Below are 54982 nucleotides of genomic sequence, written 5' to 3'. Positions count from 1 at the left end.
TCGATGACGTCCGCACCCACTACGCCAGGCACATGGCGGTGATGAGCGGGTGGCACGATCCGCGCATCGAGCGCGCTTTCGATCTGGTCCCGCGCGAGGCGTTCCTGCCGCCAGGCCCCTGGCAGGTGGTGGTGAACAACCAGCCCATCCCGACGCCGACAGCCGACCCGGCCTTCCTCTATCAGAACGTGCTGGTCGCCATCGATCGGGACAAGGGCATCAACAACGGCGAGCCATTCCTGCACGCGGCCTGGATCGGCGCTGTCGCGCCGCAGCCCGGTGAGACGGTCACCCAGATCGGCACGGGCGGCGGCTATTACACGGCCGTCCTCGCCGTGCTGGTCTTGCCGGATGGATCCGTGACCGGTTTCGAGATCGATGCCGGCCTGGCGGCGGATGCGACGAGGAACCTGAAACCGTTCCACAATGCGACGGTCATTGCCGCCGATGCAGTGACGTCGGCGCTTGCACCCTCGGATATCATCTACGTGAATGCCGGCGTGGTTGCGCCGCCACTGCACTGGCTAAGGGCGTTGAAGCCAGGCGGGCGTATCATCTTCCCATGGCGCCCGGCCCAAAATGTCGGACTGGCAGTGCTCGCCAGGCGGACGGACCGGGGTTTTGCGACCCGAGTTCTCAGCTCGGCATGGTTTATCGCCTGCGCGGGGGCATCGGACCATAACATCAGCCGCAGGCAGCCGACACCTGTCGAGGCGAGGCTGATCAAGTCGATCGTGCCGGCCGAAGAGCGCGCGCCGGACGAGACAGCGGTGGCGATCTACCCCGACCTCTGGTTTTCCAGCGCGGGGCCGGCGTGAATTCGCCGGGCGAGATTCGGGCATTGGACTGGATTCAGGCCAGTTTGCGGCCAACCAAGTCTGGTGCTGCAGCATCCATGATCGGCCGTTCGGCGGTTTTTCCCCGGCAAGAGGATATGTAGCCGAGACGGCGGCGCTGGATGCCCCTGCCGTATTCGGCTAGGAGGGGGGATGCAGAACGTCCTCCTCGTCGCCATCGGTGGCGGCATCGGCGCAGCCCTTCGCCATCTCGTCAACATGGCGGCCATGCGGCTCGTGGGTATGTCGTTCCCCTGGGGCACGCTGGCGATCAACATAGCGGGTTGCTTCGTGATGGGCGTGTTCATCGAAGTGCTGGCGCGCCGCTTCCACGCTTCCAACGAGCTGCGCCTGTTCGTCGCCACCGGCATCCTCGGCGGCTTCACCACTTTTTCCGCCTTCTCGCTGGATTTCGCCGTTCTGTGGGAGCGGGGGGCCGAGCTTCCCGCGGTCGCCTACGCCGCAGCCAGCCTGCTGGGCACCCTGTTGGCCGTGTTTCTGGGTCTGTGGCTCGCAAGAAGCTTCGCATGATGCTATTGCGCCGTTCTTGAAGGAACGGACGACATGGCAGGCGTAGAACAGATCACGGTCGAGACCGGCGAGGCGGGCATGCGGCTCGACCGCTGGTTCAAGTCGCATTATCCGGGCCTCGGCTTCGGCCACCTGCAGAAACTGCTCCGCTCGGGGCAGGTGCGCGTCGACGGCGGGCGCGCCAAATCCGATACGCGCATCGAGCCCGGCCAGGTCGTGCGTGTCCCGCCGCTCGATGTCGACCAGAAGGGCGGTGCGCCGCTGACGCACAAGACGTTGCGCGGCGTCGACGACGGCGAGGCGCTGTCCAAGATGATCCTTTACGAGGATGCCAAGGTGTTCGTGTTCGACAAGCCGTCGGGCCTGGCTGTCCAGGGCGGCTCGGGCGTGACGCGCAGCGTCGATTCCATGCTCGAAGCCTTCCGCAGCAAGAAGGGCGAAAAGCCGCGCCTCGTCCATCGCCTCGACCGCGACACATCCGGTGCGCTGGTCGTCGCCCGCACCCGCCTGGCGGCGATGAAGCTCGCGGAATCCTTTCGCGGACGTGATGCGAAAAAGACCTATTGGGCGCTGGTGAAGGGTGTTCCCCCCAAGCGCGAGGACAAGATCTCCACGTGGCTGGTCAAGGAGACGACACTCGACGGCGACCGCATGCGGGTCGCGGCGCATGGCGAAAAGGGGGCCGATCATGCGGTCTCCTACTACCGCATCGTCGAGCAGGCCGCGCAGACCCTCTCCTGGCTTGAGATGGAGCCGCATACGGGCCGCACCCATCAATTGCGCGTGCACGCCGCCCATATCGGCTGCCCCATCATCGGCGATCCGAAATATTTCGAGGCTGACACTAACTGGGACTTTCCGGGCGGCATGCAGAACCGCCTCCATCTGCATGCCCGCCGCATCGTGATCCCGCATCCCGACGGCGGCAAGATCGATGTCACCGCACCGCTGCCGCCGCATATGCGTCAGAGTTGGAACCTGCTCGGCTTCGACGAGGCGAGCGCGGAGTAGAGGGAGCAGGACGATAACATGAAGTGGATGTCGCTGCTGATAACGTGGTTACCTTTTCTGACCGTCATGACGCTCTTTGTGTGGTGGGCTCAGCATAGGCAACGAAAGTTGCTCGACGCCAACCGCGAAAGCATTGACGCGATGAAGGCCAACACGGAGGCTCTGAACGCATTGCGCCGCCAACTCGAACTGCACCCGAAACCATGACTGCGGCAGCTCTCGACCGCCGCGACGCCATCGACACGATGGCAGTGGCCGTCATGCTGGGCTTGACGTTTTGCTGGGGTCTGAACGGCGTTGCAGCGAAGCTGTCGAATGGCGGCTACAATCCGGTGCTGTTGACCGTTCTGCGCTCGGCAATCGCCGCGGCACTTGTGTTTGGCTGGTGCTGGTGGCGCCGTATCCCGCTGTTCGAGCGCGACGGCACGCTATGGCCCGGCATCGCCGCCGGCATGCTGTTCGGTGCTGAATTCCTGCTGATCTTCGTCGGCCTCGATTACACGACGCTGGCGCGCAACACGCTGATGGTCAACACGATGCCGTTCTGGGTGTTGCTCGGGGCGCATTTCCTCCTGGGCGAGCGCATGTCGATGCGCAAGCTCGCAGGCCTCCTGCTGGCTTTCGGCGGGGTGGCCCTGGTGTTTTCCGACAAGCTGAGCCTGCCCGGCCCGGACGCCATCTGGGGGGATCTGATAAGCCTCGCCGCGGGCGTATGCTGGGCGGCCACGACGCTGGTGATCAAGGCGACGCGGCTGGTGCGCGCCAGCGCCGAAAAGCTGCTGATGTACCAGCTTGCCGTCTCCGCGATCGTCATCCTGCCGCTTCTGCCCTTTGCCGGACCGATGCTGCGCGACGTGAGTGCCTTGCCGACCGCCGCCCTGCTGTTCCAGGCCATTTTTGTGGTCGCCTTCACCTACGTCGTCTGGTTCTGGCTGATGCGGCGCTATCCGGCTTCCGGCCTGACCAGCTTCACATTCCTGACGCCGGCCTTCGCGGTGCTGATGGGCGGCATCCTGCTCGACGAACCGCTGTCGATCCGCATTTTCCTGGCGCTCGGCCTGATCGGAGTGGGTCTGGTGATCGTCAACCGGCCCGCGAGGAGCCGCGCGTGACCCGTCTGGTCCTGTTCGATTGCGACGGCACGCTGGTCGACAGCGCGGCTGTCATCCATGCGTGCATGGAGCGCGCCTTCGCGGAAGCCGGCCTTGCCCGGCCCGATCTTGCGGCGACCAAGAGCGTCATCGGCCTGACGCTGAATCTGGCCATCGCGCGCATGCTGGGCCGCGACGTCGACCCGGCCGTCGATGCGCTGGCCGAACGCTACAAGCATCATTTTCACGCCATGCGCGGCGAGGCCGGCTTTTCCGAACCGCTCTATCCGGGCATAGCCGGACTTGTCGCCGGCCTCGCGAAACGCGACGACGTCCTGGTCGGCATGGTGACCGGGAAATCGCGGCGCGGTGTGCAGGCCGTGTTTTCCACGCACGGCTTCGGCGAAACGTTTCTGGTTGTGCGCACCGCCGAGGATTGCCCGTCGAAACCGCATCCGGCTATGGTGATGGAATGCTGCGCCGTCGCAGGCGTCGATCCGGGCTCGACGTTTGTGGTCGGCGACTCCATCTATGACATGCAGATGGCGAAATCGGCCGGAGCCCGCGCCATCGGCGTCGGCTGGGGCTATCACGACGCGGAGGCGTTGATGGGGGCAGGGGCGGAATGCATTCTTCGAAGGCCCGTAGACCTGATGCCGTTGCTGGCCTGAAGGAATTTTTCCGATGCGCGATATTCTGAACGACCTCGATGCCGGCAAGTACCTGTCCGATCCGGACCCGGTGCGCCGGGCGCAGATCCAGATGCGGACGCCGCTGCCGAAGCGCTTCTACGAGAAGGTCTCCGTCGACCGTGCTGAGACCGGCCATGTCGTCAAGCTTGACGGCAAGCCAGCCCGCACGCCGGCGCGTGCGCTGATCGAACTGCCGACCGAGAAGGCCGCGCTGCTCGTCGCCGGGGAATTTTCAGCGCAGGAAGAGATGATCAACCCGGTGACGATGCCGGTGATGCGGCTGGCGAATACCGCGATCGACGGTGTGGCGCGCGAGGCCGATGCGGTCCTGGAGGACATATTGCGCTTCGCCTCGTCCGACCTGCTCTGCTACCGCGCCGACGCGCCGGAAGGGCTGGTGCAGCGGCAGAACGAAGCGTGGGACGGCGTGCTCGACTGGGCGCGCTCGGCGCTGGGCGCGCGGCTCAACCTGGCGGAAGGCGTCATCCACGTCGACCAGCCGCGCGAGGCGATCGCGGCGATCGGGCTGCACCTGCGCCCCCGCTCCGACCCGTTCCGGCTGGCGGCGCTGCATCTGATGACGTCGCTGACGGGGTCGGCATTGCTGGCGCTGGCGGTAGAGGCTGGCGAACGCGATGCCGAGACGGCCTGGAAGGCTGCGCATGTCGACGAGGACTGGCAGATCGAGCATTGGGGCCAGGATTCGGAAGCGATGGCGAGGCGGTCTGCAAGGCGACGCGACATGCTTGCAGCTGCGCGGCTGATCGAGGCGCTTAATCAGGACTGAACGACAATCTTCCGAACCGACAGGCCGTCTGCCGACGCCCCGCTTGTCGGATTTCAGGGATCCGGAGCGGTCCGGGCCATCACCATGCCACCTCTTGGCGGAAAGTCACCGTTTCGCGACGGTCTCTTCCTGAATGGCCGCCTGGTGGTACCAGGCATCGAAAGCAAGGCTCGCCACGCGAGGCATCATGACAACCCTGCCGGGCTTGGCCGCTGACGCCTTCTGGCTGGTTACCGCGCGGCCCTTAGGCTGGAATGTATAGAGCTTGGCCGATTCGCGCTGCGTGGTCGTCGTCATGGGCGTATTCCTGCTTGCTTCCTCGTCTAGACAGGCTGCGTGTCCATCTATATAGGGTCTGCAACCGATTTAGGCAACCTGCATTTATAAACTTCATAAGTTGCATAAATTTTAGTCAGCCTATACTTTTGCTCGACATTGCGCCAGAAGCCCGCCGGAAGGTCGCGTGCCGCCGTCTATGGCAACGCTCCTGAGTCGGCGAAGTTCCTGCGACCGCGCGGCGCCGCAACGCCGGTAACGCCGGGTTCGCCTGCGGCGGGACGCCGCGTTTCCGGCTGTCCGTAGGTCGTCACGGCGAAGTGGCACATTAATTGCTTTTTAATTATGCGGGATCCGGTCCATGCGGACGGACGCCTTTGGCTGCGCCGCCCAGGCTGGCGCATCGGTTCAGAGAGGCCCGAATGACGAAATACAAACTCGAATATATTTGGCTCGACGGCTACGTGCCTACGCCCAGCCTTCGCGGCAAGACGCAGATCAAGGAATTCGCCGAATTCCCGACGCTCGAGCAACTTCCGCTATGGGGCTTCGATGGTTCCTCGACCATGCAGGCCGAGGGCCACAGCTCGGACTGCGTGCTGAAGCCTGTCGCCATCTATCCCGACCCGGCCCGTACGAACGGCGCGCTGGTGATGTGCGAAGTCATGATGCCGGACGGCGTCACGCCGCACGCGTCCAACACGCGCGCCACCATCCTCGACGACGACGGCGCCTGGTTCGGCTTCGAGCAAGAGTATTTCTTCTACAAGGATGGCCGCCCGCTCGGCTTCCCGACCACCGGCTATCCTGCCCCGCAGGGCCCCTACTATACGGGCGTCGGCTACAAGAATGTCGGCGACATCGCCCGCCAGCTCGTCGAGGAGCATCTCGACCTCTGTCTCTCCGCCGGCATCAACCACGAAGGCATCAATGCCGAGGTGGCGAAGGGCCAGTGGGAATTCCAGATCTTCGGAAAGGGCTCGAAAAAGGCCGCCGACCAGATCTGGATGGCGCGCTACCTGCTGCTGCGTCTCTGTGAAAAATATGGCATCGACATCGAGTTCCACTGCAAGCCGCTCGGCGACACCGACTGGAATGGCTCGGGCATGCATTGCAACTTCTCGACGGCCTATATGCGCGAGGTTGGCGGCAAGGCGTATTTCGAGGCGCTGATGGCGGCGTTCGACAAGAACATCATGGACCACATCGCGGTCTACGGCCCGGACAACGACAAGCGCCTGACCGGCAAGCATGAGACCGCGCCGTGGAACAAGTTCTCCTACGGCGTCGCCGACCGCGGCGCTTCGATCCGCGTGCCGCATAGTTTCGTCAACAACGGCTACAAGGGCTATCTGGAAGACCGTCGCCCGAACAGCCAGGGCGACCCCTACCAGATCGCCAGCCAGGTGCTGAAGACGATCTCGGAAGTGCCGCTCGACGCGGCGAAGAAGGCGGCGGCGTAAGCAACACCTGCTGCTCGTTCAAAAGCCCGGCGGAGCGATCCGCCGGGCTTTCTTATTTGATCTTTGGTGGCTGCAGCGTGGCTCATGAGTCGGCCCGGGATTCGATAGGCCTGAGGCGCCGACAAAGCGGGTCAACGAAGCAACATTCCATCATCCAGGCACGACCGCGCCTCCGGCCCGGCGCCTGTATCCCCGGCAGTGATCGCGATACTATTGCATGCTGGCAGGTGCGGGCCGGCTGGTCGCGCCGGCCGCCGATTCGCAGACCTCTACATGCCTGGCCAGCGCATCCTTGGACAGCATCGCGCTGACCGTGCAGATGTCGCGATTCTGGAATTTCGGGGTCTGCTGGAGTTCCTGAAGCCGCTGCAGAAGCGCCAGTCGGGTCATGCTCGTCTCCTTTCGTCGTATGGGCAGGCCCTCGGCCCGCCACCGGAACAAGGGCGTTATGCCGCCCGCGCACCCGCGTTCAGCGGGATCTCGATGTCGACTTCCAGCGTCGAGACCTTTTCGCCGCGGTCCATCTTCACGCTGACCTTGTCGCGGTCGATCTGCACATGCTTGGCGATGACCGCGAGGATTTCCTCCCTGAGCTGCGCCACGAGGTCCGAATGTCCCACCGTCGCCCGCTCATGCGCCAGCAGCACCTGCAGGCGCTCGCGCGCCATCGGCGCCGAGCTCTTTTTGTTGAAGAAGTTGAAAAGGCTCATGCCGCCCTCCTTCCGAATATCTTGCTGAACAGGCCCCGCCTTTCGCCCGGAATGGTCATCGGCAGCACTTCGCCCGCCAGCCGGCGGGCGGCGTCGTGATAGGCGAGGGCCGGCGCGCTGCGGTTGTCGGCGAGCGTCACCGGCGTGCCGACATTGGAGGCACGCAAAACGTCCATGCTCTCCGGGATGATGCCGAGCAGCGGGATCGACAGGATCTCCAGCACGTCCTCGACCTTCAGCATGTCGCCGCGCTCGGCGCGGGCGGGATCGTAGCGGGTGAGCAGCAGGTGTTTCTCGACCCGGTCGCCGCGCTCGGCCCTGACCGTCTTGGCGTCGAGAAGGCCGATGATGCGGTCGGAATCGCGAACCGAGGAGACTTCCGGATTGGTGACGACCACCGCTATGTCGGCATGGCGCATCGCCAGCGTGGCGCCCCGCTCGATGCCGGCCGGGCTGTCGCAGATGATCCAGTCGAAAGACTGCTTCAGTTCGCCGATTACCCGCTCGACGCCCTCGGCCGTCAGATTGTCCTTGTCGCGGGTCTGGGAGGCCGGCAGCAGGTGCAGCGTCTCCAGCCGCTTGTCGCGGATCAGCGCTTGCGGCAGCTTGGCGTCGCCCTGGATGACATTGACGAGGTCGTAGACGACCCGGCGCTCGGCACCCATGACGAGGTCGAGATTGCGCAGGCCGACGTCGAAATCGACGACAACCGTCTTTTCGTTGCGCTGCGCCAGCGCAGCTCCGAGGGCGGCGGTGGACGTCGTCTTGCCGACACCTCCCTTGCCAGATGTAACCACGATTACTTTTGCCATGTCGCTCTCCTGTCGCCCGGTCTGTCGCCGGCTCAATTCAGTGCTTCGGCCACGATCGCGTCGCCTTCGAGCCAGAACTGCACGGCCTGTCCGCGCAGCCGGCTGTCCATGTCCTCCGCCGTCTTGTAGAGGCCGTCGATGGCCAGCAGCTCGGCCTCCAGCTTCCGGCAGAAGATCCGCGCGGCGGCGTTGCCGACCGAGCCCGCCAGCGCCCGTCCTCTCAGCGTGCCGTAGATGTGGATAGAACCGCCGGCGACGATTTCCGCGCCCGACGCGACCGAGCCAACGATGGTGACGTCGCCTTCGGGGAAAATGACCGACTGGCCGGAGCGCACCGGCTCGCGGATGATGATGGATTGCACCGGCCGGACCGCCTGCATCTCGGTCAGTTGCGGCTCGGCGGGCGCCGTCGGGGCGGTCTCGGCCGTGCCGGCAGTCGCTTCAGCCGCGGGCGCCTCGAAGTCGGGAGCCGCGCGGCCGCCGCGCAGGGCCGGCGGCATGCCTGGGCCGAGCAGCGACGGACGCGCACCTTCTACGCCCATCAGCCACACATTGCGCTGCGCCAGCGCTTTGATCAGATCGGTCAGTTGCGACCGGTTGATGTCGAGGTTGTCGACGTCGAGCACCACAGGCCGCCCGAGAAAAAACCCGGTGGAGCGCGCGGCCAGGTCGTCGAGCCGGGCGAGCCACCCGTCGATGGGCAACTCCGGCGCAAGCGTCAGCGCCAGGAAGGAGCGGCCCTTGAGGCGGATCGGACGCGTATCGGTCAGCGGCTGATTCATCATGGTTAATTTTCCGTTGTTACGATCCGTAGGGGACTGATGGTTAACCAATGGTTAACGCGCGTGCCGATCGCTGAATCCCGGACAGGGTTTGAAGGGAGAAAGACTTATTCGTCGAGGTTTGCGTCGCGCTTTTGTCAGGTCGCGGGTTCAGGTTTCCTGCCGGCTGGGTTGCGGGCAGGATAGCTGAGTCGTGGCGATTGGCGTGTGGCGTGAAGGGAACAGATGGAACTTCCCGATAGCTGCCGTCGCGGCTGTTGTAGGGCAAGGAAGAACACGAAGCGCCGGGTCTGTAACCGCACCGTTTCCAAGCAGAACACCGTTGCGGCGTCGTCTTGCAACAGCCGCCTCCCATAAAATGTGTTCGTGCGGGCAAAATTGTCTTGTGGAGCACGATATGATCGAGGAAGCGCTGGGACGTATCGAATATGAAGAGCGTGGGTCAGGTCCGACGCTCGTTCTGGTGCCGGGATCATGCAGCACCGGCGCTGCCTGGCGCCCGGTGATGAAGGTGCTTGGCGGCAACTTCCGCTTCGTGACGACAAGCCTGCTGGGCTATGGCGCGACCGAGGAGCGGCGCTCCGAGAGCGATCCTTCCGTTCTGTACGAGGCGGAGATGCTCGAGGCTGTCGTAGGCAGGGCAGGCGGCAATGTGCATCTCGTCGGCCACTCCTTCGGTGGCGCGGTGGCGCTGATTGTGGCCATGCGCAAGCGCGTGAAGATCGCCAGCCTGACGGTGCTGGAGGCGCCGCTGCCGTCTCTGCTGCGCCATTGTCATGAGCACGCGCATTATCGCGCGTTCCGCGAGATGACCGACGCCTATTTCGCGGCCTATCGCGGCGGCGACGGGGACGCGATCCGGACGATGATCGATTTCTATGGCGGCGAGGGGACCTTTGCGTCGTGGCCGGAGAAAGTCCGTGCCTATGCCGTCGAGACGACGCCGGTCAACATGCTTGACTGGGTGTGTGCGTACGACCACCCGCTGGCGCCGGAAATGCTTGCGGCGATCGACATCCCCGTCTCCGTGGTTGTCGGTGGCAGCAGCCACCCCGCGATTTGCCGGGCCAACGGTTTTGCGAGCGCCTCGATAGGGGGCGCGACGTTTAAGACGATCGGCGGCGCGGCGCATTTCATGATCTCGACCCATCCCGCCCAGGTCGCTGACCTGATTGCCGCCAATGTCACCCGTGGACAAAGGCGGTTGCCAAGCCCGGACGCTTCAGGGACAAGTCGGTCACTGAGCGAGCATGCGGTGGGCGCGGGCCGGTGCTGATCGGACGCCAACCGCAACAAAAAACCCCCGGAGTTTGCACCGGGGGTTTTTTGTCCGCCTGAGCGGCAGGCAATAAAGCGTCGCCTCACACCGAATAATACATATCATACTCGACCGGGTGCGGGGTCATCTCGAAGCGCATGACCTCAGCCATCTTCAATTCGATATAGGCGTCGATCTGGTCGTCGTCGAAGACGCCGCCGGCTTTCAGGAAGCCGCGGTCCTTGTCGAGGCTCTGCAGGGCTTCGCGCAGCGAACCGCAGACGGTCGGGATCTTCTTCAGTTCCTTCGGCGGCAGGTCGTAGAGATCCTTGTCCATCGGCTGGCCAGGGTGGATCTTGTTCTTGATGCCGTCGAGGCCGGCCATCAGCAGTGCTGCGAAAGCCAGATACGGGTTCGCGCCCGGATCGGGGAAGCGGATCTCGACGCGCTTCGACTTCGGCGATGAGCCGAACGGGATGCGGCAGGAGGCCGAGCGGTTGCGCGCCGAATAGGCGAGCAGCACCGGCGCTTCATAACCCGGCACCAGGCGCTTGTAGGAGTTGGTCAACGGATTGGTGAAGGCGTTGATCGCCTTGGCGTGCTTGATGATGCCGCCGATGTAGAACAGGCAGTTCTCGGAAAGACCCGCATATTCGTTGCCGGCGAAGGTCGGCTTGCCGTCCTTCCAGATCGACATGTGCACATGCATGCCCGAACCGTTGTCGCCGAAGATCGGCTTCGGCATGAAGGTGGCCGTCTTGCCATAGGCGTTGGCGACCTGGTGCACGACGTATTTGTAGATCAGCATCTTGTCGGCGTTGCGCACCAGCGCGTCGAATTTTACGCCCAACTCATGCTGCGCGGCCGCCACTTCGTGGTGATGCTTCTCGACGCGCACGCCCATCTGGCCGAGCACGGTCAGCATCTCGGAGCGCATGTCCTGCGCCGAATCGATCGGCGGAACCGGGAAATAACCGCCCTTGACGCGCGGCCGGTGGCCGAGGTTGCCGGTCTCGTAGTCGGTGTCGTCGTTGGACGGCAGTTCCGTCGAGTCGAGCTTGAAGCCGGTGTTATACGGATCGGCCTTGTACTTGACGTCGTCGAACACGAAGAACTCGGCTTCCGGCCCCACGAAGATGGTGTCGCCGACGCCTTCCGCCTTCATGTAGGCCTCGGCCTTCTTGGCGGTGCCGCGCGGGTCGCGGTTGTAAGACTCGCCGGAGACCGGATCGAGGATGTCGCAGAGCACGACCATGGTCGACTGCGCGAAGAACGGGTCCATGTGGACCGTGTCGGTGTCGGGCATCAGCACCATGTCGGATTCGTTGATGGCCTTCCAGCCGGCGATCGAGGAGCCGTCGAACATGACGCCGTCGGCGAACATGTCCTCGTCAACCTCGGCGACATCCATGGTGACGTGCTGAAGCTTGCCCTTCGGATCGGTGAAGCGCAGGTCGACGAATTTCACGTCGTTGTCCTTGATCTGCTTCATGATGTCTTTGGCTGTCGTCATTTCCTGTATCCCTTTGATGACATTCTTGAATTGGTTGTTGAAAGGCGCCTGCTCAGATGGCGTCCAGGCCGGTCTCGCCGGTGCGGATGCGCACGACTTCCTCGATGTTGGAGACGAAGATCTTGCCGTCGCCGATGCGGCCGGTCTGCGCCGCCTTGCGGATCGCCTCTATGGCGCCTTCCACCGCGTCGTCGCCCAGCACCACCTCGATCTTCACCTTGGGCAGGAAGTCGACGACATACTCGGCGCCCCGATAGAGCTCGGTGTGGCCCTTCTGGCGCCCGAAACCCTTGGCTTCGGTCACAGTGATGCCTTGCAGCCCGGCTTCCTGAAGCGCCTCTTTAACTTCGTCGAGCTTGAACGGTTTGATGATCGCTTCGATCTTCTTCATGCTGATTTTGGCCTCCAGTCAAAGGATAACGGGCTCTTCGGCCCGCTTACCCGACACCTCAAAGCACGTTCCGTGCCAGTTCCCGGCAGAATCGCTTAAACGTCTCGCTTGGCGCCTAGTCGCACAAACCGCTCGAACTTGCCACAAGCGGTCGGCGACTTGCCTTCTTTGAAGACAGCCTTGATGGCTGATCATCTTTTGGGCAGCCTAAATTCTGGATTTTCCGCCTATAAAATAGGCAGATGGCGCGGCGTTTCGTTCGGTCCTCCTCCTGTGCTATCGGACACCGAACCGGCAGGAGCCGTCAATGCCGTTTGAAGTCCTTACGCCTGACGAAATGGCTGAAAGCGACCGCCGCGCTATCGCGGCCGGCCCTTTCGATGGTTTTGGCCTGATGAAGCGGGCAGGGGCGGCGGTCGCCGCCCTTATCCTCGAACGTTTTCCGGCTGCGGCTCATGTCGACGTGCTGTGCGGCCCGGGCAACAATGGCGGAGACGGATACGTCGTGGCCGAACTGCTGCGCCTTTCCGGCGTCAGCGTCGCCGTCTACGGCGACGGCCCGCCGCGCGACGGCAGCGACGCGGCGCTCGCGGCAGCGAAGTGTTCATTATGGCCGGAGCCACTGGCGGCCTTCGTGCCGAGGCCGGACAGCATCGTCGTCGATGCGCTGTTCGGCGCCGGCCTGTCCCGCGATGTCGGTGACAACATCCGCAGTATCGTCGAGCTTGTGGGGGCGGCAGGCGTGCCGGTCGTTGCCGTCGATCTGCCCAGCGGCGTTTCCGGCGAGACCGGGCAGGTTTGCGGCGCTGCCTTCCGCGCCGCGCTGACAGTCACCTTCGTGCGGAGCAAACCCGGGCATCTGCTGCTGCCCGGCAGGCGGTTGTGCGGCGAGCTTGTCGTTGCCGACATAGGCGTACCCGATGCGATCGTCGCGTCGCTTGCCGCGACGTGTTTCGAGAATCGGCGCGAGCTCTGGAGAAACCACCTTCCTAGTCCAAGCATCGATGCCCACAAATATTCGCGGGGCCATGTGGCGGTGTTTTCCGGCGGCGCCTCGGCGACGGGCGCGGCGCGTCTTTCCGCCATGGCGGCGGCACGCATCGGGGCAGGGGCGGTGACGCTGCTGTCGCCGTCCGAGGCGCTGGCCGCCAACGCCGCGCACCTCACCTCGATCATGCTGCGCAGGGCCGACACGATCGAGGCGGCGCTGGCATTCCTGGAGGAGAGGCGTCCGGCGGCGATTGTCTATGGACCCGGCCTGTCGCCGGATGCCGAGACCGGGCGGTTCCTGTTCCGGCTGCTCGACCGCTGGAAAAACCCCGCGCCGGCGGTTGTCGACGCCAGCGCGCTGACGTCGCTCGCCGGCGGGCCGGACCTGCTGACCGCGCCCTTCGGCGGGCGCGCCGGCGGACTGGTGATCACGCCGCATGAGGGCGAGTTCGCGCGCCTGTTCCCCGACCTGTCGAAGGAGAAAATTCCGTCGAAGCTGGAGCGCGCGCGGCTTGCCGCCCGCAGGATCGACGGCGTCGTCGTCTACAAGGGACCCGACACGGTGATCGCCGCGCCGGACGGCCGCGCCGCGATCAACACCAACGGCACGCCGCTGCTGGCGACCGCGGGGTCCGGCGACGTCCTGTCCGGCATCCTCGCCGGCTTGCTGGCGCAAGGTATGCCTTGCTTCGAAGCCGCCTGCGCCGGTGTCTGGATCCATGCGGAAGCGGCCAGCCGCTTCGGTCCCGGACTGATCGCCGAGGATCTGCCGCTGGCCTTGCTGCCGGTGCTGCGGGATCTGTTTGCAGCCTCGGCGCCGGGGCATGTTGTGGCGAACAAATAGCCCGCACGGGATAGCGACGCAGCACAAATCTCGCCGCTTGCATTGCGGTTCGCGCCGCGCGAATTCTGTGCATGCTGGAACCAAGGACTTTTCATGGCCTACCGTCTGCTCGCAGGCCTTTTCCTCTTCATGATGACAAGCTTTTCGGCCTTCGCCGCCGGACCGGTGTTGTTCGTCGACGACCGCGCGCTGCTGACCCGTCTCGAGGATGGGGGCTACGGCTTCGGCGACCTGTTCGGTAAGCAGGGAGCGACCGACCTCGATACGCTTTACCGGAGTGCGCCGGCCTATCGCTCGATCGTCGACATGATCGGCACGGATGTCGCCGCGCTGCGCGCCGAGATGAGGGCCGGCGGACGAACTCTCTACGAGGAGACCAACGGCAATGTCGGACGGCTCATCGACATGCGCTGGCTGAAGACCAATGCCGCGGCGTTCCGGCTGGTCGGCGTCGTCAATCGGCTCGACCGCCGCGACTTCCTGGCGCTGAAGGGCGTCACCGGTTGCGGCGAGGTGCGTTTCGTCTATCGGCTCGGTTACGCCTTCCGCAAGAACGGCAAGGGCAAGGTGCTGGCCTCGCGCCTGCCGTTCAATTTCAACGCCGTCTTCGACGTCGCGCCGGATGCCGACGGATCGTGCCAGGGGGTCGCCAGGCGCTGGACGCCCGGCATCGACGAGGTCGCCGATGCCGGCTGGCTCATTGGCGGACCGCTTGACCGTTCCGCGCTGTCGTTCCGCCAGCTCGAGCTGAACGCCCAGATGGTGCGGTTTCCCTCCGGCCTGGAGACCGGGTTCGGCGGGCAGGCGGCCTACTTGATGCGCATCTTCGGCATCGCCGGGGAGACTGTCTCGGAAGTGCTGCTAGAGAACACGGTCGACGCCGCCAGGCTGGCGGCGGATGCCGGCTTGAAGGCCGAGCTCGCCAGCTACATCAGCCAGAACGTCCCGGCCATCGATGCGGGCGTCTACCAGATTCCGGAAAATTTCCTCGCCCGCAAGATCGTCTCCTATTCGACCTTCGGCAGCGCTCGTCTGGTCAATCATCCGTTTTCCGGCCTGTTCGAACCGACCGATTTCACTGGCCTCGATTTTTCGGGCGGCAGGTTGCTGCGCTCGCCCGAAGCTTTGCTCGAACGGCTCGACAACGGATCGTGCCAGGGGTGCCATCAGTCCGGCTCGACGGCCGGCTTCCACGTCATCGGCCTCGATGACGGGGCGACCTCGCCGCTGAACCGCATCAAGGTCGGCATCTCGCCGCACCTGCACGCCGAACTGCCGCGCCGTGGGGCTTACGTCGCGGCGGTCGCGGAAGGGCGGGAGCCGAACCGGTTCCGGCCGCTTTCCTCCGCGCCGCCCGCCGGCTGGCCGGCCGACGGCGATGCGGGCTATGAGGCCGCCGGCGCCACCATGCCCTGCATGATGCCGGACGAGGCTGCGCATTACGGCGCGGGCTGGAGCTGCGGCGCGGGCACAGTGTGCACGCCGGTGGCCGGCGCATCGAACGGCCGCTTCAAGCTGGCGCAATGCCTGTTGCCGCCGGAATCGGAAGACATGTTTTCCGGCCATCCCTGCATGTCTGGCGAGATCGCCGACAACAAGAGCCAGCCCTTCAACGACCGCATGACGCTGACCGGGCAGTTCGCCGCTTTCGACAAGGACATCTCGCGCACCGGCTACACCTGCCGTCCGCCCAAGATCGGCGTGCCGGGCGGCCTTGCATATCGGGCCTGCGACGACAAGGACCGCAGCTTCGCCAACTTCAAGCCGGGCAAGCCGATGCCGCGCGAGATCTGCGGGCTTGCCGGCGGCAAGAAGTTCGACCTCTGCGTCGCCACCAACAATTTCGACCAGTGTCTCGGCGGCGCGGTGGTGCGCGGCAACCGGCCGAGCTGTTCGGCCGACAGTTTCTGCCGTGAGGACTATATGTGCCAGGAGTTTCCGCCGGACACGCCGGGATTGCGGAAGGTCAAAGGCGTCGGCTTCTGCTCGCCGACCTATTTCGTCTTCCAGATGCGCATCGACAACCATACGACGCCGTGGGGCGGCCAGACACGGGCTGGCTATCGCTCCGAAGAGGGCGACGAGGACTGACCGCTTCTACTTCACCAGCCGGACATGCCGCGTCGCGACCTGGTTGCGGCCCTTGCGCTTTGCCGAATAGAGCGCCTTGTCGGCAAGCCGCAGCACGCTCTCGAAGCTGGCGCCGGCCTCGGTGCCGAAGGCGATGCCGGCGCTGACCGTGCAGGCGAAGGCGCCTTGCTCGGTGACGATCTGGCGCGCCGCGAAGCTGGCCCGGATGCGTTCGGCCAGTTGTTCGGCCCGCTCGGGCAACATCCTGTTCAACACCAGGACGAACTCTTCCCCGCCGAGCCGCGCGGCGCGATCGTTGCGGCCGGCTGCTGCCGCCAGTTCCTCCGCGAAGGCGCGGATGACCTTGTCGCCGACTGCGTGGCCATAGCTGTCGTTGACCGATTTGAAATCGTCCAGGTCGAAGGCGATCACCGCCGAGAACTGGCGCATCGGCGTCGGGCTGTACAGGTCGAAGATGGCGCGGCGGTTGAGCAGCCCGGTCAGCACATCCGAACGCGCTTCGGCGCGGTGGCGTCCGGCAGCCCGCCAGTGGTTGAGCGCCAGCGACAGCGCGCCGATGCCGGTCATGCCCGCGATGCTCAGGCCGAGCGACAGATCTTCCGCCCAGTTCTGCGGCGCCTGGCCGAGCACCAGCTTTCCGTCCCAGACGAGCACGCCGGCGCACAGCACGAAGCCGGCGGCGATGATGGCGTAGAGGGCGGACAATCCGAGGATGGGACCCGGCGCTTCGGATCGGCCCAGCCAGTATTCGCGGGCGGTTGCTGATACGAGCAGCGCGGCGGCGATGTTTTCCGCCGTGAAGCCCAGCCCGTCATAACCCATGAGGATCGGTGGCACGGCGACTGCGATCAGCAATCCGTTCGCGATGAGCGCCGGCTTCAGCGGGGAGCGGCCGGTGCGAAACTGGCGGGCGGCTCCGTAGAGCGCCGACAGTCCGGTCAGCAGCGTGACGTAGCATATTGCCCCGAGCAGGGGGCCGGGATGGTCCACGTAGTAGGCGTAGAGCACGACATAGACGACGATCAGGAAAACACCGATCGCCCAGGTGAGCAGGAACAGCTCGGTCCGGGCGACGGCCCAGCTCATCGCGAGCGTTGCCGCCAGGCATGCTCCGGAGAGGCCGAGAGCAAGCAGTAGGGAATTGTAGTCGAGCGTCATGCTCTCGCCATGCCCGGAGGCGGATTCGCTGTCCAAGAGAAGTGTCTGGTGTAGACGGGCAAAGTGTACACTTGGTTATGACGCCGGGCAAAATGCGCTTTTGCCGCAGGGCGATAGAGTGCTCGGCTCCCGCGCGCATCCGGCATGGGTTCATGCGCCGGCGCAGATGCGGCGTCGTCCGGCGGGCCGCCGTGTCATGCACATGTCAAACAAGCGCACTACGAGCGAATACGACTTCTATCGGATTGCCACGCACCGTCGGCTTCGCTCTCGCGGAGACTGCAGGCATCCGCAAAGCAGAGAGCGGACCCATGATCGAAGCGCTTGTTTCCCGAGCCGGCAAATCCCTGCGGGTGCTCGCGGCGGCCTTGCCCGCCGGCGTCGTCGCGGCTGCGTTGAGCCTTGCCGCTCCGGCCCAGGCGGAACCGATCCGCGGCGGCGGCTCGACCTTCGCGGCGCCGCTCATCGGCAAGTGGGCGAGGATCTACAAGGATGCGCGCGCCGATGGCGGCGACTATTTCACGCTTGACTGGACGGTCGACTACGAACGCGTCGGTTCGCTGGCCGGCCTGATGCGGCTGGAACAGCCGGAGATGGATTTCGCGGTCACCGACGTGCCGGTCGACGCGGCCGAGCTTGAAAAGCGTGGGCGGCAGCAGTTTCCGATCGCCATGGGCGGCATCGCGGTGGTCGTCAATCTCGACGGCGTGCAGGCCGGCGGCCTGAAACTCACCGGGCCGCTGCTGGCCGACATCTATCTCGGCAAGATCCGCAACTGGTCCGATCCGGCGATCAAGGCGGCCAATCCCGAGCTAACGCTGCCCGACCTGGCGATCGGCCTCGTCCATCGTCAGGACGGCTCGGGCTCGACCTTTGTCTTCACCAAATACCTCTCGGCGTCGAGCGCCGACTGGAAGGCCGGCCCTGGCGCCGACACGCTGGTCGCCTGGCCGCTCGGCATCGGCGCCGAAGGCACCGGCAAGCTCATCGAGGCGGTGCGGGCGACCAAGGGCGCGATCGCCTATGCCGAATACGGCCAGGTCGAACGCTCCGGCCTGCCCTTCGCGGCGATCCGGAACAAGGCCGGCAATTTCGTGAACCCCGATCCGGCCGGCGTGCAGGCAGCCGCGCATGCCGTGGCCTGGGACCAGCTTCCGCATTTCGGCGCGTCGTTGACCGACCAGCCGGGCGCGGCCGCCTATCCGATCTCCACCGCGACCTTCGCGGTCGTGCCGGTCCGCGACCGGTCGGCGGATCGCTATGGCCGGGTGCACGACTTCTTCCGGCTGGCGTTCGACCAGGGCGCCGACGATGCGGCGGCGCTCGGCTACGTGCCCCTGCCGGACGACCTGGTGAAGCTCGTCAAAAAGTACTGGGACAAGGATCTGCGCGCGGCGAACTGACGGTCGGGAAGGGGAAACCCGCCGTCAACCGCGTGCGCCGACCGGGCTTCGCCGCCCGGCATCTGAACGAACACCGCGCCCTTGAAGGGCGCCTTGCGAGGGTGGGTTAATGGATATCGATATCTTCAAGGACATTCTGGTGCCGGTGATCGGCGGGCTGGGCATCTTCATGCTCGGCCTCGAATTCATGGCCAACGGCATTCAGGCGCTGTCCGTCAACAGCATGCGCAGCTTCCTCGCCAGGGCGGCCGGAACGCCGATCAAGGGCGTGCTGGCGGGAACGCTGATCACCGGCGTCATCCAGTCGTCGACCGCCATGACCGTCATGGTCGTCGGCCTGGTCAATGCCGGCGTCGTCGGTCTGCGGCCGGCCATCAGCGTCATCATGGGCGCCAACATCGGCACGACGCTGGGCAACGGCCTGATCGCCCTGCCGCTCGGGCCGCTCGGCCTGATCTTCGCCGGCGTCTTCGCGCTGGTCTATTGCTTCGCCAAGAGCGAGAAGATCCGCAACATCGCGCTGGCCTGCATGGGTTTTGCGCTGATCTTCTACGGCCTGAACCTGATGACCGGCGGCCTGCGCCCGCTGCGCAACATGCCGGAAGTCATGGACTTGCTGCAGACGCTCAGGGCCGATTCCTTCGGCAACCTTTTGACCTGCGTGCTGATCGCCGCCGGCGTCACCGCGATGATCCACTCCTCGTCGGCGACGATCGGCATCGTCATGGGCCTCGGCTCCGCCGGCGTCATCGACTGGACGACGGCCGTCGCCTTCTCGCTCGGCGCCGATCTCGGCACGACGATCACCTCCTGGATCGCCTCGCTCAACTTGTCGAAGAACGCCAAGCGCGCGGCTTACGCCCACATGTCCTTCAACGTCATCGGCGTCGCCATTACCGTGCCGCTGTTCTTCGTGTCGATCGAGGTTTTGCGCTGGGCCATGCAGTGGTTCGGCGGCGATCCCGGCCTCCCGGTGCTGGTCGACGGCAAGGAAACCTATCCGCTGGTTCCCGTCGCGGTCGGCCTCTACTCGACCTTCTTCAACGTGTTCAACACGCTGCTGCTGTTCCCCTTCGTCGGCGTGTTCGAACGGGTGCTCTCGCGCATCGGCCACACCGAATCGGAAGACGCCGAGGACTATTCGACACCGAAATTCCTGGACCGCACGCTGGCGAGCGACTTCGCCAGGGCCGTTCCGGCCGTGCAGCAGGAGACGGTCCGCCACCTGGAGGCCGGCGCGAAATTCCTCGACATCGCCCGCGGCGCCAAGACCGCTCCGGCCGATCCCGGCGAGCACTATCTGGCGACCGACATTCTGAGCCGCGACATCCGTTCCTACACAGCCTCGCTGATGAAGGAAGACCTGCCGTACGACCAGCTCGACCTGATCGCCAGCCTGATCGAGGAAGCCGACTTTACCGCCGCGCTGACCGAGTCGCTGCACCAGGTGGCGCGCCGCGTGAAGCGCGAAAAGTTCGGCAACGAGGCGCAGGCCATCGTCGAGGTCGCGCTGAACAAGCTGGACGCCTCGCTGCGCGACATCCTGCCGACCTACGGCGTCGCCGACCCGAAGATGCCGGCCGGCCATGTCAGCTACCCGCAAGTCGAGGAACTGCGCGCCCGCACGCTGGCGCTCGGGCCGAACGCCGGCGCAGGCGAGCGCGGCACGATTCTGGCGCTGCTCGGCTCGATCGAACGTGCTGAAATCCTGATCCGCCGCATCGACGCCGAGCGCCGGTCGGTCAACCGCCAGTCAGTAGTTGCCCGGGCCGCGGCGCGCAAGGCCGGCGGCGAGAAGCCGATGGATTTCGGCGGCATGGCGCCGGTTCCGGCGGAGTAAGGAAGGTCTTCCAGAACGTCGCCGGGGCTTAGCCGTCGCGTTTCGGGATGCTGAACAAAAGCCGTCGCGGCGGGAACGCCGCGACGGCTTTTTTTACACGTCAGCTGCCGCCCGTCAGTTCTTCCGGCCCCAGGCCTGGAAAATCCGGGGCAGCGACATGGTGGTGTCCGGACGCGCGGCGAAGGTTTCGAGCTCCGCCTTCACCCTGCCGATCTCCTCGGCGGTGGCGAGGCCTGCGGCGGCGACCGCGTCGGCAATCGCGGCGAAGGTGAGCAGCGGGACCTGCTTGGCCTCGCCACTGCGCCCGAACGGCTGCGCGAGCGACAGGCCCACGCCGCAAAAGCCGGCGTCTTCAAGGAGGCGGGCGAGCTTGCGGCCGATGGTCGGATCGGCGCCGCGTCCCTCGGCGGCGGCCATGTAGAGTTCGCGGTGGCGATCGAAGGCCGGGCAGGGCGGATCGCAGAACTGGCCGCTATAGTCGATGTCCTCGACGATCAGCAGGCCGCCCGGCGCCAGCGCCTCGCGGGCGCGGGCGAGCATGTCCTGCGGCCTGACCAGATGGGTGAGCACGAAACGGACATAGACCAGCGAGGCGCCGCCCACCGGCCATGCATCGAGCACGCTGGCCTTGTGGAACTCGACGAAGCCGAGCCCGCGCCTGCCGGCCTCGGCGCGCGCCGAGGCGAGTTTGTCCTCGTCGAGGTCGAAGCCGACGACGCGGCCGCCGCTGCCGACCCGCTCCGCCAGGTCGAAGCTGACATCGCCGCCGCCGCAGCCGGCATCGATCGCCAGCAAACCCTGCAACGGCTCGAAACGGTCGAACAAGGCGTGCGTCGACGGCGCCAGCACGCGGGCGAGGACCGACAGCCGCGCCCGGCCCTGTTCCCCGCCCTTGATGATGTAGGAACGCGGTTCCTGGCCGTCGGCCATGCATCCTCCCCCGTGTCCGCGATGCGCCCCCCGGCGGCGTCGAATGCGCGGCAACGGGACAAGATGTGCCACATCGCCACGGGCCGGCAAGGCGGCGGCTGGCGCGAACCGCAATATGGTGAACGAGACCTCTACGAATTCACCCGCTGCATGAAGGCCATGGCGCCGTGCGGCGCGCGCAGCTTGCCTTCGTGGATGATGTAGACGAACACGTCGCGCGGTTTCTTCTCCGGTTTTTGGTCCGGATCGGCGTAGGGCAGGTCGTCGGGCTGGCCGCCGGCGGCCCACTGTTTTGCACGCTCGACCCAGCGGTCGAGATCTTTTGGCGTGTAGGCGGTCGGCACCGCATCCTCGCCCTTCTGCAGCCGGGCATAGACGAAATCCGCCGTCACGTCGGCGAATTCCGGATAGTCGTGGTGGTGCGCGTAGCAGATCGCCGCCTTGTACTTTCGCGCCAGCGCCACGAAGTCGGGGGCCGCGAAGGAGCCGTGGCGCACCTCCAGCACGTGCCGCAGCGGGTGGCCATGATGTTTTTCGGGCAGCAGTTTCAGAAACCCCTCGAAATCGTCCGGCTCGAATTTTTTGGTCGGCGCGAACTGCCAGACCAGCGGCCCGAGCTTTTCGCCCAATTCCTCCAGCCCCTGCGCAAAAAATTTCGCCATCGACTCGCCCGCCTCGGCCAGCACCTTGCGGTTGGTGACGAAACGGTTGCCCTTGATCGAGAACACGAAATCGTCCGGCGTCTCGGCGTTCCATTTTGCATAGGTCGCCGGCGTGAAGCCGGAATAATAGGTGCCGTTGACCTCGATGGTCGGCACCTGCCGCGAGGCGAATTCGAGCTGTTTTTTCTTCGCCAGTTTTTCCGGATAGAACGTGCCTTCCCACGGCTCGAACGTCCAGCCGCCCATGCCTGCGCGGATCGTTCCTGACTGTGTCATCGAAGGCTCTCCCGGATTGCGGGCACAGGTTTGCGCGGGCCGGAACGCTTTGTCCACCCGCAAGCAGATCGATGCTGACAATGGCATTTCGTCAGGTGCTCAGGATGTGTCGAGGCGAGGGGAGCCGGTGGTGCCCTGTGGGCGCGGCAGCGCGGCAAGCAACTGCCGTGCGAAGCGCGCGCGGAATGCAAACCGGGCAGGTCTGTCGTCGCTGGCGTTCTCGGCCCGGTCGCGCACCGAGAGATTCGAAATGATCCGCAATTCGCTTTGCAACGCGCGTGCCGCCGTCCTGAAGATCAGCGCAAAATAGTCGGCGTCGGCGCGACTGTTGCGCCGCAGGACCGGAAACAGGGGAGGCGGGTCGACACAAGCCGGCCATGCGCCGCCCGTGTTCGCGATGCAATCCCATGCAACAGGCTCGGCGCGGCGCAGGATCCACAGGACGACACGGCGAACGGGGTAGCAATGGCCCGCGGCGAGGTCTGCCAGGCGGGCGAGCGAGAAGAACAGCGCGATGACGCGCTTCAGTACCTCCCGTTCCGCCTTCAGTTCCTCGTTCCAGTTCACCTGCCTTCTCCTGTCGGCGGAGATTAGGCACGAATTTGGAACAATGTCAAGGAAAATATTCCTCTAGCGGCGTTCAGGGCTGCCGCGCGAAACGGCGCTCATCGATCCCTCGAACACGATTTTTGTCAGCGCGATCAGCGGCTTCGAGATCGCGATCAGCCTCGGCAAGCTGCCGGGCGCCGAGTGGATTTCCCGCGCCTTCGTCACGCTCTGCGCCGATTTCGACTTCATCGAACTGCCGATCAACAACGCTCATGCGGTGATGGCCGGGGGGTTGGTTCACAAGGATCCGTTCAACCGGGTGCTGGCAGCACAGGCGATTGTTGAGGGATTTGGGCTGGTGACGGATGATCGGGCGACGGAGGTGTTGGGGGCGGAGAGGGAGTGGCCGGAGTAGGGCCGCGGAACGTAGGCGAAGCACACGGTTCAATCGGTTGCCGATCGGCATGAACATACTACCGCGAACATGGCGATCCGTTCCCGATCGGATGCTTGCGGGTCACAAACCTCACGACAGCACGACGCCAACTATTCGATATACGATAGATCGGCGGACAGCTTCACTCATACTTCAACTGGCCTGTCAGAAGATTGAAGCTCAACCGGCAAAACACGCCTTCTGATCCTTACATCAAATACTCCAACCAGAAGCAGAGATGAGGTGGTATAAAGACCAAGAGTCGCCCAATACCAGTAAAGTCCGCGCCACCTATCAGTGTACCATTCGTAGCCAAAGGACTGAAACGCCGGAGCCAAGCTGCTCATAATCAGCAAGCTCACTGCGAGCCATACTCCTCGCCTATGCAGGCCATAGCGAAGGAATGTCCACCCCAGGAATACTAGTGAAGGCAAGAGCGAGAAGGTTATCACATCAAACCAGAATTGCGGCGCGAGGATTGTATATTGTACCAGGCCGACGTAACTCTGATCTCCGGATATCAAGGATATGCTGTCGGCGATCGAAAAGGTAAATGTTAGAACGAGCGCGACCACCGTCTGTTGCAGGCAGGCGGCCCTTACACAATCCCCGATCGTCTCGGGTGTCAAATCTGACCGCCTTCGCGATAGGTAAACTAGAAATCCCAGATAGAGTGGCAGAAGAAAGCAAAATACAAAACGAAGCATGGGCATTACAGCGTATCTTGGCTCATAGACCCACTCGAAAAGCGCAGGTGACCAATGATCGGAAACAACGACAGGGACGGCATCAATGCCCGCGAATAAGACGGAAAACAGCGCGCAAAATACAACGAAAGTGCCAATGGAAATTGCACGTGAAAATGGAAGTTTCCCCGCCATAAGTGTAGGTGTATTGTGCCTCAAATGATTCCTTGTCGGCAGCTCTTTCTCTGTACTACCTGTCCTATTGCCTCTAATAGTCTCCAGTTGTTCCTGAATTTTTTGAAGGCCAACACGAAGGCCTTGCTCTCGCGTGGTCTCTCTTGCCGCGAATAGAAGAAGATATGCTGCTTTCTGCTGAGGAGTTGCACTTATCAAACCTTCATGAAGAGGCATGTCTACCTGCATAACGTTCGCTAAAGCTTTTCGCAGAGAATCATAACTATTGTTAAATCTTTCTAAAGCCCGGCCAGCTTCCGCCATGGCGTGCCGATCAATGCGTCTATCCAATCCGGTCGCGCTTATAAAAATATTCTCAAAGTAGGACATGAGATTATTTACATATGGAGAAAAGAGTACAAGACATGCAATCAGTAATACAAGTGGAGATAAAAAACTGAATTCTGCAAAATGCGACCGAAACCATTCGTCAGATTTCGTATGGAGATCGGATGGCAATACCTGCTTTACTATAGCCGGTGAGAGCTCTCGCGTTGCATCAATCACCCCGCTTTTTCCTTGAAGACATATGACAAGAATCAATGCCGCTAAGGGTAATGACATAGATCTACATAGTAATGTCGAGTATCGGACGGATAGATAAGTATCAAACCTAAAATATGAAAATGGATTCGACGCATCAAAGGGCACCACCCTCTCCAAAATTCTTTTACTTTGCAAACCAAAAACAAAAGCGGCAACAAAAAATGAAACCAACCAAAACAATATATTTTCTTGCGTGAAATTATCCCATCTCATAGTCGGTGCCCATTAACTGCACACGCCATTCATGCATGACACTGCACCAGCAACCTCTGTAGCTAGAAACAAAACAATCTGGGCAAAAAGAAGCATACGTACAGGTGCGCGCATAGCAATCCTCCATTTCTTTTGAGAAAAGCATATATTAGTCAGTCGACGATGGCAAGAGAATCGTTCAAAGGTGTTCAACCGTCGCGCCGACTGTGTCAGGCTATGGAGTGCATTGGCACTATGTCGCGCAACATCCTGTGCATTAGCGATCTAGTGGATGACCTTTACTACTCCGCCGCCTCTCGCTTGCCCGCCTTCGGCCGCCGCTCCAAGAGCTCCTTCAAAAACTGCCCCGTATAACTCCGCGGCTCCTCGACCACCTCTTCCGGCGTGCCTTGCGCCACCAGTTCGCCGCCGCCGTCGCCGCCTTCGGGGCCTAGATCAAGAATCCAGTCGGCGGTCTTGATCACCTCCAGATTGTGCTCGATGACCACCACCGTGTTGCCCTGGTCGACCAGCTCGTGCAGCACTTCCAAGAGTTTGGCCACGTCGTGGAAATGCAGGCCGGTGGTCGGTTCGTCGAGGATGTAGAGCGTCTTGCCGGTCGCCTTGCGCGACAGTTCCTTGGCGAGTTTTATGCGCTGCGCCTCGCCGCCGGACAGCGTGGTGGCCTGCTGGCCGATATGGATGTAGCCGAGGCCGACCTGTTTCAGCGTTTCCAGCTTGTCGCGCACGCCGGGCACGGCGGCGAAATAGTCGACGCCTTCCTCGACGGTCATGTCGAGCACGTCGGCGATCGACTTGCCCTTGAACAGCACGTCCAGCGTCTCGCGGTTGTAGCGTTTGCCGTGGCAGACGTCGCAGGTGACGTAGACGTCGGGCAGGAAGTGCATTTCGATCTTGATGACGCCGTCGCCCTGGCAGGCCTCGCAGCGGCCGCCCTTGACGTTGAAGGAGAAGCGGCCGGGCTGGTAGCCGCGCGCCTTGGCTTCCGGCAGGCCGGCGAACCAGTCGCGGATCGGCGTGAAGGCGCCGGTGTAGGTGGCCGGATTGGAGCGCGGCGTGCGGCCGATCGGGCTCTGGTCGATGTCGATGACCTTGTCCAGGAATTCCAGGCCCTCGATGCGGTCGTGGTCGGCCGGGTGCTCGCGCGAGCCCATGATACGGCGCGAGGCGGCCTTGAACAGGGTCTCGATCAGAAAGGTCGACTTGCCGCCGCCCGACACGCCGGTGACGGCGGTAAACGTGCCGAGCGGGATTTCGGCCGTCACGTCCTTCAGATTGTTGCCGCGCGCGCCGACGACTTTTATGCGCCGGCCCTTCTTCATTTTTCGGCGCTCGTCGGGCAGGGCGATTTCCAGTTCGCCGGTCAGGTACTTTCCGGTAATCGAGTTCGGGTTGGCCATGATCTCGGCGGGCGACCCTTGCGCGATCACGCGGCCGCCATGGATGCCGGCGGCGGGGCCGATGTCGACGACGTAGTCGGCGGTCAAAATGGCGTCCTCGTCGTGCTCGACGACGATGACCGTGTTGCCGAGGTCGCGCAGATGTTTCAGCGTGTCGAGCAGGCGGGCGTTATCGCGCTGGTGCAGGCCGATGGAGGGCTCGTCGAGCACGTAGAGCACACCGGTGAGGCCGGAACCGATCTGGCTGGCCAGCCGGATGCGCTGGCTCTCGCCGCCCGACAGCGTGCCGGAATTGCGCGCCATGGTGAGGTAGTCGAGGCCGACATCGTTGAGGAAACGCAGGCGCTCGCGGATCTCCTTGAGCACGCGCACCGCGATCTCGTTCTGCTTGGCGTTGAGTTTTTGCGGCAGCTCGGTAAACCATTGATCCGCCTTGCGGATCGACATGTTGGAGACCTCGCCGATATGGCAGCCGCCGATCTTGACCGCCAGCGACTCCGGCTTGAGGCGGAACCCGTTGCAGGCCGGGCAGGGGGTGGCCGACATGAAGCGCTCGATCTCCTCGCGCATCCAGGCCGATTCCGTTTCCTTCCAGCGGCGCTCGAGATTGGGGATGACACCCTCGAACGTCTTGGTGGTCTTGTAGGAGCGCAGGCCGTCATCATAGTTGAAGGTGATCTCGCGCTCGCCGGTGCCGCGCAGCACGGCGTGTTTCGCTGCGTCCGACAGGCTGGAAAACTTGTCGCCGAGTTTGAATCCGTAGGCTTTTCCAAGCGCCTCCAGCGTCTGCGCGTAATAGGGCGAGGTGGATTTCGCCCACGGGCTGACCGCGCCGTCGCGCAGCGTGACATTGTCGTCCGGCACGATCAAATTCTCGTCGATGGCGCGCTGGCTGCCGAGACCGTCGCAGGTCGGGCAGGCGCCGAACGGGTTGTTGAAGGAGAACAGGCGCGGCTCGATCTCGGGGATGGTGAAGCCCGAGACAGGGCAGGCGAATTTCTCCGAGAACAGAATGCGTTCGTGGGTTTCGTTGGCGGATTTGTTGACCGCGTCGTCGCCGGTCTGGCTGGCGTCCAGCGGCTTGTCGGCGAACTCGGCGACGCAGAGCCCGTCGGCGAGTTTCAGCGCCGTCTCGATGGAGTCGGCCAGCCGCGCGGAAAGATCGCCGCGCACCACGATGCGATCGACGACCACGTCGATGTCGTGCTTGTATTTCTTGTCCAGCGTCGGCGCCTCGGCGATCTCGTAGAAGGCGCCGTCGACCTTGACGCGCTGAAAGCCCTTCTTCTGCAGTTCCAGCAGCTCCTTCTTGTACTCGCCCTTGCGGCCCCGGACGATCGGCGCAAGCAGGTAGAGCCGCGTGCCTTCCGGGAGCGCCAGCACGCGGTCGACCATCTGGCTGACCGTCTGGCTCTCGATCGGCAGGCCGGTCGCCGGCGAATAGGGAATGCCGACGCGCGCATAGAGCAGGCGCATATAGTCGTAGATCTCGGTGACGGTGCCGACCGTCGAGCGCGGATTGCGCGAGGTCGTCTTCTGCTCGATCGAGATGGCCGGGCTCAATCCGTCGATCTGGTCGACGTCCGGCTTCTGCATCATTTCCAGGAACTGCCGGGCATAGGCCGACAGGCTCTCGACATAACGGCGCTGGCCCTCGGCGTAGATGGTGTCAAAGGCGAGCGAGGATTTTCCGGAGCCCGACAGGCCGGTCATCACGACGAGGCTGTCGCGCGGCAGGTCGAGGTCGACATTCTTCAGATTGTGCTCGCGCGCGCCGCGAACCGAGATAAATTTGTGGTCGGCCATGCCGCTCCGCCGCCTGTCCATGATCGTGGGTCCTGGCCGGCCCAGATGGAACCGCCTTCGCCTATGTAGGTATGCCGGCCGCCGTGTCGAGGCACGGCGCCGCCAAAGGCGGATTTAGGCGTCTTTGGCGGGAGAGGGCAAGTGAAAAGAACAAAGGCCGAACAACCCTCCTGACAAAGCGGTTGGGCCAGAAAGGACGGCGCCAGTGTCGATCACATTTGCGCCGGCTCATCATCTTGGGTTGACGCGGCGGCCAGGGCTTGGCACACTCCAATCGTCCTCCGGGTGAGAGGCCAGCGCAAGCGGCCTGGAATGGCGGAAGCCGGATCTGCGAGACGCCGCAGCTCGTCCCTGGTTGGCATTGGTCGAACGGTTACAGGAGCGAGGTATGACTCCACCGGATAGTTCCAACAGGCTCCGCGCCTGAGACGGAGCCAGCGGCAGCGAGCGGCCGGGATGAAATCCGGCAGGCAAGACTGGCCGTTTCCCCCACAATCAGAGACTGCTGGTCGGGTCGTCGGCTGACGCCGCGAAGCACCCGAATTCAAAGCCGGTAAAAGATTCCCGGCAGGGGTAAAATCCCACAAACCCTGTTCGCTCGGACGAGCGGACAGGGTTTTATCGTTGTGGATGATCGCGCAGCCAGCCTGTTCCTGTCATCGCGCTTCCTTTTTCGCCGGGTTAAGCTGCGCGTCGCCCAGCGTCCCGATATTCGGCAGGAACAGATGTCCAAAAACCATGAACTCGCCGGCCTGATGAAATGGTCGAACCGGGAGGAATGGCAGGATCTGTTCGACGAGGTGTTCGACGAACATTTCGGACAGGCCCTCGACGATTACGGCATCGACCACGAAAAACTCGAGGAATTGATCGGCGAAGCCGAGATGAGCAATCTCTGGGGCTGCGCTTTCGAGGATTTCCTCACCCGGCCGGCTTCCGAGGAGGACGAGCGCACGATCGTCGACGACTATCTGAAGCGGCGCGGCTGGAAGGAGTCGCCCTCCGCCCGCCGCTACATGGAGGCGCTGCGCGACTCGCTGTTCAGCCTCTATGAGGTCAGCGAGATCGTTCCCGGCCAGTCCATGCTGCTGCGCGATCTCATTCGCGGCGGCGAACCGGTGCGTGTCACCGAGCATACGGCGACGCGCAGGTTGCAGACCCTCGATCGGCTTGGCTGCCGGGTCGTCGAGGTCGCCGGAAAGCACCGCCTGGCAGGCGGTTTGGCCACGTTCAGCGAGGCTGCCTATGCCGAGGTGATCGAGACAATTTCCGATCCGATGAAGAGGATTGGCGATGAAGCGTCGAGGCAGGAGCTTCCGGCCGGTGACGAGGCGGAAGGGGTCGACTTTTCGGAACTCGCCCGAATGATCTACCTGCACGGCTCGGCGCCGGAATTCACCGCGATCTGGCTGGAGGACAGGCTGAACGGCAAGATCGACAAGGTGCCGCCGCCGCGCTTCAACAGCGACGGCGAGGCGCTTTCATTTCATACGATCCGCTATCCGCTGACCGTCGGCGCCACGCCGGAGGCGATCGCCGGCCGGCTGGACCAGGCATCGGAACTGCTGCGGCAGGATGACGGCCTCTGGAACTGGGTGGAGGCCGCTGCCGCTTCGGCTGCGCCGTCAGGCAGAGGGTCGTATGTCGAGGACGAAAAGCTTCACATCACGCTGGACGACGGCACCGAGGTGCTGGCCTCGATTGACCTGCAAGGCCAGGCGCTGATCCTTTCCGCCAACTCGAAGCCGCGCGCCGATCGGGCGAAGGTCATGCTGAAGTCGATCCTCAAAGGCCAGATCGGCCAGCCGCAGACACAGATCCACAGCTATGAAGAACTTTCCAATCCCGACGATGGACCTTAGTCTTCGGCAGACGAGGTCCTTGCACGGCTGCTCGACCTGCCGCTGGAAGTCCTTGATGATGTGAGCCCGCGCGGGGCGGCCCGCACCGAGAATGGCCGGCCCAAGGTTGCCGAATGGCTGGAAGGCATAGAGACGTGGATGGCGGGAGAGCCGGGATACGTCGGTTATGATTTCGATCGGATATGGCAGGAACTTGGCGCCGCCGACCTCCGGAAGAAAACGAAATGAGCCTGTGCGGCTGCTGCCTAACCGCCTTGCATATTCAGGCAGCCGCGCAGGATTTTTCCGCGAGCGGCGGAATAGCAGGGCGGACTCTCGCTCTTCGGCTGTAAACGGCGAGGCTCGGCGGGCGCTGTTGGCCGGTCAGCGCGGCGTTCCCGGCAGCGTGCCAGCGCGGATGTCGACCCGCATCTGCCCGGATATCTTCACGTCCCAGTCGCCCATGCGGACGAAGCCGTCCCCGTTCTTGCCCGCCTGTTCCAGCGGCTCGGCGAGCGGTTTCACGATCGGTTCGGGCTGCTTCACGCCGGGCAGGGCGGTCTTGGCCGCCGGTTGATCGGCGAGTGCCGGCGAGGCGGCGACCGAAGCGGCCAGGACGAGAGCGGAGCAGACGGAAACGAAGGTCATGCCGTGACTATAGGAACGATGCCGGCGAAATCAAAACGCAGCATCGTGAGGTCCTGACATTTTTTGCTGGCGCTTTGTGAACAAAACAAGTACAAAACTAACTGTGGACAGGCCGTATGAATTGCGGACGATCGCCGCGCCGGCAGCGCCGATCGGATAGGATGCGGCCGAACGTATGGACAGCCAAATTTAGGACAAGCGTGGAGAAGTGCCATGGCGGGTAGCGTAAACAAGGTCATTCTGGTGGGCAATCTCGGGGCCGATCCGGAAATTCGCCGGCTGAACTCGGGCGAGCCGGTGGTTAATTTCCGCATCGCGACGTCGGAAAGCTGGCGCGACAAGAATTCCGGCGAGCGCAAGGAGAAGACCGAGTGGCATAACATCGTCGTGTTCAACGACAACCTCGCCAAGGTCGCCGAGCAATATCTGAAGAAGGGCATGAAGGTCTATGTCGAGGGTCAGTTGCAGACCCGCAAATGGCAGGACCAGAGCGGCCAGGATCGTTATACGACCGAGATCGTGCTGCAGAAATTCCGCGGCGAGCTGCAGATGCTGGATGCGCGCGGAGGGGGCGGCGACGGCGGCCAGGTCGGCTATGGCGGCGGCCAGGGTCGCGGCGGTTCCGATTTTGGCCAATCGGCGCCGGGCGACGACTATGGCGGCGGACGCGGCGGCGGAAACGCTTCGCGCGGCGGCGGTGGCGGGAGCTCGTCGCGCGACCTCGACGACGAAATTCCGTTCTGATCCAAGCGTCACGTCGAAAGCGGGGCTTCGTCGCTTTCGATCCTGGCGGGCGCCGGTCGATTGCCCGCTTGTCACGCCGCCATCAGCGCCTTGATGCCGTCGGCGACGAACTGCACCGCCAGGGCGGCGAGGATGACGCCGAGCAGACGGGTCAGGATCGAGCGGCCGGTCTGGCCGAGAATGCCGTCGACCCGTTCCGCCAGCAGGAAAACAAAATAGGTCAGGATCAGGCAGACCAGGATGATCCCGACCAGCGTGGCCTGCGCGGCGAACCCCTGGAAAGAGCCGGAAAGCAGCACCGTCGCCGAGATGGCGCCGGGGCCGGCGATCAGCGGGATCGCCAGCGGGAAGGCGGCGATGTTCTGGATAAAATCCTTGGTGACCGCGACGTCGGATATCTTCTCCTTCCGGTCCTGCCGCTTCTCGAACACCATCTCGAAGGCGATGAAGAAAAGCAGGAAACCGCCGGCGACGCGGAAGGCCGGCAGCGTGATGCCGAACACCGAGAGGATCGAGGCGCCGGCCACGGCGAACAGCGCCATGACGCCGAAACCGATGATGCTGGCGCGGATGGAGACCTGGTTGCGCTCGTCGCGGCTCATTCCGCGCGTGACGGCGAGGAACAGCGGCGCGAGGCCGGGAGGATCGATTGTCACCAGGATGGTGACAAAGGCGTTGAAGATGCTGTCGTATCCCGGCATGCGACCCCTCCTGCCATTGCAAGGTTAGCCCGGCCTCGGGCGCTCCGCCAGCGCGGCTTTCAGGGAACGGGCGATTCCGCCGCGATTTCCTCTCGGCCTTCCTCGCGTTGCGGGACCGGCAGCCGCAACGGCGACCCCTTCAGCAGAAGCAGCGCCAGGATGCCGGCCATCATCACGATTTGCAGCAGGCCGCCGATCGTTGCATCGGCGACCGTCCAGGACGGATCGTCGATGCTCGGGGTGACGAAGAAGGCGAGGCTCTGCCCCTGCCGGTCGGCGGCGACGAACAGAAAGGCCACCACATTGTTGGCGAAATGCATGCCCATGGCGGCGCCGAGATTGCCGGTGCGTTTCACCAGGAGCACGGCGCCCATGGCGAACAGGAAGATGGAGAAGATCACGGTCGCGTTCATCCACGGCCGCGCGCCCGGAAACCAGTGCGCCATGGCGAAGAGAAGGGCGGGGGTGACGGCCCAGACCCACGGCGAACGGAACCTGTGCGCCAGCGTCTGCATCAGATATCCGCGAAACAGCAGTTCCTCCGCCGATGTCTGGACCAGCAGGACGATGAGAACCGCCGGCAGGACGAGAAGCCAGGTGACCGGCGAAATGCCGGTCGCCGCCGGCCGCGGTTCGATGAAGAGCGTAGCCAGGCTGACCAGGATGGCGACGATCAGCGTCGCGAGCAGCGCGCGCCAGAAATCGCCGCCGGCGATCCGGCCCTGCCAGCCGAACAGCGTGGACAGCCGCCGCCGGTGCACGAGGCGCATGACGATCCACACGCCCGGCCAGATGCTGCCGATCGTCAGGATCGCCGTCACCAGCCCGGCGCGCGAGCCGGCGAAAACGGCGAAGGCGTTGCCGTCCGACGGCGCCACCCATCGCGCCGGCAGCCAGCCGAAGCTCAGCGCGAACGCGCCGGCGGTCATCAGCGCGAGCGTGCCGGCGAACCAGATGGCGACAATGATGGCCAGGCCGATCAGGATGCGGGGCAGCGAATTGCGGCCCGCCGAAGCCTGCTCGACGAAGGCGCGGAAATTTCTGGATGTGTATTGGCTGTTGGACTGCACGTCGTTTCCTCGCTGCCGCCGCGGCATGCATTTACCGGTGATAACCTGCCCGAAGCATTGGAGAATACGCCGGCGATCCTATATAAGCGGCTTACGAATCTCCTCATAGATTGCGATTCCATTTGACCGACCAGACCCCTCCGCGCGGACCCGACGGCCCATCCGGTATCGAACCGATCTCCATCATCGAGGAGATGCAGCGTTCCTATCTCGATTACGCCATGAGCGTGATCGTCAGCCGCGCGCTGCCCGACGTGCGCGACGGCCTGAAGCCGGTGCATCGCCGCATCCTCTTCGCCTCGCATGAGAGCGGTTATCACTGGAACCGCAAATACGTGAAGTCGGCGCGACCCGTGGCCGACGTGATGGGTAAATACCATCCGCATGGCGACGCCTCGATCTACGACGCGCTGGTGCGCATGGCGCAGGACTGGTCGCTGCGCGTGCCGCTCATCGACGGGCAGGGCAATTTCGGCTCGATCGACGGCGATCCGCCGGCGGCAATGCGGTATACGGAATCGCGCCTCACCAAGGTCGCGCACGAGCTTCTCGAGGACATCGACAAGGAGACCGTCGATTTCCAGGACACTTATGACGCCTCCGGCGAAGAGCCGAAGGTTCTGCCGGCCCGCTTCCCCAATTTGCTGGTCAACGGCTCCGGCGGCATCGCCGTCGGCATGGCGACCAACATCCCGCCGCACAATCTCGTCGAGGTCGTCAACGCCTGCATCGCGCTGATCGACAATCCGGCGATCGACCTGCCGGACCTGATGGAGATCATCCCGGGGCCGGATTTCCCCACCGGCGGCATCGTGCTTGGCCGCTCCGGCATCTACAACGCCTACGCCACCGGCCGCGGCTCGATCATCATGCGCGGCAAGGTGCATACGGAAACGATCCGTGGCGACCGCGAGGCGATCATCGTCACCGAGATCCCGTTCCAGGTGAATAAGGCGACGATGCAGGAGAAGATGGCCGAACTGGTGCGCGACAAGCGCATCGAGGGCATCTCCGACATCCGCGACGAGAGTGACCGCCAGGGTTATCGCGTCGTCATCGAGCTGAAGCGCGACGCCAACGCCGAGGTGATCCTCAACCAGCTCTACCGCTTCACGCCGCTGCAGACCTCGTTCGGCGCCAATGTGGTGGCGCTGAACGGCGGCAAGCCGGAAGTGCTGTCGCTGATCGACATGCTGAAGGCGTTCGTGTCCTTCCGCGAAGAGGTGATCAGCCGCCGCACCAAATATCTGCTGCGCAAGGCGCGCGACCGCGCCCATATCCTCGTCGGCCTGGCGATCGCCGTGGCCAACATCGACGAGGTGATCAAGCTCATCCGCAACGCGCCCGACCCGGCGACGGCGCGCGAACAATTGATGACGCGGCGCTGGCCGGCGGCTGATGTCGAGGCGCTGATCCGGCTGATCGACGATCCGCGCCACCGCCTCAACGAGGACGGCACCTACAATCTCTCCGAAGAACAGGCGCGAGCCATCCTGGCCCTGCAACTGTCGCGCCTCACCGCGCTCGGACGCGACGAGATCGCCGACGAGCTCAACGAGATCGGCGCGGAAATATCCGATTTCCTTGATATATTGTCGTCGCGCGCGCGCATCATGCAGATCGTCAAGGACGAGCTCATCGTTGTACGCGACGAGTTCGGCACGCCGCGCCGCACGGAACTGGTCGACGGCGGCGCCGACATGGACGACGAGGACCTGATCCAGCGCGAGGACATGGTCGTCACCGTCACCCATGCCGGCTACATCAAGCGCGTGCCGCTGTCGATCTACCGGGCTCAGGCGCGCGGCGGCAAGGGCCGCTCGGGCATGGCGACCAAGGAGGAGGATTTCGTTACCCGCCTGTTCGTCGCCAACACCCATACGCCGGTGCTGTTCTTCTCGTCGCGCGGCATCGTCTACAAGGAAAAGGTCTGGCGGCTGCCGATCGGCAATCCGCAGTCGCGCGGCAAGGCGCTTATCAACCTGCTGCCGATCGAGAGCGGCGACCGCATCACCGCGATCCTGCCGCTGCCGGACGAGTCGGAATGGGGCACGCTCGACGTGATGTTTGCGACCACGCGCGGTACGGTGCGGCGCAACAAGCTCAGCGACTTCGCCGACGTCAAGCGCAACGGCAAGATCGCCATGAAGTTCGACGAGGAGGGTGACGCCATCCTCGCCGTGGAGACCTGCACCGACAATGACGACGTGCTTTTGACCGCCGACAGCGGCCAGTGCATCCGCTTCAGGGTCGACGACGTCCGCGTGTTTGCTGGACGATCCTCCCAAGGCGTGCGCGGCATCGCGCTGGGCGCAGGGGATCGCGCGATCTCCATGACCATCCTGGAGCATGTGAAGGCAGAGGCCTGGGAGCGTGCGGCCTATCTGAAACGCAGCGTCGCCGAGCGGCGCGTGGCCTCCGCCGAGGGCGGCGAGGGCGAGGAGGATGTGGCGCTCACCAACGAGGATGTCGGCGAGGGCGGGGACCTTTTGGACGCACGCTACGAGGAACTCAAGGCACATGAGCAGTTCGTGCTGACCGTCACCGAATATGGCTACGGCAAGCGGTCCTCCTCCTATGATTTCCGTGTCATCGGTCGCGGCGGCAAGGGCATCCGCGCCACCGACGTGTCGAAGGTCGACGAGATCGGACGGCTGATCGCCGCCTTCCCGGTCGGCAATGACGACCAGATCATGCTGGTGTCGGACGGCGGCACGGTGATCCGCGTGCCCGTCCACAACATCCGCTTCGCCAGCCGCGCCACCAAGGGCGTCACCATCTTCAACACGGGCGAAGGCGAGAAGGTGGTGTCGGTCGAGCGCATCTCCGAGCCGCAATCCGAGGAGGAAGAGGTTGCGGAGACCGGGACCGGTCAAGCCGAAACGCCCTCCGAGCCGTCGCCGGAATAATTTCGCCTGACGGCGCGGCTGCTCGCCGCGTCGTCGTTCGCCGGCACCGCGGATGGATTCGGCGCCACGTTCTCTGCGGTCCATTGGATCGGTTGGCGGCGGCCTGTTACTTTCCCTGTCCGGCGCGCATTTTGCCAGTTACACTCGGCTTCTACGACAGGATTCAGCCGGTCTATGATGCGCATTCGCGTCAGGTCGCTGGCGGAAGGAGCGTCCATGACCGAAGCGACGGTGGTTGCCGAAACCGAGGATGGCGTGGAGCTTACCGTCGACGACGCCGTCGACATGGCGGTCGACCTGATGCGCAAGAAGCACCTCAAGGGCGCCGCCGAAATCCTTGAAAGCGTTCTGGAAATTGAACCTGCGCGGGCCGACGCGCTGAATTATCTCGGCGTCGTCCGCTTTCACCTGGACGGTCCCGCCAAGAGCATCGAGATATTGAACCGCGCCGCCGAACTGGCGCCTGCCCACGCCGGCATACGCAACAATCTCGGCAACGCCTATGTCGAACTGGGCGACACCGACGCGGCCGTCGCCGCCTATGACCGGGCGATCGAACTCGATCCCGGTCTCGCCGATCCCTACGCCAATCTCGCCGCCATCGTGAAATATGCCGGCAATGACGGGTTCGCCGAAAAGCTGCTGCGCAAGGCGATCGACATCAATCCGGAGTTCGGCGTCGCCTACCAGAATCTGGCGTCGATCCTGCTCGACACCGGCCGGGCGCGCGAGGCGATCGACTATTTCTGGAAGGCGACAGCGCATCTGCCGGACAAGGGCGTGCCGGCGCATTTTCTGGCGCTGGCCTACTGGTTTGCCGGGTTGAAGGACCTGGCCATCGAATTCGTCAAGAAATGGGCCGATGCCAACCCGGACGACCCGCAGGCCCAGCACATGCGCGCCTCGATGACCGGCGAGAACGTGCCGGACCGCGCATCCGACACCTATGTGCGCAAACTGTTCGATCAATTCGCCAGTTCGTTCGATTCCAAGCTGGAGAGCCTGGAGTATCGTGCGCCGGAACTGGTCGGGGACGCGGTCGGCGCCGCTGTCGGCAAGGATGCGACGGGCCTGGCTATATTGGATGCTGGCTGCGGCACGGGCAAATGCGCAAAATATTTCAGGTCGCACGCCGGGCGGCTGGTTGGCGTCGACCTGTCGGGCGGCATGCTCGTCAACGCCGGGAAGCTCGGGCTATACGACCATCTGGAACGCGCCGAATTGACGGAATACCTGCTGTCACAGGCCGGCGCCTATGACGTCGTCGCCTCCGCGGACACGCTTTGTTACTTTGGGAGGCTGGACGCTTTTTCTGCAGCCGCTGCGGGTTCGCTGCGGCCGGACGGCGTGCTGGTCTTCACCGTGGAGGCGCTGGGCGGCTCCGAGGAGGAGTTCCGGCTCGCCGTCAACGGCCGCTACACGCACAGCGAGGACTATGTGCGAAAATGCCTGGGGGAAGCAGGGTTTCAGGTTGAGTCGTGCGAGCGACAGAAACTCAGGACGGAAAATGCCGAGCCTGTGATCGGGCTGGTGCTTACGGCGCGGCTGGCGCGCGTACGGCCGTAGGAGACCACGGACGCAAACAACGTGGCTGAAGTCAGCGAAGGTTCCGTACGCCAAAACCCTGGTTCTGCTTGGCCTTGCTCTCGACCTTGATGCGTTCGGCTTCGTCGTGAAGTCCGAAGACTGTGGCGATCAGCATAACGAGGGTCATTGCGGCGGCGAGCATTGTGATCATCATGACGGCGTTCTCCTGACTGCGGTAACGCGGCTCTTGGTCTTTGGTTTCCTATATGGGTATCGACTTCGCCGGGCGCTGATGAAGCTTTCGTGAACATTGCCCCGGCGACCCAAGCTTCGGCTTCAGGTTGGTGAACAGTTTATTGCCGTGTCGCTGCCGGCTCTTTCTTCTCCGCCTTCCGGTTTCGAATTCGAACGGCCTCGCCTGGCAGATCTCGTCCTGGCCGAATTGCCTTTGCGCAAACGGCCCGCTAGAAGCACCGGCCATGACGGAACGCATCGCCATCTATGCCGGCTCTTTCGACCCGCTGACCAACGGCCATCTCGACGTGCTCAAGGCGTCGCTGGCGGTCGCCGACGTGATCCATGCGGCGATCGGCATTCATCCCGGTAAGAAGCCGCTGTTTACCTTCGAAGAACGTGTCGAATTGATCGAGGCGGCTGCCAAGGCGGAACTGGGCAGGAATGCCGGGCGTATAAAAGTCGTTTCCTTCGACGGCCTGGTCATCGACGCGGCGCGAAAGATAGGCGCCTCGATCATGATCCGCGGCCTGCGCGACGGCACCGATCTCGACTATGAGATGCAGATGGCCGGCATGAACGAGACCATGGCGCCCGACCTGCAGACTGTCTTCCTGCCGGCCAGCCCCTCCGTGCGCACCATTACCGCCACATTGGTGCGGCAGATCGCGTCGATGGGCGGCGACATCCGTCCTTTTGTCCCGGCCGTCGTAGCCGGCGCGCTGAACCAGAAATTCGCGACGTAACCCCAGGAATCGGGAGAGTTCCTTCCATGCAGTTCAAAGTGTCCCGGCGGCAGTTCGCCGCCTCGCTGGCCGTCATCGGCTCGCTGGTTTTCCTCGCGCCGGCGCAGGCCGCCGACCCGGAAAACACCATGATCATCACGCTGAAGGACGGCGACGTCACCATTGCGCTGCGCCCCGATCTGGCGCCGAAGCATGTCAAGCAGATCAAGGCGCTGGTGCGCGAAGGCGCCTATGACAATGTCGCCTTCCACCGCGTCATCGACGGTTTCATGGCGCAGACCGGCGACGTTGAGTTCGGCGACATGGCCGATGGCTACAATGCGGGGCGCGCCGGCACCGGCGGCTCCGACAAGCCGGACCTGCCGGCCGAGTTTTCCGCCGAGCCCTATGTACGCGGCGTCGTCGGCATGGCGCGGGCACAGGATCCCGATTCCGCCAATTCGCAGTTCTTCATCATGCTGGCGCCCAATCCCGGCCTGAACGGCCAGTACACGGTGGTCGGCGAGGTCGAGAGCGGCATGGACCTGGTCGACAAGATAAAAAAGGGCGATGCCGACCAGAACGGGGTTGTCAGCGAACCCGACCGCATGCTGAAAGTCCGCATCGCCTCGGACAAGTAATGTCCGAACCATGCCCGCGCGGGTGAAGCCGGGGCAGCATCAATCCAGGGAAAAAGATATGGCCGAGATCAAGGATCGCGAGCAGGCGCTCATCGTCGAAACCACCAAGGGAAAGGTCGTCATCGAGCTTTTCCCGGATCTGGCGCCCGGCCATGTCGCGCGCATCAAGGAACTGGCGCGCGAGGGCGCCTATGACGGCGTGGTTTTCCATCGCGTCATCGACGGCTTCATGGCCCAGACCGGCGACGTGAAGTTCGGCAAGTCGGGCGGCGCTTCCTTCAACCCGTCGCGCGCCGGCATGGGTGGCTCTGAGAAGCCGGACCTGAAGGCCGAATTCTCCAACGTCAATCACGGCCGCGGCACCTGTTCGATGGCGCGCTCGCAGAACCCGAACTCCGCCAATTCGCAGTTCTTCATCTGCTTCGGCGATGCGAGCTTCCTCAATCGCCAGTACACGGTCTGGGGCCAGGTGATCGAAGGCATGGAGAATGTCGACAAGATCAAGCGCGGCGAGCCGGTGGTCGATCCCGACAAGATCGTCTCGATGAAGGTCGCGGCCGACGTGGCCGCCTGAGCCGGAAACCACGGCGATGATGGGGCTCGTCTGGTCGGTGCTCGGCATAATGTCGGGCGCTTTCATCGCCATCCAGGCGCCGATCAACGCCCAACTGGCGCGCGGCCTCGGCCTTCCCGTGGCCGCCGCCGCCTTCTCCTTCCTGTCCGGCGCAGTTGTGCTGGGCATCGTTTCGGTCGCCGTCACCCGCTACAACGACATCTCGCTCGACTGGCGGGCTCCGGCACCCTGGCTGTTCGTGGTCGGCGGCATTCTCGGTGCGTCCTACGTCACCCTCTCGACCATCCTTATCCCGCGCATCGGCGCCGCGGCGCTGATGGCATTCCTTGTCGCCGGGCAGTTGCTCGCCGGCATGCTGCTCGACCGCATCGGCTTTCTCGGAATGGCGGTGCGCGAGATTTCGCTCGGGCGCGTGGCCGGGGCCGTGCTTTTGCTGACCGGTGCGCTGCTGGTACGGTTGTACTAGGATCGGCTGAGACTTGGGCGGGTCCGCGCGGGGTCGATGATGAAGCGTTTTCTCCCTCTTTTCGCTGGACTGATGGCATCGGCCGTTCCGGCGATGGCGACCGGCGAGATTTCCTGCGGCAACGGCAAGGGTGTCGGTGTCGACCTGCTGGTCGGCCATGTCGACGTGCTGAGCATTTCGCGCGTCGTGGTCACCGTCGGCGAAAAGGTTTGGTCGTCGACGCCGGAAAGCTGGCCGGGAACACCGATCGCGGTCGGCCAGGCTTTTGAGGACGACCACCAGCTTATGCTCGACATCACCGACGACGGCGTCAACGAAATCATCAGCCGGCTGCGGGTTTTCAAAGCGAGCGAGGGGGACACATCGGCCGCCGGCGGCGTCTTTTCGCTGAAGGGCGAGGGCGCTTTCGTCGTCGATTGTTCCGAGCCGCAATGAAAGTCGACCTCTTCGATTTCGACCTGCCCGAAGAGCGGATCGCGCTGCGCCCCGCCGAGCCGCGCGATTCCTCGCGATTGCTGGTGGTGCGGCCGGATGGCGCGCTGGCCGACAGGACCGTGCGCGACCTGCCCGGGCTGCTGCGGCCGGGCGACGCGCTGGTCTTCAACGACACCAAAGTCATCCCGGCGCAGTTGCGTGGCATCCGCCGGCGCGGCGAAGCGAGCGCGCATGTGGATGCCACCTTGCATATGCGCATCGCGCCGGACCGGTGGCTGGCCTTCTTGCGACCGGGCAAGCGCGTGGCGGAAGGCGACCGCATCAGTTTTGGCCATGACGGCAACGCCTGCTTCCTCGGCGCGCTCGACGCCACGGTGATGGAGAAGCGCGAGGCCGGAGAGGCGCTGCTTGCCTTTGACATCTCCGGCGCCTTTCTCGACGAGGCGCTGCACGCGGTCGGCCACATCCCGCTGCCGCCCTACATAGCTTCCAAGCGCGACGACGATGCACGCGACCTGACTGACTACCAGACGGTCTATGCGCGTGAAGAGGGCGCGGTCGCGGCCCCGACCGCTGGCCTGCATTTCACGCCGGAGCTTTTCGCTGCTCTCGATGGCGCTGGCATCGAGCGGCATTTCGTGACGCTGCATGTCGGGGCCGGGACGTTTTTGCCGGTCAAGGCCGACGACACCGCCGATCACAAGATGCACGCCGAGACCGGGACGGTTTCGGCAGAAACCGCGGCGGCGCTGAATGCCGTCCATGCGCGGGGAGGGCGGGTCGTGGCGGTCGGGACGACGTCTCTGCGCCTTCTCGAAAGCGCCACCGACGAGGCCGGCACGGTGAGCGCCTGGTCCGGCGCGACGTCGATCTTCATCACGCCGGGCTACCGGTTCCGGGCGGTCGACCTGCTGATGACCAACTTCCACCTGCCGCGCTCGACATTGTTCATGCTGGTCTCCGCCTTCTCCGGTCTCGAAACCATGCGCGCCGCCTATGCGCATGCGATCGAAAACGGCTATCGTTTCTACTCCTATGGCGATGCGGCGCTGCTGTTTCGCAAGGAGGCGTAGCGATGGATGAAGATCTGGAGGCGATGGACCGCGCGACGCTCGCAGCAGAGATCCGCAAGCTGCGCAACGCCATCCGGACCCACCGCGACGCGACCGTGCTGGCCCCATCCCGATATGTGGGAGCTCTTGCCGGAACGGACAAAACCGTCCATTGCGGTGCCACCCTGGCCGAAATTCATGCGCGGCTGCATCCGCTACCGCGCTTCGCTCGACCGGCAGGCGCCTGGCGCTCCCATCCACGACAAGGAATATGATGGCTGAACAATTCGGCTTCAAAGTGCTGGCGACGGACGGAAACGCCCGGCGCGGCGAAGTGTCGATGCCGCGCGGAAAAATCCGCACGCCGGCTTTCATGCCGGTCGGCACCGCGGGCACGGTCAAGGCCATGTATCTGGATCAGGTCCGGGCGCTGGGCTCCGACATCATTCTGGGCAATACCTATCATCTGATGCTCAGGCCCGGCGCGGAGCGTGTCGCGCGGCTCGGCGGCCTGCACGAATTCGCCCGCTGGCCGCATCCGATCCTGACCGATTCCGGCGGGTTCCAGGTCATGTCGCTGGCGAAGCTGCGCAAGCTCAACGAAATCGGCGTCACCTTCCGTTCCCATATCGACGGCGCGGCATACGAGATGTCGCCGGAACGCTCGATCGAGATCCAAGGGCTGCTCGATTCCGACATCCAGATGCAGCTCGACGAATGCGTCGCCCTGCCGGCGAAGGATCAGGAGATCGAGCGCGCCATGGAGCTTTCGCTGCGCTGGGCGGAGCGCTGCAAGGCGGCCTTCGGCGACCAGTCGGGCAAGGCGATGTTCGGCATCGTGCAAGGCGGCGACAAGGCGCATCTGCGCGTCCGTTCGGCGCAGGCGCTGAAGGCGATGGAGCTTAAGGGATATGCCGTCGGCGGGCTGGCGGTCGGCGAGCCGCAGGCGGTGATGCTCGACATGCTGGAGGTGACGTGCCCCGGGCTGCCGGCGGAGAAGCCGCGCTACCTGATGGGCGTCGGCACGCCCGACGACATCTTGAAATCGGTGGCGCGCGGCATCGACATGTTCGACTGCGTCATGCCGACCCGCGCCGGCCGCCATGGCCTCGCCTATACAAGGCGCGGCAAGGTCAATCTCCGCAACGCCCGGCATGCCGACGACCACCGCCCACTCGACGATGAGAGCGACTGTCCGGCGGCGCGCGACTATTCCCGCGCCTACCTGCACCATCTCGTTCGCTCGCAGGAGGCGCTGGGAGCGATGCTGCTCACCTGGAACAATCTGGCCTATTACCAGAGCCTGATGGGGCAGATCCGCGACGCCATCGAGGCCGGCGCGTTCGCTGAACGCTCCGCGCTGATCTCGGAACAATGGGCGCGAGGTGATCTTCCGCCCCTTTGATCGCGTATCCCAAGCTATGAAGTCCGTTTCGCGGCTCGGCCGCGCGGGCGACGGGGCTTGAGATGCGGGGTCGGGATGAAATACGCAGCCGCCTACAGCATAACCCTGGTCATCTTCCTGGCCCTCGACGCGCTCTGGCTGGGCGCTCTCGCGCGCGGCTTCTATGCGGAACGCATGGGCGGCCTGATGCTCGACCAGCCACGCTGGCTGATCGCCGCGCTCTTCTATCTGCTGTATGTCGTCGGTCTCGTGTATTTTGCCGTGACGACCGGCCTCGCCATTTGGGACTGGCGCATCGCGGCGTTCAACGGCGGGCTGTTCGGCTTCTTCTGCTATCTTACCTACAACGCGACCTGCCTTGCAGTGATCAGGGGCTTCGATCCGCTTCTGGCGGTGGTTGACACAGGCTGGGGAACGGTGGCCAGCGCAATCTCCGCCGGCCTGACGGTGACCTTGCTGTCGACGTTCGCGCGCATGTCCTGACTTCAAGACCCTTCATCAGGTACTCAGCGTGTTAGCCGCTTTCAAGCTGACGCCGGTGATCTTGTAGGTGCCGTCGGGCTGCCGTTCCAGCGTATAGACCGCCTCATAGTCCTTGCCGTCCGGCCCGACGATGATGACCTGCTGGATGATAGAGGCGGCCCCCATCTCCTCGGATTTGCCGAACGCATAGCTTTGCGGCTTGTAGACCGGCTGGTAGGCGCCGGTCACCATGCCCATGAAAGCCTCCAGCGTCGGGAAGATGGTCTTGATGCCTGGCGCCGCGTAGTCATATGCGGCGGCGTTGTCGCCACGTTTGAAGGCCTGCAACTGCGCGTCGATGGTTGCTTGCGCCGCCTTGACCTCCGCGTCGCCGGCAAAAGCGTTGGTCGCAAGCAGCGGCAGGAGCAGGAGGGCTAGAAGCATGCGGCGCATGGCGGTTGTCCTCTCCGCTGGGCGGTCGGTCGAAGCACGACCGTCGTCCTCGTATGGTACGCGGATTCGGACTCGCCGGTTTCGTGCGGCCTCCTTGTTCGGCGCTTTTTCCGCCGGGGTTTGCCCAACCCTTCCGCAAAGGCGCTGCGCAGCCTGCCTGTATCTTGGGCAAAATTCGTCATTTGTCTGTTCTGGCCGCGCAACCATCCGATTGTACTTGCTTTTCTGGAACAACGCATTTGAAATGCAGGCATAGGGGAGTGCGCGCTTGGTTGCGTTCGATGAGATGTCGCCGGAAAAATCCGGTATCCGCAGACCGTATTTCGGCTATGACAGCTGGCTAAAGGAACAGGACACCGTCCGGCTGACGGAAAAGATGCGCGATGCCGAGCGCGTCTTCCGCAAGACTGGCATCACCTTCGCCGTCTATGGCGAGGCGGAATCCGCCGAGCGCCTCATTCCGTTCGACATCGTGCCGCGCATCATTTCCGGCCAGGAATGGCGGCGGCTGACCCACGGCATCGAGCAGCGGGTACAGGCGCTCAACGCTTTTCTCGATGATATCTATCATCGCCAGGAGATTCTGCGGGCCGGCCGCATCCCGAAGGAACTCATCGCCAACAACGAGGCGTTCCTGCCTGAGATGATCGGCGTGCGCCCGCCCGGCGGCGTCTATACGCACATCATCGGCGTCGACATCGTGCGCACCGGCGAGGACGAGTTTTTCGTTCTGGAGGATAATGCCCGTACGCCGTCCGGCGTCTCCTACATGCTGGAGAACCGCGAGACGATGATGCAGCTCTTTCCCGAGCTGTTCCAGCGCGTCAAGGTTCGGCCCGTCGAGGATTATCCGAAACTGCTGCGCCAGTCGCTGGCGGCCGTCCGCCCGGATGGCGTGAAGGGCACGCCCACCATCGCGGTGTTGACGCCGGGCCTCTACAATTCGGCTTACTTCGAGCACGCCTTCCTGGCCGACCAGATGGGCGTCGAACTGGTCGAGGGCCAGGATCTGCGGGTGATAGACGGCCATGTCGCGATGCGCACCACCGAGGGTTTCAAGCAGATCGACGTGCTCTACCGCCGCGTCGACGACGCCTTCCTCGACCCACTGACGTTCAATCCGGAGTCGACGCTGGGCGTGCCCGGCATCATGGACGTCTACCGCGCCGGCAACATCACCATCGCCAACGCGCCGGGCACCGGCATCGCCGACGACAAGGCGATCTATTCCTACATGCCGGACATCGTCGAGTTCTACACCGGCCGCAAGGCCATCCTCGGCAACATACCGACCTGGCGCTGCTCCGAGCCGGATAGCCTGAAATACGTTCAGGAGCACCTGGCCGAGCTGGTGGTGAAGGAAGTGCACGGCTCCGGCGGCTACGGCATGCTGGTGGGCCCGACGGCATCCAAGAAGGAGCGCGAGGAGTTCGGCAAGAAGCTCGCGGCCCGTCCCTCCAACTACATCGCCCAGCCGACGCTGGCGCTGTCGACCTGTCCGATCCTGACCGAGAAGGGGTTGGCACCCCGCCATGTCGATTTGCGCCCCTATGTGCTGGTCTCCGACCGCGTCCAGATCGTGCCCGGCGGCCTGACGCGTGTGGCGCTGAAGGAGGGGTCGCTGGTGGTGAACTCGTCGCAGGGCGGGGGGACGAAGGACACTTGGGTGTTGGATGATTAGTGTCAGGCAGTCGGCAATAGGCAGTAGGCAGTAGTCCGGATGGGAGAGGTCCGAGAAAATCTGCCTCTGGAAAAGACAATCGAGTCCTATCGGGACTTGCGTGTATGGCAGGCTGCCATTGAACTGGTCGTATCCTGTTACGCAGAAACCAAGAATTTCCCGCAGAGTGAAACCTACGGCCTGACTGCTCAAATCAGGCGTGCGAGCACGTCAATACCTGCCAATATTGCCGAAGGTTATGGGCGGGATCACGCCGGGTCCTACGTTCAATTTCTGCGGATTGCACAAGGGTCGCTGAAGGAACTTGAAACGCATGTGATCGTAGCAAAGCGGATAGGCTATCTCGACTCGACGCAGGAGGTTCGCCTGCTCCAAAGATCGGATGAGATCGGCAGGATGTTGCGCGCTCTGATCCGAGGTTTGCAAAGGACCATGTAAATGCTTTCGGCCCTCTGTTCCTCCTTCCCCTACTGCCTACTGCCCACTGCCTACTGCCCATTCGCCACCCACAGGACCCCCTGACATGCTTTTGGGTCGCACCGCTAACGGCCTCTACTGGATGAACCGCTACATCGAGCGCGCCGAGAACATGGCGCGGCTGCTCGATGCGGGCTTGCGCATGGCGCTGACGCGCACGGCGAGTTCGGCCGAGGAGTGGAACTCGGTCGTGGTCAGCGCCGGCTGCGAGCTTTCCTTCCGCAACCGCCATGCGGACGTTTCGGCGCCGGCGGTGGCGGATTTCCTGCTGCGCGACACCACAAATTCCTCAAGCGTGCTGTCATCGATCGAGACGGCGCGCAGCAACGCGCGCATGGTGCGCACGGCACTGACCCGCGAGACGTGGGAATCGATCAACGAGGCATGGATGGCGATCAAGCGTGCGCTGGCGCGTCCGGTCGACGAGCGCGACCTGCCGAGCGTGCTCGACACCATCAAGCGCGAGACCGCGCAAATCCGCGGCACGTTCCACGGCACCATGCTGCGCAACGAGATTTTCGATTTTTCGCAGCTTGGAACCTTGATCGAGCGCGCCGACAACACGGCGCGCATCCTCGATGTCAAATATTACGTGCTGCTGCCGTCCATCCATTGGGTCGGCTCGTCGCTGGACAATTACCAGTGGGAATCGATCCTGCGCTCGGTGTCGGCGCATCGTTCCTACCGCTGGGTCTACGAGGCCGACTACCGGCCGACCAACATCGCGGAATATCTCATCCTCGACGCCCGCATGCCCCGCTCGCTGGCCTTCTGCTACCGCAACCTTGCCGACAGCCTCAAATATCTCGAGGAGGCTTATGGCGTGAAGCACGAATGCCACGAGACGCTGGCCACGATCACGGCCAAGCTGAAAAATTCGACGATCAAGCAGATATTCGACACAGGCCTGCATGAGTTCCTGACCGGCTTCATCCAGGACAACAACCGCCTCGGCGAAGAGGTGGCGCGCAACTACCGATTCTATTAGAGTTTCACGGATCCTCCGAGCCTCATTGCTTTCATGCGCCTGAAAATCACGCATCGCACCGAGTATCGCTACGATGTCCCGGTCCAGTACGGGTTGCAGCGGCTGCGGCTGACGCCGCTCAGCGGCTCGACCCAGGCGATCGTGTCCTGGGGGCTGAAGATCGAGGGTGCGCGCGAGGAGCTTCGTTTCGTCGACCAGTTCGGCAATGACACGCGGCTGGTCAGCGTCGAGGGCGATCCGCATGTCGTGTCGGTCGAGGCCGGCGGCATCATCGAATCCTTCGACACCGCTGGCATCACCGGCCAACACCAGGGGTTCGCGCCGCTGTGGCTGTTCAGCCGCCAGACTGCGCTGACCGCGCCGGGCGAGGAGATCGTGCATCTCGCCGAGACCATCGCGCCCGCCGCCGAACTCGACCGTCTGCACGATTTGATGAACGCCATCGCCGACCGTGTGTCCTATTTGGTCGGCAGCACCGATGCCGGGACGACGGCGGAAGAGGCGCTGAAACTCGGCAGTGGTGTCTGCCAGGATCATGCCCACATCTTCATCGCCGCCGCGCGCTGCCTCGGCTTTCCCGCGCGCTACGTCAGCGGTTACCTGTTGATGGACGGCACGGTGAACCAGGTCGCCAGCCACGCCTGGGCGGAGGCGCATGTCAGCGCGCTGGGCTGGGTGGCGTTCGACGCCGCCAACCGGATCTCGCCGGACGAACGCTACGTCCGCCTTGCGGTCGGCCGCGATTATCGCGAGGCGACGCCAGTTTCCGGCATTAGACTGGGACAGGCATCGGAAGCGCTTGCGGTCCAGATCACGGTAGAGCAGTAATCCGCTGCCTGTTTGATCGCAGGGGACGCGGGATTCGGGCTGACCGCCGAGCTTGATATCGATACGCCCGAGCCGGAATTGTTTCGATGACCTATTGCGTCGGCCTCAAGATCGATCGCGGGCTCGTGTTCATGTCGGACACGCGCACCAATGCCGGCATCGATTCGATCTCCACCTTCCGCAAGATGCATGTGTGGGAAAAGCCAGGCGAGCGCGTCGTCGTGCTGATGTCGGCCGGCAATCTCGCCACCACACAGAACGTCGTCAGCCTGCTCAACGGCCGCGCCAAGCCGCTGGAGGAGCGCAAATCCGCGGTGCTGGAAACGCCGTCCATGTATCAGACGGCGCGGCTGATCGGCGACACGGTCAAGGAGGTCATCCAGAATTCCTCGCCGACAGGCCAGAAGGCTGACAGCTACTTCAACGCCTCCTTCATCCTCGGCGGCCAGATCCGCGGCTCGGTGCCGCGCCTGTTCATGATCTACCCGGAAGGCAATTTCATCGAATCGACCGACGACACGCCGTTCTTCCAGGTCGGCGAGACAAAATACGGCAAGCCGATCATCGTCAGGACCTATGACCGCGAGATGAGTTTCGCCGAAGCGGTGAAGCTGCTGATCGTCTCGTTCGATTCGACACTGAAGTCGAACCTGTCGGTCGGCCTGCCGCTTGACCTGCTGTTCTACGAGAAGGACGCCTTCCAGGTCGGCGTGCAGAAGCGCATTGGCCAGGACGATCCGTATTACCGAACGGTTTCGGACGGCTGGTCGAACGCGCTGAAGAACGCCTTCAAGAGCCTGCCGGATTTTCCGGAGACGTAGGCTCCTCTGGCGTCAACCCCTCAGCATCTCCGCCACCTGCGGCGCGAAATAGGTCAAAATACCGTCGCAGCCGGCGCGCTTGAAGGCGGTGAGCGATTCCAGCATCGCCTTGTCGCCGTCGATCCAGCCATTCGCGGCGGCGGCCTTGATCATCGAATATTCGCCCGACACCTGGTAGGCGAAGGTCGGCATGGCGAATTCGTCCTTCAGGCGCCGGATGATGTCGAGATAGGGCAGGCCGGGCTTGACCATGAGCATGTCGGCGCCCTCAGCCAGGTCCTGCTCGGCCTCGCGCACGGCTTCGTCCGAATTGGCGTGGTCGAGATAATAGGTCTTCTTGTCGCCCTTCAGCAGGCCCTTCGTTCCGATCGCCTCGCGGTAGGGACCGTAGAAGGCCGAGGCGAATTTCGTCGCGTAGGACATGATCGCCACGTCCTGGAATCCGGCGGCGTCGAGCGCGTCGCGGATTGCGCCGATGCGGCCGTCCATCATGTCGGACGGCGCGATGATGTCGGTCCCGGCGCGCGCCTGAAGCACGGCCGCCGCGGCGACCTGCGACACGGTCTCGTCGTTGACGATCAGCCCATCGCGCAAAATGCCGTCATGGCCATGGCTGGTGAACGGGTCAAGCGCCACGTCGGTGATGACGCCGATCTCCGGCACCGCCTTCTTGAGGGCGCGGGTGGCGCGGTTGATCAGATTGTCCGGGTCGAGGATCGCCGAGCCGGTCTGGTCGCGCAGCGACAGGTCGACATTGGGGAAGGTCGCCAGCGCCGGTATGCCGAGCTTCGCCGCTCGCTCGGCTTCCCTGACGGCGAGGTCGATCGACATGCGGAACACGCCGGGCATGGCCGGAATGTCCTCGCGGCGGTTCTCGCCGTCGATGATGAAGATCGGCCAGATCAGATCGTCGACGGTCAGCCGGTTTTCCTGCACCAGCCGGCGCGACCAGTCGGCCTTGCGCATGCGGCGCAGACGGCGGCTCTGGGTGATCTCGTCGACGCTGCGGCTGCCGGCGGGAAAGGTGTGCTTGTTCATGACGCTGTCTCCAGGGCGGCCTCATAGCACAGGAGGCAACGCCGACCAATGCGACGGGATGCGCGGCTATCGTGGCTGGCCGTTGCCGGAGAGCACCTGCAGGCTGCCGGCCAGCGCATTGCGGAACGCATCGTCGAAGCTGACGCCGCGTTGCTGCCATTCATAAATGATGTCGGAGCTTTGCAGCCGCCACTCGGCGACCCAGCCGCGATCCTCGTCGCTCCACGACAGGCTGCCGGCCAGCGCGGCGGCGCCGTCATAGCGGCTTGCGATCGCCGCGAGGTCGGCCATCTCGACCTTCGGCAAAGTGTCGGCGTTGAGCGCCGCACTGGCCAGAGTCGCCGAATCCGGCAGGCCGACCGGCAGTGCCAGCGGTTCGCCCGCCGCGGCGAGCGACTGGCGGATGGACAGGCCGTCGGCGCCGTTGCGCGACAGCACGAAGGCCTTGTCCGCCTGGCGCACTGCGAGGAAGACGATGAGGCGCGGGCGCTCCTCCAGCCATGGCTTGCGGCCGAGCTTTTGCAGGAAAGCGTCGATCCGGTCGCGGTCGAAGGAGCAATAGAGATCGTGCGGCCGGTCGTGCGTGCCTTGCTCGTCGTGGATCGGGATGCCTTCCATCCGGTCGCGATAGCGATAAGCGGCGACGAAGCCGCCGGCATGCGGCAGCGCGGCGGCGAGGGCCGGATCGTCCAGCACCGTCTGGTCGCCGGAGACCTTGACGAGCACCCTTCGAAAACACTCCTCGAAACCGGGCTGGCGATTTCTTTCGTCAGCGCCTGTGACGATCGCCTGCGTGCTGTAAAGCGCTGAAAGATCCAGCGCCTTCGCCGGCGCAAGCGCGCAAAGCAGCATCGCGGCCAGCAGCAGCCAGAATGAGATATTGCGCAAACCGGTCGTGTGTCGTCTCACCGCAAGCCTCCGTTGCAACCGCCTTTTCGCATGATCCGCCGGAAAACGACAAGCATGGCGGAACGCCGTCCTTGTCGTCGGAAAAGCGAGTTGAGGTTTTTGAGCGGATCGGCCTTGTCGTGCTGGCGGCGCGCCGGTGCGCGACCTATCTGATCTTGACCGACGATCTCTCTCGGCAGACGGTCCGGGCGGGCAGGCGCAAGCATGTGGACAGCCGGCTTTCGGGCGGTCCGCCGAACCAAATCTTCCATCCACGCGGGATTCCCAAAAATGTCCGATGCACAATCCTACACGCCGCCGAAAGTCTGGAGCTGGAAGCAAGGCCATGGCGGTCAGTTCGCCAACATCAACCGGCCGATCGCCGGGGCCACGCATGAGAAGGAACTGCCGGTCGGAAAGCACCCGCTGCAGCTTTATTCGCTGGGAACGCCGAACGGCGTGAAGGTGACGGTGATGCTGGAGGAGCTTCTGGCGCTCGGCCACGAGGGTGCCGAATACGATGCCTGGCTGATCAACATCGGTAAGGGCGAGCAGTTCGGCAGCGGTTTTGTCGACATCAATCCCAATTCGAAGATCCCCGCACTGCTCGACCGCAGCGGCGCGGCGCCGATCCGGGTATTCGAATCCGGTGCGATCCTGATGTATCTGGCGGAAAAGTTCGGCAACGCCTTCCTGCCGACCAGCCAGCCCGCCCGCGCGGAAACGCTGTCGTGGCTGTTCTGGCAGATGGGCAGCGCGCCCTTCCTCGGCGGCGGGTTTGGGCATTTCTTCGCCTATGCGCCGGAAAAAATCGAATACGCCATCGACCGCTACGCCATGGAGACCAAGCGCCAGCTTGACGTGCTCGACCGCCGGCTGGCCGACAACAAATATGTGGCGGGTAGCGAATACACCATCGCCGACATGGCAATCTGGCCCTGGTATGGCGGCATGGCAAAGGGCTGGCAGTATGACGCTGGCGAGTTCCTGGCCGTTCACGAATACACCAACGTCATCCGCTGGGCCGACCAGATTTTTGCGCGACCGGCGGCCAAGCGCGGGCGCATGGTCAACCGCACCAGCGGCGAGCTTTCCAGCCAGCTGCGCGAACGCCACGACGCCAGCGATTTCGAGACGCAGACGCAGGACAAGATCGCGGCGGAATAAGTTCCGCTATCCGCCGCCGCGCCGCGTGACAGCGGCGGCGGTTTGGACAAAAATTCTTCCGAAGTGTCGGGACCCGGCAAGCCTGCGCGTTCCTTGCCCAAGCGGTGTTTCGGCCGTGCCACTTCGGGAGAAGGTCATGAATCATTCCTATCGCTGGGTGATCGTCGCGGCAGGAGGCCTGCTCGGCTGCGTCGCCATCGGCGCCATGTTTTCGCTGCCGGTGTTTTTGCTGACCATGTCGAAGGACACCGGCTGGTCGGTGACCGGCATTTCCAGCGCCATGACCATCGGTTTTCTGGCGCTGGCGGCGGCGAGCATGGTGTGGGGAAACCTGTCCGACCGGTTCGGCCCGCGCCCGGTGGTGCTGGCCGGATCGGTCATCCTGGCGGCGAGCCTGGCGCTGGCCAGCCAGGCGAGGACGCTGCTCGAATTCCAGCTCGTCTTCGGCGTTCTGGTGGGCGGTGCGACGGCCGCCGTGTTCGCGCCGATGATGGCGGCCGTCACCGGCTGGTTCGACACGCAGCGCGGGCTGGCCGTCTCGCTGGTCTCGGCCGGCATGGGCATGGCGCCGATGACCATGTCGCCGCTCGCCGCCTGGCTGATCACCATCCACGACTGGCGGACCGCGCTGCTGATCATCGCGGGCATCGCCGCCGTGCTGATGATCCCGGCGGCGCTGTTCGTGCGCAGCCCCCCGGCGCTGGCCAAAGGCCACGCGGAGACGGCGGAGGAGGGCGGGCCGCGATCGGACATGACGGTGGGCGAGGCCGTGCGCTCGCCGCAGTTCATCTTGCTCCTGCTCGCCAATTTCTTCTGCTGCGCCACCCATTCCGGGCCGATCTTCCATACCGTCAGCTACGCCGTGACCTGCGGCATCCCGATGATCGCGGCCGTCACCATTTATAGCGTCGAGGGGCTGGCCGGCATGGGCGGGCGCATCGCCTTCGGCCTGATGGGCGACCGGTTCGGCGCGCAGCGCGTGCTGGTGCTCGGCCTCTTCGCGCAGGCGTTCGGCGTGCTCGCCTACGTCTTCGTCAGCCAACTCGGCGGTTTCTACGCCGTCGCGGTGCTGGTCGGCTTCCTCTATGCCGGCATCATGCCGCTCTACGCGGTGATCGTGCGCGATAACTTTCCGATGCGCATGATGGGCACCATCATCGGCGGCACCGCCATGGCCGGCAGCCTCGGCATGTCGACCGGCCCGCTGCTGGGCGGGCTGATCTACGACCGTTTCGACAGCTATGCCTGGCTCTATATCGGCTCGTGGGGCATGGGCATCGCCGCCATGCTGATCGCCATGACGTTCCGGCCATTTGCAAAAGCGCAGCCGGCGATGGCGGCGGCGTGAAATCTTGTCGATTCGCGATAGCACCCAGGGTTGTTTTTGCTGCAAAAACACCTCTGGTTGTTGATCGCTGAATGACACGGTGTATCTCTCGACGAATGAAGTCGCGACGTCCCGACAGGCAAGACATTGAGAGAGGCCATCTGATCAAGCGCTTGCGTAAGGACAAGCGCCTGACGCAGGAGCAACTGGGAAGTTTGGTTGACTTGTCCGCAACTCAGATCGGCAAGTACGAACGCGGCGAGAACCGAATGTCGGCAACTCGCTTCGAACAACTTTTGTCCGTTCTGGGAACGGAGCAACCGGCGCGGCCGGGCTTTGCCGAGGCGCAACGCGCCTACCACGTTCCGAAGTTCGATCTGGACGGTTTGGCGCGGTCCTTGAAAACAATCCGTAGGGAAGTTGACCGCTGTCTGAAAATAATGGCCGATGCGTCGGCTTAGCGACTAGGTGTGCGCCGAGCGCCGAATTTGTGGGGCAGGCGAGTAGTTCACGCAGTCGCTGGTAAAATGCAACCTACTGTTTCAAAATCGTGTTCGGCTCGTTGCCCTCGACCTGGTCGATCACCAGCAGCCGCACCATGTCGGTGCCGATGTTCGTGCCCTGGTGCCAGAGGCCGATCATCTCGACGATGAAGTCGCCGGGCTTGTAGTCGGTGCTCTGGCCGGTCTCGGCATTGATGACGCGCAGGTTTCCGGCCTGCACATAGGCGTAGCGGGCATGCGGATGCTTGTGCACCGGCAGCGTGGCGCCGGGTGCGATCTCGAATTGCGAGGCGATGACGCGCGCGTCCTTTTGGGGCAGCACGATCGGCTGGCCGGCGGCGGTGACGTTGGTCGAGGCGAGCGGGGTGACGACCACCGGCTGCGGCGCGGGATCGAGGGCAAGGGCGGGCCAGGCGAACGCCGCCGCGCCGAAAAGCGCCAGCCCGGCAACGGCGTTGCGAAATCGTCCGGTCATTTCACCCCCCCCAAAATTTTGTCCCGGCTGCGTTGTGGCGCGGCGCGGGGCGGGACGCAAGGCTGCCCATACGGCGCGCCGGCGTGTTCGCCAAGCGTGCCTAACAAACGGACAACGGCTGTTTTGGCGTTTCTCCAGATTTTTGACATGCCGGTGTCAGATTTCGCCGGTGGCGCGCGTCCTTGCGGGGTAAGCTGATTCAATCAAGGGAAAGTCAAATGCCCAGCACCATTCGCCTGCACCGCGTCCTGGCAACCAGCCCGGACAAGGTTTTTCGCGCCTTCACAGAAGCCGACGCGCTCGCCAAATGGCTGCCGCCCAACGGTTTCCTCTGCACCGTCCACCATCTCGAGGCGAAGGTCGGCGGCGCCCACAAGATGTCGTTCCGCAACTTCACCACCGGAAACAGCCATTCCTTCGGCGGCAAATATCTCGAACTCGTGCCGGGCGAGCGCCTGCGCTACACCGACCGCTTCGACGATCCGAACCTGCCGGGCGAGATGACGGTGACGGTGCTGCTGAAAAAAGTGTCGGTCGGCACAGAGATCGAGATCACCCAGGAGGGCGTGCCGGACCTCATCCCGCCCGATGCCTGCTATCTCGGATGGCAGGAATCTCTGCGAAACCTGGCGAAGGTGGTGGAGCCGGATATCAAGGAGTAATGCTCCAAGGCAGCAGGCGGTCG

The 54982-nt window shown here is 63.8% G+C and carries 56 protein-coding genes and 1 pseudogene (1 of these 57 only partly in view); 35 read left to right on the top strand and 22 right to left on the bottom strand.

Annotated elements, in window-relative coordinates; genetic code table 11:
- From ACSBOB_RS22435 to ACSBOB_RS22405, 7 genes are all read left to right on the top strand, one after another.
- On the top strand, window positions 1-818 hold the 3' portion of the coding sequence (locus tag ACSBOB_RS22435) for a protein-L-isoaspartate O-methyltransferase family protein (protein WP_442578285.1). The gene continues 22 nt to the left of window position 1, outside the view; only the last 818 of its 840 coding nucleotides appear in the window; its start codon lies beyond the left edge, outside the window; it ends in the stop codon at window positions 816-818.
- Window positions 819-989: 171 nt separating this feature from the next.
- A complete protein-coding gene (gene crcB, locus ACSBOB_RS22430) occupies window positions 990-1367 on the top strand; it encodes a fluoride efflux transporter CrcB (protein WP_442578284.1) in 378 nt (125 codons plus the stop codon).
- Window positions 1368-1400: 33 nt separating this feature from the next.
- Window positions 1401-2378: an RluA family pseudouridine synthase gene (locus ACSBOB_RS22425; protein ID WP_442578283.1), complete on the top strand. Its 978-nt coding sequence runs from the start codon at window positions 1401-1403 to the stop codon at window positions 2376-2378.
- Between the two features lie 18 nt (window positions 2379-2396).
- Window positions 2397-2585: a hypothetical protein gene (locus tag ACSBOB_RS22420; protein WP_442578282.1), complete on the top strand. Its 189-nt coding sequence runs from the start codon at window positions 2397-2399 to the stop codon at window positions 2583-2585.
- Window positions 2582-3490: a DMT family transporter gene (locus ACSBOB_RS22415; RefSeq protein WP_442578281.1), complete on the top strand. Its 909-nt coding sequence runs from the start codon at window positions 2582-2584 to the stop codon at window positions 3488-3490. The genes ACSBOB_RS22420 and ACSBOB_RS22415 overlap by 4 nt, the downstream gene beginning before the upstream one ends.
- Window positions 3487-4140: an HAD-IA family hydrolase gene (locus tag ACSBOB_RS22410; RefSeq protein WP_442578280.1), complete on the top strand. Its 654-nt coding sequence runs from the start codon at window positions 3487-3489 to the stop codon at window positions 4138-4140. Before ACSBOB_RS22415 ends, ACSBOB_RS22410 begins: the two co-directional genes overlap by 4 nt.
- 13 nt (window positions 4141-4153) lie before the next feature.
- The gene (locus tag ACSBOB_RS22405; RefSeq protein WP_442578279.1) at window positions 4154-4948 is read left to right on the top strand and encodes an ATP12 family chaperone protein; all 795 of its coding nucleotides are present in this window, start codon (window positions 4154-4156) and stop codon (window positions 4946-4948) included.
- 105 nt (window positions 4949-5053) lie between these two features.
- Here ACSBOB_RS22405 and ACSBOB_RS22400 read toward each other — a convergent pair whose 3' ends face one another.
- Window positions 5054-5245 (bottom strand): DUF2735 domain-containing protein, encoded by a 192-nt coding sequence (locus tag ACSBOB_RS22400; RefSeq protein ID WP_442578278.1) that lies wholly within the window; start codon window positions 5243-5245, stop codon window positions 5054-5056.
- A 401-nt stretch (window positions 5246-5646) separates the two neighbouring features.
- On the opposite strand from ACSBOB_RS22400, the gene ACSBOB_RS22395 reads away from it, so the two are divergent.
- Window positions 5647-6687, top strand: a complete 1041-nt coding sequence (locus tag ACSBOB_RS22395; protein WP_442578277.1) for a glutamine synthetase beta-grasp domain-containing protein — start codon at window positions 5647-5649, stop codon at window positions 6685-6687.
- 210 nt (window positions 6688-6897) lie between these two features.
- Here the strand turns inward: ACSBOB_RS22395 and ACSBOB_RS22390 are convergent, their stop codons facing one another.
- From ACSBOB_RS22390 to minC, 4 genes are read right to left on the bottom strand one after another with little or no spacing between them, the layout of a single operon-like run.
- Window positions 6898-7077 (bottom strand): hypothetical protein, encoded by a 180-nt coding sequence (locus ACSBOB_RS22390; RefSeq protein ID WP_442578276.1) that lies wholly within the window; start codon window positions 7075-7077, stop codon window positions 6898-6900.
- Window positions 7078-7133: 56 nt separating this feature from the next.
- A complete protein-coding gene (gene minE, locus ACSBOB_RS22385; RefSeq protein WP_442578275.1) occupies window positions 7134-7397 on the bottom strand; it encodes a cell division topological specificity factor MinE in 264 nt (87 codons plus the stop codon).
- A complete protein-coding gene (gene minD / locus ACSBOB_RS22380) occupies window positions 7394-8209 on the bottom strand; it encodes a septum site-determining protein MinD (RefSeq protein WP_442578274.1) in 816 nt (271 codons plus the stop codon). The genes minE and minD overlap by 4 nt, the downstream gene beginning before the upstream one ends.
- 32 nt (window positions 8210-8241) lie before the next feature.
- Window positions 8242-8991: a septum site-determining protein MinC gene (minC, locus tag ACSBOB_RS22375; protein ID WP_442583798.1), complete on the bottom strand. Its 750-nt coding sequence runs from the start codon at window positions 8989-8991 to the stop codon at window positions 8242-8244.
- A 397-nt stretch (window positions 8992-9388) separates the two neighbouring features.
- Between minC and ACSBOB_RS22370 the strand changes: the two genes are divergently transcribed.
- Window positions 9389-10267, top strand: coding sequence for an alpha/beta fold hydrolase (locus tag ACSBOB_RS22370; protein ID WP_442578273.1), 879 nt, complete (start codon window positions 9389-9391; stop codon window positions 10265-10267).
- An 85-nt stretch (window positions 10268-10352) separates the two neighbouring features.
- Here the strand turns inward: ACSBOB_RS22370 and glnA are convergent, their stop codons facing one another.
- On the bottom strand, window positions 10353-11762 hold the full coding sequence (gene glnA / locus ACSBOB_RS22365) for a type I glutamate--ammonia ligase (RefSeq protein WP_442578272.1): 1410 nt from the start codon (window positions 11760-11762) through the stop codon (window positions 10353-10355).
- Between the two features lie 52 nt (window positions 11763-11814).
- Window positions 11815-12153: a P-II family nitrogen regulator gene (locus ACSBOB_RS22360; protein WP_296746215.1), complete on the bottom strand. Its 339-nt coding sequence runs from the start codon at window positions 12151-12153 to the stop codon at window positions 11815-11817.
- 307 nt (window positions 12154-12460) lie between these two features.
- Here ACSBOB_RS22360 and ACSBOB_RS22355 point away from each other — a divergent pair, with 307 nt between their 5' ends.
- Window positions 12461-13987, top strand: coding sequence for an NAD(P)H-hydrate dehydratase (locus ACSBOB_RS22355; RefSeq protein WP_442578271.1), 1527 nt, complete (start codon window positions 12461-12463; stop codon window positions 13985-13987).
- 93 nt (window positions 13988-14080) lie between these two features.
- Window positions 14081-16078: a hypothetical protein gene (locus ACSBOB_RS22350; protein ID WP_442578270.1), complete on the top strand. Its 1998-nt coding sequence runs from the start codon at window positions 14081-14083 to the stop codon at window positions 16076-16078.
- A gap of 6 nt (window positions 16079-16084) precedes the next feature.
- Here ACSBOB_RS22350 and ACSBOB_RS22345 read toward each other — a convergent pair whose 3' ends face one another.
- Entirely contained in the window at window positions 16085-17236 is a 1152-nt protein-coding gene (locus ACSBOB_RS22345) for a diguanylate cyclase domain-containing protein (protein WP_442583797.1), read from the bottom strand.
- A gap of 311 nt (window positions 17237-17547) precedes the next feature.
- Here ACSBOB_RS22345 and pstS point away from each other — a divergent pair, with 311 nt between their 5' ends.
- Both pstS and ACSBOB_RS22335 read left to right on the top strand, forming a co-directional pair.
- The gene (pstS, locus tag ACSBOB_RS22340) at window positions 17548-18639 is read left to right on the top strand and encodes a phosphate ABC transporter substrate-binding protein PstS (RefSeq protein ID WP_442578269.1); all 1092 of its coding nucleotides are present in this window, start codon (window positions 17548-17550) and stop codon (window positions 18637-18639) included.
- 109 nt (window positions 18640-18748) lie between these two features.
- Window positions 18749-20479 (top strand): Na/Pi cotransporter family protein, encoded by a 1731-nt coding sequence (locus ACSBOB_RS22335; protein WP_442578268.1) that lies wholly within the window; start codon window positions 18749-18751, stop codon window positions 20477-20479.
- A gap of 114 nt (window positions 20480-20593) precedes the next feature.
- On the opposite strand, the gene ACSBOB_RS22330 is transcribed toward ACSBOB_RS22335, so the two are convergent.
- The 6 genes from ACSBOB_RS22330 to uvrA all read right to left on the bottom strand — a co-directional run bounded on the left by ACSBOB_RS22330 (window position 20594) and on the right by uvrA (window position 28217).
- Window positions 20594-21409, bottom strand: a complete 816-nt coding sequence (locus ACSBOB_RS22330; RefSeq protein ID WP_442578267.1) for a class I SAM-dependent methyltransferase — start codon at window positions 21407-21409, stop codon at window positions 20594-20596.
- A 131-nt stretch (window positions 21410-21540) separates the two neighbouring features.
- The gene (locus ACSBOB_RS22325) at window positions 21541-22347 is read right to left on the bottom strand and encodes a DUF72 domain-containing protein (protein WP_442578266.1); all 807 of its coding nucleotides are present in this window, start codon (window positions 22345-22347) and stop codon (window positions 21541-21543) included.
- A gap of 99 nt (window positions 22348-22446) precedes the next feature.
- Entirely contained in the window at window positions 22447-22914 is a 468-nt protein-coding gene (locus ACSBOB_RS22320) for a hypothetical protein (protein ID WP_442578265.1), read from the bottom strand.
- A gap of 63 nt (window positions 22915-22977) precedes the next feature.
- A complete protein-coding gene (locus ACSBOB_RS22315; protein WP_442578264.1) occupies window positions 22978-23145 on the bottom strand; it encodes a hypothetical protein in 168 nt (55 codons plus the stop codon).
- A gap of 333 nt (window positions 23146-23478) precedes the next feature.
- Complete coding sequence (locus tag ACSBOB_RS22310; protein ID WP_442578263.1) at window positions 23479-25011, bottom strand: hypothetical protein; 1533 nt, start codon at window positions 25009-25011, stop codon at window positions 23479-23481.
- 281 nt (window positions 25012-25292) lie between these two features.
- The gene (gene uvrA, locus ACSBOB_RS22305) at window positions 25293-28217 is read right to left on the bottom strand and encodes an excinuclease ABC subunit UvrA (protein ID WP_442578262.1); all 2925 of its coding nucleotides are present in this window, start codon (window positions 28215-28217) and stop codon (window positions 25293-25295) included.
- A gap of 725 nt (window positions 28218-28942) precedes the next feature.
- Between uvrA and ACSBOB_RS22300 the strand changes: the two genes are divergently transcribed.
- The gene (locus tag ACSBOB_RS22300; protein WP_442578261.1) at window positions 28943-30079 is read left to right on the top strand and encodes a hypothetical protein; all 1137 of its coding nucleotides are present in this window, start codon (window positions 28943-28945) and stop codon (window positions 30077-30079) included.
- Window positions 30080-30442: 363 nt separating this feature from the next.
- On the opposite strand, the gene ACSBOB_RS22295 is transcribed toward ACSBOB_RS22300, so the two are convergent.
- Window positions 30443-30706, bottom strand: a complete 264-nt coding sequence (locus tag ACSBOB_RS22295) for a hypothetical protein (RefSeq protein ID WP_442578260.1) — start codon at window positions 30704-30706, stop codon at window positions 30443-30445.
- A gap of 213 nt (window positions 30707-30919) precedes the next feature.
- Here ACSBOB_RS22295 and ssb point away from each other — a divergent pair, with 213 nt between their 5' ends.
- On the top strand, window positions 30920-31450 hold the full coding sequence (gene ssb / locus ACSBOB_RS22290) for a single-stranded DNA-binding protein (protein WP_442578259.1): 531 nt from the start codon (window positions 30920-30922) through the stop codon (window positions 31448-31450).
- Between the two features lie 71 nt (window positions 31451-31521).
- Here the strand turns inward: ssb and ACSBOB_RS22285 are convergent, their stop codons facing one another.
- Together ACSBOB_RS22285 and ACSBOB_RS22280 are read right to left on the bottom strand one after the other, a co-directional pair.
- Window positions 31522-32151: a MarC family protein gene (locus tag ACSBOB_RS22285; protein ID WP_442578258.1), complete on the bottom strand. Its 630-nt coding sequence runs from the start codon at window positions 32149-32151 to the stop codon at window positions 31522-31524.
- 59 nt (window positions 32152-32210) lie between these two features.
- Window positions 32211-33221, bottom strand: a complete 1011-nt coding sequence (locus ACSBOB_RS22280) for a CPBP family intramembrane glutamic endopeptidase (protein WP_442578257.1) — start codon at window positions 33219-33221, stop codon at window positions 32211-32213.
- A 122-nt stretch (window positions 33222-33343) separates the two neighbouring features.
- Here ACSBOB_RS22280 and gyrA point away from each other — a divergent pair, with 122 nt between their 5' ends.
- Both gyrA and ACSBOB_RS22270 read left to right on the top strand, forming a co-directional pair.
- On the top strand, window positions 33344-36130 hold the full coding sequence (gyrA, locus tag ACSBOB_RS22275) for a DNA gyrase subunit A (protein WP_442578256.1): 2787 nt from the start codon (window positions 33344-33346) through the stop codon (window positions 36128-36130).
- A 216-nt stretch (window positions 36131-36346) separates the two neighbouring features.
- Complete coding sequence (locus tag ACSBOB_RS22270; protein WP_442578255.1) at window positions 36347-37696, top strand: tetratricopeptide repeat protein; 1350 nt, start codon at window positions 36347-36349, stop codon at window positions 37694-37696.
- A 31-nt stretch (window positions 37697-37727) separates the two neighbouring features.
- Here the strand turns inward: ACSBOB_RS22270 and ACSBOB_RS22265 are convergent, their stop codons facing one another.
- Window positions 37728-37871: a hypothetical protein gene (locus tag ACSBOB_RS22265; protein ID WP_442578254.1), complete on the bottom strand. Its 144-nt coding sequence runs from the start codon at window positions 37869-37871 to the stop codon at window positions 37728-37730.
- A 265-nt stretch (window positions 37872-38136) separates the two neighbouring features.
- Between ACSBOB_RS22265 and coaD the strand changes: the two genes are divergently transcribed.
- The 9 genes and pseudogenes from coaD (at window position 38137) to ACSBOB_RS22220 (ending at window position 43672) form a co-directional block, all read left to right on the top strand.
- A complete protein-coding gene (gene coaD / locus ACSBOB_RS22260) occupies window positions 38137-38637 on the top strand; it encodes a pantetheine-phosphate adenylyltransferase (RefSeq protein ID WP_442578253.1) in 501 nt (166 codons plus the stop codon).
- A 26-nt stretch (window positions 38638-38663) separates the two neighbouring features.
- Complete coding sequence (locus ACSBOB_RS22255; RefSeq protein WP_442578252.1) at window positions 38664-39257, top strand: peptidylprolyl isomerase; 594 nt, start codon at window positions 38664-38666, stop codon at window positions 39255-39257.
- Window positions 39258-39315: 58 nt separating this feature from the next.
- Complete coding sequence (locus ACSBOB_RS22250; RefSeq protein ID WP_442578251.1) at window positions 39316-39831, top strand: peptidylprolyl isomerase; 516 nt, start codon at window positions 39316-39318, stop codon at window positions 39829-39831.
- Window positions 39832-39847: 16 nt separating this feature from the next.
- Entirely contained in the window at window positions 39848-40297 is a 450-nt protein-coding gene (locus tag ACSBOB_RS22245) for a DMT family transporter (protein WP_442578250.1), read from the top strand.
- Window positions 40298-40336: 39 nt separating this feature from the next.
- A complete protein-coding gene (locus ACSBOB_RS22240) occupies window positions 40337-40732 on the top strand; it encodes a hypothetical protein (protein WP_442578249.1) in 396 nt (131 codons plus the stop codon).
- Window positions 40729-41805: a tRNA preQ1(34) S-adenosylmethionine ribosyltransferase-isomerase QueA gene (gene queA / locus ACSBOB_RS22235; protein WP_442578248.1), complete on the top strand. Its 1077-nt coding sequence runs from the start codon at window positions 40729-40731 to the stop codon at window positions 41803-41805. The genes ACSBOB_RS22240 and queA overlap by 4 nt, the downstream gene beginning before the upstream one ends.
- 2 nt (window positions 41806-41807) lie before the next feature.
- Window positions 41808-42066: pseudogene (locus ACSBOB_RS22230) on the top strand (hypothetical protein).
- Entirely contained in the window at window positions 42059-43189 is a 1131-nt protein-coding gene (tgt, locus tag ACSBOB_RS22225; protein ID WP_442578247.1) for a tRNA guanosine(34) transglycosylase Tgt, read from the top strand. The pseudogene ACSBOB_RS22230 and the gene tgt overlap by 8 nt, the downstream one beginning before the upstream one ends.
- A gap of 75 nt (window positions 43190-43264) precedes the next feature.
- Complete coding sequence (locus ACSBOB_RS22220) at window positions 43265-43672, top strand: DUF2177 family protein (RefSeq protein ID WP_442578246.1); 408 nt, start codon at window positions 43265-43267, stop codon at window positions 43670-43672.
- Between the two features lie 15 nt (window positions 43673-43687).
- Here the strand turns inward: ACSBOB_RS22220 and ACSBOB_RS22215 are convergent, their stop codons facing one another.
- Entirely contained in the window at window positions 43688-44104 is a 417-nt protein-coding gene (locus ACSBOB_RS22215; protein WP_442578245.1) for a DUF4864 domain-containing protein, read from the bottom strand.
- 268 nt (window positions 44105-44372) lie between these two features.
- On the opposite strand from ACSBOB_RS22215, the gene ACSBOB_RS22210 reads away from it, so the two are divergent.
- From ACSBOB_RS22210 to ACSBOB_RS22190, 5 genes are all read left to right on the top strand, one after another.
- On the top strand, window positions 44373-45785 hold the full coding sequence (locus ACSBOB_RS22210) for a circularly permuted type 2 ATP-grasp protein (protein ID WP_442578244.1): 1413 nt from the start codon (window positions 44373-44375) through the stop codon (window positions 45783-45785).
- A gap of 39 nt (window positions 45786-45824) precedes the next feature.
- Window positions 45825-46223, top strand: a complete 399-nt coding sequence (locus ACSBOB_RS22205) for a four helix bundle protein (protein ID WP_442578243.1) — start codon at window positions 45825-45827, stop codon at window positions 46221-46223.
- An 85-nt stretch (window positions 46224-46308) separates the two neighbouring features.
- A complete protein-coding gene (locus ACSBOB_RS22200) occupies window positions 46309-47250 on the top strand; it encodes an alpha-E domain-containing protein (protein WP_442578242.1) in 942 nt (313 codons plus the stop codon).
- 33 nt (window positions 47251-47283) lie between these two features.
- Window positions 47284-48078, top strand: a complete 795-nt coding sequence (locus tag ACSBOB_RS22195) for a transglutaminase family protein (RefSeq protein WP_442578241.1) — start codon at window positions 47284-47286, stop codon at window positions 48076-48078.
- 86 nt (window positions 48079-48164) lie between these two features.
- Window positions 48165-48899, top strand: coding sequence for a peptidase (locus ACSBOB_RS22190; RefSeq protein ID WP_442578240.1), 735 nt, complete (start codon window positions 48165-48167; stop codon window positions 48897-48899).
- Window positions 48900-48911: 12 nt separating this feature from the next.
- On the opposite strand, the gene hemB is transcribed toward ACSBOB_RS22190, so the two are convergent.
- Both hemB and ACSBOB_RS22180 read right to left on the bottom strand, forming a co-directional pair.
- On the bottom strand, window positions 48912-49937 hold the full coding sequence (hemB, locus tag ACSBOB_RS22185; protein WP_442578239.1) for a porphobilinogen synthase: 1026 nt from the start codon (window positions 49935-49937) through the stop codon (window positions 48912-48914).
- Between the two features lie 66 nt (window positions 49938-50003).
- The gene (locus ACSBOB_RS22180) at window positions 50004-50846 is read right to left on the bottom strand and encodes a DUF2066 domain-containing protein (protein WP_442578238.1); all 843 of its coding nucleotides are present in this window, start codon (window positions 50844-50846) and stop codon (window positions 50004-50006) included.
- Window positions 50847-51116: 270 nt separating this feature from the next.
- Between ACSBOB_RS22180 and yghU the strand changes: the two genes are divergently transcribed.
- The 3 genes from yghU (at window position 51117) to ACSBOB_RS22165 (ending at window position 53780) form a co-directional block, all read left to right on the top strand.
- Entirely contained in the window at window positions 51117-51992 is an 876-nt protein-coding gene (yghU, locus tag ACSBOB_RS22175; RefSeq protein ID WP_442578237.1) for a glutathione-dependent disulfide-bond oxidoreductase, read from the top strand.
- A 136-nt stretch (window positions 51993-52128) separates the two neighbouring features.
- The gene (locus tag ACSBOB_RS22170) at window positions 52129-53340 is read left to right on the top strand and encodes an MFS transporter (RefSeq protein ID WP_442578236.1); all 1212 of its coding nucleotides are present in this window, start codon (window positions 52129-52131) and stop codon (window positions 53338-53340) included.
- A gap of 152 nt (window positions 53341-53492) precedes the next feature.
- Window positions 53493-53780, top strand: coding sequence for a helix-turn-helix domain-containing protein (locus ACSBOB_RS22165; RefSeq protein ID WP_442578235.1), 288 nt, complete (start codon window positions 53493-53495; stop codon window positions 53778-53780).
- A 73-nt stretch (window positions 53781-53853) separates the two neighbouring features.
- On the opposite strand, the gene ACSBOB_RS22160 is transcribed toward ACSBOB_RS22165, so the two are convergent.
- A complete protein-coding gene (locus ACSBOB_RS22160) occupies window positions 53854-54297 on the bottom strand; it encodes a cupin domain-containing protein (RefSeq protein WP_442578234.1) in 444 nt (147 codons plus the stop codon).
- Window positions 54298-54515: 218 nt separating this feature from the next.
- Between ACSBOB_RS22160 and ACSBOB_RS22155 the strand changes: the two genes are divergently transcribed.
- Window positions 54516-54959, top strand: a complete 444-nt coding sequence (locus tag ACSBOB_RS22155; protein ID WP_442578233.1) for an SRPBCC family protein — start codon at window positions 54516-54518, stop codon at window positions 54957-54959.
- Window positions 54960-54982 lie beyond the last annotated feature (23 nt).

The sequence above is a fragment of the Mesorhizobium sp. KACC 23794 genome, from assembly GCF_052180275.1.
In the GTDB taxonomy this organism is placed as follows: Bacteria; Pseudomonadota; Alphaproteobacteria; order Rhizobiales; family Rhizobiaceae; genus Kumtagia.
Note: the sequence above shows the minus strand (reverse complement) of the source record. Positions and strands in the feature narration are given on the sequence as shown.

Bases quoted from the DNA above. Each gene is read 5' to 3' on its own strand.
- ACSBOB_RS22325 (WP_442578266.1), bottom strand. From the start codon at position 22,347: ATGACACAGTCAGGAACGATCCGCGCAGGCATGGGCGGCTGGACGTTC.
- ACSBOB_RS22370 (WP_442578273.1), top strand. From the start codon at position 9,389: ATGATCGAGGAAGCGCTGGGACGTATCGAATATGAAGAGCGTGGGTCA.
- ACSBOB_RS22315 (WP_442578264.1), bottom strand. From the start codon at position 23,145: ATGAAGTCGAAATCGGCGCAGAGCGTGACGAAGGCGCGGGAAATCCAC.
- ACSBOB_RS22170 (WP_442578236.1), top strand. From the start codon at position 52,129: ATGAATCATTCCTATCGCTGGGTGATCGTCGCGGCAGGAGGCCTGCTC.
- ACSBOB_RS22190 (WP_442578240.1), top strand. From the start codon at position 48,165: ATGACCTATTGCGTCGGCCTCAAGATCGATCGCGGGCTCGTGTTCATG.
- ACSBOB_RS22265 (WP_442578254.1), bottom strand. From the start codon at position 37,871: ATGATGATCACAATGCTCGCCGCCGCAATGACCCTCGTTATGCTGATC.
- ACSBOB_RS22415 (WP_442578281.1), top strand. From the start codon at position 2,582: ATGACTGCGGCAGCTCTCGACCGCCGCGACGCCATCGACACGATGGCA.
- pstS (WP_442578269.1), top strand. From the start codon at position 17,548: ATGATCGAAGCGCTTGTTTCCCGAGCCGGCAAATCCCTGCGGGTGCTC.
- ACSBOB_RS22425 (WP_442578283.1), top strand. From the start codon at position 1,401: ATGGCAGGCGTAGAACAGATCACGGTCGAGACCGGCGAGGCGGGCATG.
- ACSBOB_RS22350 (WP_442578270.1), top strand. From the start codon at position 14,081: ATGGCCTACCGTCTGCTCGCAGGCCTTTTCCTCTTCATGATGACAAGC.
- minD (WP_442578274.1), bottom strand. From the start codon at position 8,209: ATGGCAAAAGTAATCGTGGTTACATCTGGCAAGGGAGGTGTCGGCAAG.
- hemB (WP_442578239.1), bottom strand. From the start codon at position 49,937: ATGAACAAGCACACCTTTCCCGCCGGCAGCCGCAGCGTCGACGAGATC.
- ACSBOB_RS22245 (WP_442578250.1), top strand. From the start codon at position 39,848: ATGATGGGGCTCGTCTGGTCGGTGCTCGGCATAATGTCGGGCGCTTTC.
- crcB (WP_442578284.1), top strand. From the start codon at position 990: ATGCAGAACGTCCTCCTCGTCGCCATCGGTGGCGGCATCGGCGCAGCC.
- ACSBOB_RS22255 (WP_442578252.1), top strand. From the start codon at position 38,664: ATGCAGTTCAAAGTGTCCCGGCGGCAGTTCGCCGCCTCGCTGGCCGTC.
- ACSBOB_RS22335 (WP_442578268.1), top strand. From the start codon at position 18,749: ATGGATATCGATATCTTCAAGGACATTCTGGTGCCGGTGATCGGCGGG.
- ACSBOB_RS22240 (WP_442578249.1), top strand. From the start codon at position 40,337: ATGAAGCGTTTTCTCCCTCTTTTCGCTGGACTGATGGCATCGGCCGTT.
- ACSBOB_RS22405 (WP_442578279.1), top strand. From the start codon at position 4,154: ATGCGCGATATTCTGAACGACCTCGATGCCGGCAAGTACCTGTCCGAT.
- ssb (WP_442578259.1), top strand. From the start codon at position 30,920: ATGGCGGGTAGCGTAAACAAGGTCATTCTGGTGGGCAATCTCGGGGCC.
- ACSBOB_RS22285 (WP_442578258.1), bottom strand. From the start codon at position 32,151: ATGCCGGGATACGACAGCATCTTCAACGCCTTTGTCACCATCCTGGTG.
- ACSBOB_RS22310 (WP_442578263.1), bottom strand. From the start codon at position 25,011: ATGAGATGGGATAATTTCACGCAAGAAAATATATTGTTTTGGTTGGTT.
- minE (WP_442578275.1), bottom strand. From the start codon at position 7,397: ATGAGCCTTTTCAACTTCTTCAACAAAAAGAGCTCGGCGCCGATGGCG.
- ACSBOB_RS22330 (WP_442578267.1), bottom strand. From the start codon at position 21,409: ATGGCCGACGGCCAGGAACCGCGTTCCTACATCATCAAGGGCGGGGAA.
- ACSBOB_RS22160 (WP_442578234.1), bottom strand. From the start codon at position 54,297: ATGACCGGACGATTTCGCAACGCCGTTGCCGGGCTGGCGCTTTTCGGC.
- queA (WP_442578248.1), top strand. From the start codon at position 40,729: ATGAAAGTCGACCTCTTCGATTTCGACCTGCCCGAAGAGCGGATCGCG.
- ACSBOB_RS22395 (WP_442578277.1), top strand. From the start codon at position 5,647: ATGACGAAATACAAACTCGAATATATTTGGCTCGACGGCTACGTGCCT.
- ACSBOB_RS22420 (WP_442578282.1), top strand. From the start codon at position 2,397: ATGAAGTGGATGTCGCTGCTGATAACGTGGTTACCTTTTCTGACCGTC.
- yghU (WP_442578237.1), top strand. From the start codon at position 51,117: ATGTCCGATGCACAATCCTACACGCCGCCGAAAGTCTGGAGCTGGAAG.
- ACSBOB_RS22195 (WP_442578241.1), top strand. From the start codon at position 47,284: ATGCGCCTGAAAATCACGCATCGCACCGAGTATCGCTACGATGTCCCG.
- ACSBOB_RS22200 (WP_442578242.1), top strand. From the start codon at position 46,309: ATGCTTTTGGGTCGCACCGCTAACGGCCTCTACTGGATGAACCGCTAC.
- ACSBOB_RS22205 (WP_442578243.1), top strand. From the start codon at position 45,825: ATGGGAGAGGTCCGAGAAAATCTGCCTCTGGAAAAGACAATCGAGTCC.
- ACSBOB_RS22345 (WP_442583797.1), bottom strand. From the start codon at position 17,236: ATGACGCTCGACTACAATTCCCTACTGCTTGCTCTCGGCCTCTCCGGA.
- ACSBOB_RS22390 (WP_442578276.1), bottom strand. From the start codon at position 7,077: ATGACCCGACTGGCGCTTCTGCAGCGGCTTCAGGAACTCCAGCAGACC.
- ACSBOB_RS22300 (WP_442578261.1), top strand. From the start codon at position 28,943: ATGTCCAAAAACCATGAACTCGCCGGCCTGATGAAATGGTCGAACCGG.
- ACSBOB_RS22360 (WP_296746215.1), bottom strand. From the start codon at position 12,153: ATGAAGAAGATCGAAGCGATCATCAAACCGTTCAAGCTCGACGAAGTT.
- ACSBOB_RS22155 (WP_442578233.1), top strand. From the start codon at position 54,516: ATGCCCAGCACCATTCGCCTGCACCGCGTCCTGGCAACCAGCCCGGAC.
- ACSBOB_RS22400 (WP_442578278.1), bottom strand. From the start codon at position 5,245: ATGACGACGACCACGCAGCGCGAATCGGCCAAGCTCTATACATTCCAG.
- coaD (WP_442578253.1), top strand. From the start codon at position 38,137: ATGACGGAACGCATCGCCATCTATGCCGGCTCTTTCGACCCGCTGACC.
- ACSBOB_RS22295 (WP_442578260.1), bottom strand. From the start codon at position 30,706: ATGACCTTCGTTTCCGTCTGCTCCGCTCTCGTCCTGGCCGCTTCGGTC.
- uvrA (WP_442578262.1), bottom strand. From the start codon at position 28,217: ATGGCCGACCACAAATTTATCTCGGTTCGCGGCGCGCGCGAGCACAAT.
- ACSBOB_RS22355 (WP_442578271.1), top strand. From the start codon at position 12,461: ATGCCGTTTGAAGTCCTTACGCCTGACGAAATGGCTGAAAGCGACCGC.
- minC (WP_442583798.1), bottom strand. From the start codon at position 8,991: ATGAATCAGCCGCTGACCGATACGCGTCCGATCCGCCTCAAGGGCCGC.
- ACSBOB_RS22270 (WP_442578255.1), top strand. From the start codon at position 36,347: ATGACCGAAGCGACGGTGGTTGCCGAAACCGAGGATGGCGTGGAGCTT.
- ACSBOB_RS22215 (WP_442578245.1), bottom strand. From the start codon at position 44,104: ATGCGCCGCATGCTTCTAGCCCTCCTGCTCCTGCCGCTGCTTGCGACC.
- glnA (WP_442578272.1), bottom strand. From the start codon at position 11,762: ATGACGACAGCCAAAGACATCATGAAGCAGATCAAGGACAACGACGTG.
- tgt (WP_442578247.1), top strand. From the start codon at position 42,059: ATGGCTGAACAATTCGGCTTCAAAGTGCTGGCGACGGACGGAAACGCC.
- ACSBOB_RS22250 (WP_442578251.1), top strand. From the start codon at position 39,316: ATGGCCGAGATCAAGGATCGCGAGCAGGCGCTCATCGTCGAAACCACC.
- ACSBOB_RS22220 (WP_442578246.1), top strand. From the start codon at position 43,265: ATGAAATACGCAGCCGCCTACAGCATAACCCTGGTCATCTTCCTGGCC.